Annotated in this window: 48 protein-coding genes and 14 pseudogenes (2 of these 62 cut by a window edge); 29 read left to right on the top strand and 33 right to left on the bottom strand. The window is 67.8% G+C overall.

Going from position 1 to position 55,390, the window contains the following annotated elements; translation table 11 throughout:
• Window positions 1-163 carry the 5' portion of a DeoR/GlpR family DNA-binding transcription regulator gene (locus C7T91_RS10480; RefSeq protein WP_108259174.1) on the bottom strand. 359 nt of this gene lie to the left of the window's left edge, so only the first 163 of its 522 coding nucleotides appear in the window; its start codon is at window positions 161-163; its stop codon lies beyond the left edge, outside the window.
• Between the two features lie 91 nt (window positions 164-254).
• Here C7T91_RS10480 and C7T91_RS10475 point away from each other — a divergent pair.
• The 3 pseudogenes from C7T91_RS10475 to C7T91_RS10465 form a co-directional block, all read left to right on the top strand.
• Window positions 255-1,328: pseudogene (locus C7T91_RS10475) on the top strand (IS5 family transposase); the annotation flags it as partial.
• A 523-nt stretch (window positions 1,329-1,851) separates the two neighbouring features.
• Window positions 1,852-3,057 (top strand): annotated as a pseudogene (locus C7T91_RS10470) (FAD-linked oxidase C-terminal domain-containing protein); the annotation flags it as partial.
• Window positions 3,054-3,602 (top strand): annotated as a pseudogene (locus C7T91_RS10465) (FAD-binding protein); the annotation flags it as partial. The pseudogenes C7T91_RS10470 and C7T91_RS10465, both read left to right, overlap by 4 nt.
• Here C7T91_RS10465 and C7T91_RS35345 read toward each other — a convergent pair.
• Both C7T91_RS35345 and C7T91_RS10455 read right to left on the bottom strand, forming a co-directional pair.
• Entirely contained in the window at window positions 3,559-4,185 is a 627-nt protein-coding gene (locus tag C7T91_RS35345; protein WP_236638176.1) for a tripartite tricarboxylate transporter substrate binding protein, read from the bottom strand. The pseudogene C7T91_RS10465 and the gene C7T91_RS35345 sit on opposite strands and share 44 nt — an antisense overlap.
• Window positions 4,186-4,289: 104 nt before the next feature.
• Complete coding sequence (locus C7T91_RS10455; protein WP_108259172.1) at window positions 4,290-4,649, bottom strand: amidohydrolase family protein; 360 nt, start codon at window positions 4,647-4,649, stop codon at window positions 4,290-4,292.
• Here C7T91_RS10455 and C7T91_RS37840 point away from each other — a divergent pair.
• Window positions 4,603-4,725 (top strand): hypothetical protein, encoded by a 123-nt coding sequence (locus C7T91_RS37840; protein WP_269101044.1) that lies wholly within the window; start codon window positions 4,603-4,605, stop codon window positions 4,723-4,725. The two genes, C7T91_RS10455 and C7T91_RS37840, sit on opposite strands and share 47 nt — an antisense overlap.
• A 48-nt stretch (window positions 4,726-4,773) precedes the next feature.
• On the opposite strand, the gene C7T91_RS10450 is transcribed toward C7T91_RS37840, so the two are convergent.
• Window positions 4,774-6,741 (bottom strand): protein meaA, encoded by a 1,968-nt coding sequence (locus tag C7T91_RS10450; protein WP_108259393.1) that lies wholly within the window; start codon window positions 6,739-6,741, stop codon window positions 4,774-4,776.
• A 150-nt stretch (window positions 6,742-6,891) separates the two neighbouring features.
• Between C7T91_RS10450 and C7T91_RS31550 the strand changes: the two genes are divergently transcribed.
• The 5 genes from C7T91_RS31550 (at window position 6,892) to C7T91_RS10430 (ending at window position 11,954) form a co-directional block, all read left to right on the top strand.
• On the top strand, window positions 6,892-7,089 hold the full coding sequence (locus C7T91_RS31550) for a hypothetical protein (protein ID WP_145962842.1): 198 nt from the start codon (window positions 6,892-6,894) through the stop codon (window positions 7,087-7,089).
• Between the two features lie 77 nt (window positions 7,090-7,166).
• Complete coding sequence (gene ccrA / locus C7T91_RS10445) at window positions 7,167-8,459, top strand: crotonyl-CoA carboxylase/reductase (RefSeq protein WP_108259171.1); 1,293 nt, start codon at window positions 7,167-7,169, stop codon at window positions 8,457-8,459.
• 495 nt (window positions 8,460-8,954) lie between these two features.
• Complete coding sequence (locus C7T91_RS10440; protein WP_236638153.1) at window positions 8,955-9,608, top strand: helix-turn-helix transcriptional regulator; 654 nt, start codon at window positions 8,955-8,957, stop codon at window positions 9,606-9,608.
• Between the two features lie 94 nt (window positions 9,609-9,702).
• Entirely contained in the window at window positions 9,703-10,344 is a 642-nt protein-coding gene (locus C7T91_RS10435; RefSeq protein ID WP_108259169.1) for an acyl-homoserine-lactone synthase, read from the top strand.
• Window positions 10,345-10,385: 41 nt separating this feature from the next.
• Complete coding sequence (locus tag C7T91_RS10430) at window positions 10,386-11,954, top strand: ATP-dependent DNA helicase (RefSeq protein WP_108259168.1); 1,569 nt, start codon at window positions 10,386-10,388, stop codon at window positions 11,952-11,954.
• A gap of 421 nt (window positions 11,955-12,375) precedes the next feature.
• Here the strand turns inward: C7T91_RS10430 and C7T91_RS10425 are convergent, their stop codons facing one another.
• The 6 genes and pseudogenes from C7T91_RS10425 to C7T91_RS10400 all read right to left on the bottom strand — a co-directional run bounded on the left by C7T91_RS10425 (window position 12,376) and on the right by C7T91_RS10400 (window position 17,663).
• A complete protein-coding gene (locus C7T91_RS10425) occupies window positions 12,376-13,134 on the bottom strand; it encodes a TIGR02186 family protein (RefSeq protein ID WP_108259167.1) in 759 nt (252 codons plus the stop codon).
• The gene (locus C7T91_RS10420; protein WP_108259166.1) at window positions 13,131-14,051 is read right to left on the bottom strand and encodes a sulfite exporter TauE/SafE family protein; all 921 of its coding nucleotides are present in this window, start codon (window positions 14,049-14,051) and stop codon (window positions 13,131-13,133) included. The genes C7T91_RS10425 and C7T91_RS10420 overlap by 4 nt, the downstream gene beginning before the upstream one ends.
• Window positions 14,052-14,066: 15 nt before the next feature.
• Window positions 14,067-14,939 (bottom strand): annotated as a pseudogene (locus C7T91_RS10415) (ABC transporter permease); the annotation flags it as partial.
• Window positions 14,936-16,121: pseudogene (gene nuoG / locus C7T91_RS10410) on the bottom strand (NADH-quinone oxidoreductase subunit NuoG); the annotation flags it as partial. The pseudogenes C7T91_RS10415 and nuoG, both read right to left, overlap by 4 nt.
• A gap of 4 nt (window positions 16,122-16,125) precedes the next feature.
• Complete coding sequence (locus C7T91_RS10405; RefSeq protein WP_108259392.1) at window positions 16,126-16,632, bottom strand: DUF3291 domain-containing protein; 507 nt, start codon at window positions 16,630-16,632, stop codon at window positions 16,126-16,128.
• Window positions 16,629-17,663, bottom strand: a complete 1,035-nt coding sequence (locus C7T91_RS10400; RefSeq protein ID WP_108259164.1) for a LysR family transcriptional regulator ArgP — start codon at window positions 17,661-17,663, stop codon at window positions 16,629-16,631. Before C7T91_RS10400 ends, C7T91_RS10405 begins: the two co-directional genes overlap by 4 nt.
• Before the next feature lie 97 nt (window positions 17,664-17,760).
• Between C7T91_RS10400 and C7T91_RS10395 the strand changes: the two genes are divergently transcribed.
• Window positions 17,761-18,372, top strand: a complete 612-nt coding sequence (locus C7T91_RS10395; RefSeq protein ID WP_108259163.1) for a LysE/ArgO family amino acid transporter — start codon at window positions 17,761-17,763, stop codon at window positions 18,370-18,372.
• Window positions 18,373-18,588: 216 nt separating this feature from the next.
• On the opposite strand, the pseudogene mreC reads toward C7T91_RS10395, so the two are convergent.
• Together mreC and C7T91_RS10385 are read right to left on the bottom strand one after the other, a co-directional pair.
• Window positions 18,589-19,332 (bottom strand): annotated as a pseudogene (mreC, locus tag C7T91_RS10390) (rod shape-determining protein MreC); the annotation flags it as partial.
• Window positions 19,333-19,377: 45 nt separating this feature from the next.
• Window positions 19,378-20,415 carry a rod shape-determining protein gene (locus tag C7T91_RS10385; protein WP_108259162.1) on the bottom strand — a complete coding sequence of 346 codons (1,038 nt, stop codon included), beginning with the start codon at window positions 20,413-20,415 and terminating at the stop codon, window positions 19,378-19,380.
• Window positions 20,416-20,676: 261 nt separating this feature from the next.
• On the opposite strand from C7T91_RS10385, the gene C7T91_RS10380 reads away from it, so the two are divergent.
• The 3 genes from C7T91_RS10380 to C7T91_RS10370 all read left to right on the top strand — a co-directional run bounded on the left by C7T91_RS10380 (window position 20,677) and on the right by C7T91_RS10370 (window position 22,093).
• A complete protein-coding gene (locus tag C7T91_RS10380) occupies window positions 20,677-21,207 on the top strand; it encodes an MBL fold metallo-hydrolase (RefSeq protein ID WP_108259161.1) in 531 nt (176 codons plus the stop codon).
• Window positions 21,208-21,293: 86 nt separating this feature from the next.
• A complete protein-coding gene (locus C7T91_RS10375; RefSeq protein WP_108259160.1) occupies window positions 21,294-21,428 on the top strand; it encodes an aa3-type cytochrome c oxidase subunit IV in 135 nt (44 codons plus the stop codon).
• Between the two features lie 65 nt (window positions 21,429-21,493).
• Window positions 21,494-22,093: a hypothetical protein gene (locus C7T91_RS10370; RefSeq protein WP_108259159.1), complete on the top strand. Its 600-nt coding sequence runs from the start codon at window positions 21,494-21,496 to the stop codon at window positions 22,091-22,093.
• 1,463 nt (window positions 22,094-23,556) lie between these two features.
• Here the strand turns inward: C7T91_RS10370 and C7T91_RS10360 are convergent.
• Complete coding sequence (locus C7T91_RS10360; protein WP_108259157.1) at window positions 23,557-24,726, bottom strand: peptidoglycan glycosyltransferase FtsW; 1,170 nt, start codon at window positions 24,724-24,726, stop codon at window positions 23,557-23,559.
• Window positions 24,727-24,990: 264 nt separating this feature from the next.
• Window positions 24,991-25,281 (bottom strand): hypothetical protein, encoded by a 291-nt coding sequence (locus C7T91_RS10350; RefSeq protein WP_108259155.1) that lies wholly within the window; start codon window positions 25,279-25,281, stop codon window positions 24,991-24,993.
• A 186-nt stretch (window positions 25,282-25,467) separates the two neighbouring features.
• Between C7T91_RS10350 and gatC the strand changes: the two genes are divergently transcribed.
• Both gatC and C7T91_RS10340 read left to right on the top strand, forming a co-directional pair.
• Window positions 25,468-25,755, top strand: a complete 288-nt coding sequence (gatC, locus tag C7T91_RS10345; RefSeq protein WP_108259154.1) for an Asp-tRNA(Asn)/Glu-tRNA(Gln) amidotransferase subunit GatC — start codon at window positions 25,468-25,470, stop codon at window positions 25,753-25,755.
• Window positions 25,755-26,273: pseudogene (locus C7T91_RS10340) on the top strand (amidase family protein); the annotation flags it as partial. The gene gatC and the pseudogene C7T91_RS10340, both read left to right, overlap by 1 nt.
• A gap of 210 nt (window positions 26,274-26,483) precedes the next feature.
• Here the strand turns inward: C7T91_RS10340 and C7T91_RS39350 are convergent.
• The 4 genes and pseudogenes from C7T91_RS39350 to C7T91_RS10320 all read right to left on the bottom strand — a co-directional run.
• Window positions 26,484-26,705 (bottom strand): annotated as a pseudogene (locus tag C7T91_RS39350) (thioredoxin family protein); the annotation flags it as partial.
• Window positions 26,706-26,878: 173 nt separating this feature from the next.
• Window positions 26,879-27,667, bottom strand: coding sequence for an exodeoxyribonuclease III (locus C7T91_RS10330; RefSeq protein WP_108259153.1), 789 nt, complete (start codon window positions 27,665-27,667; stop codon window positions 26,879-26,881).
• Entirely contained in the window at window positions 27,664-27,924 is a 261-nt protein-coding gene (locus tag C7T91_RS10325) for a hypothetical protein (RefSeq protein ID WP_108259152.1), read from the bottom strand. Before C7T91_RS10325 ends, C7T91_RS10330 begins: the two co-directional genes overlap by 4 nt.
• A 10-nt stretch (window positions 27,925-27,934) precedes the next feature.
• Complete coding sequence (locus C7T91_RS10320; RefSeq protein WP_145962841.1) at window positions 27,935-29,185, bottom strand: hypothetical protein; 1,251 nt, start codon at window positions 29,183-29,185, stop codon at window positions 27,935-27,937.
• 497 nt (window positions 29,186-29,682) lie between these two features.
• Between C7T91_RS10320 and C7T91_RS10310 the strand changes: the two genes are divergently transcribed.
• Complete coding sequence (locus C7T91_RS10310; RefSeq protein ID WP_161555841.1) at window positions 29,683-30,726, top strand: helix-turn-helix domain-containing protein; 1,044 nt, start codon at window positions 29,683-29,685, stop codon at window positions 30,724-30,726.
• 1,083 nt (window positions 30,727-31,809) lie between these two features.
• Window positions 31,810-32,055: a hypothetical protein gene (locus C7T91_RS31545; protein ID WP_145962840.1), complete on the top strand. Its 246-nt coding sequence runs from the start codon at window positions 31,810-31,812 to the stop codon at window positions 32,053-32,055.
• A gap of 842 nt (window positions 32,056-32,897) precedes the next feature.
• Here the strand turns inward: C7T91_RS31545 and C7T91_RS10300 are convergent.
• On the bottom strand, window positions 32,898-34,139 hold the full coding sequence (locus tag C7T91_RS10300) for a transposase (protein ID WP_201742059.1): 1,242 nt from the start codon (window positions 34,137-34,139) through the stop codon (window positions 32,898-32,900).
• A 250-nt stretch (window positions 34,140-34,389) separates the two neighbouring features.
• Between C7T91_RS10300 and C7T91_RS40375 the strand changes: the two are divergent.
• Window positions 34,390-34,510 (top strand): annotated as a pseudogene (locus tag C7T91_RS40375) (transposase); the annotation flags it as partial.
• A 429-nt stretch (window positions 34,511-34,939) separates the two neighbouring features.
• Here the strand turns inward: C7T91_RS40375 and C7T91_RS10290 are convergent.
• From C7T91_RS10290 to nuoF, 5 genes and pseudogenes are all read right to left on the bottom strand, one after another.
• A pseudogene (locus C7T91_RS10290) lies at window positions 34,940-35,608 on the bottom strand (pyrroline-5-carboxylate reductase); the annotation flags it as partial.
• A 123-nt stretch (window positions 35,609-35,731) separates the two neighbouring features.
• On the bottom strand, window positions 35,732-36,235 hold the full coding sequence (locus C7T91_RS10285) for a type III secretion system chaperone family protein (protein WP_108259145.1): 504 nt from the start codon (window positions 36,233-36,235) through the stop codon (window positions 35,732-35,734).
• 202 nt (window positions 36,236-36,437) lie between these two features.
• On the bottom strand, window positions 36,438-37,220 hold the full coding sequence (locus C7T91_RS10280; RefSeq protein WP_201742058.1) for a histidinol dehydrogenase: 783 nt from the start codon (window positions 37,218-37,220) through the stop codon (window positions 36,438-36,440).
• 131 nt (window positions 37,221-37,351) lie between these two features.
• A complete protein-coding gene (locus C7T91_RS10275; RefSeq protein ID WP_236638152.1) occupies window positions 37,352-38,086 on the bottom strand; it encodes an SDR family NAD(P)-dependent oxidoreductase in 735 nt (244 codons plus the stop codon).
• 665 nt (window positions 38,087-38,751) lie between these two features.
• Window positions 38,752-39,782, bottom strand: a pseudogene (gene nuoF / locus C7T91_RS10270) (NADH-quinone oxidoreductase subunit NuoF); the annotation flags it as partial.
• Between the two features lies 1 nt (window position 39,783).
• Between nuoF and C7T91_RS10265 the strand changes: the two are divergent.
• From C7T91_RS10265 to C7T91_RS39340, 3 genes and pseudogenes are all read left to right on the top strand, one after another.
• Window positions 39,784-39,912 (top strand): annotated as a pseudogene (locus C7T91_RS10265) (NADH-ubiquinone oxidoreductase-F iron-sulfur binding region domain-containing protein); the annotation flags it as partial.
• Window positions 39,909-40,361, top strand: coding sequence for a hypothetical protein (locus C7T91_RS10260; protein ID WP_145962838.1), 453 nt, complete (start codon window positions 39,909-39,911; stop codon window positions 40,359-40,361). The pseudogene C7T91_RS10265 and the gene C7T91_RS10260, both read left to right, overlap by 4 nt.
• 92 nt (window positions 40,362-40,453) lie before the next feature.
• Window positions 40,454-40,765 (top strand): DUF5333 family protein, encoded by a 312-nt coding sequence (locus tag C7T91_RS39340; RefSeq protein WP_407943288.1) that lies wholly within the window; start codon window positions 40,454-40,456, stop codon window positions 40,763-40,765.
• Between the two features lie 122 nt (window positions 40,766-40,887).
• Here C7T91_RS39340 and C7T91_RS10255 read toward each other — a convergent pair.
• Window positions 40,888-41,532: pseudogene (locus tag C7T91_RS10255) on the bottom strand (GntR family transcriptional regulator); the annotation flags it as partial.
• 225 nt (window positions 41,533-41,757) lie between these two features.
• Here C7T91_RS10255 and C7T91_RS10250 point away from each other — a divergent pair.
• From C7T91_RS10250 to cobO, 5 genes are all read left to right on the top strand, one after another.
• The gene (locus tag C7T91_RS10250; RefSeq protein ID WP_108259142.1) at window positions 41,758-43,677 is read left to right on the top strand and encodes a DUF3604 domain-containing protein; all 1,920 of its coding nucleotides are present in this window, start codon (window positions 41,758-41,760) and stop codon (window positions 43,675-43,677) included.
• A gap of 754 nt (window positions 43,678-44,431) precedes the next feature.
• Window positions 44,432-44,830 carry a GFA family protein gene (locus C7T91_RS10245; RefSeq protein WP_108259141.1) on the top strand — a complete coding sequence of 133 codons (399 nt, stop codon included), beginning with the start codon at window positions 44,432-44,434 and terminating at the stop codon, window positions 44,828-44,830.
• Entirely contained in the window at window positions 44,827-45,177 is a 351-nt protein-coding gene (locus C7T91_RS10240; RefSeq protein WP_108259140.1) for a CidA/LrgA family protein, read from the top strand. The genes C7T91_RS10245 and C7T91_RS10240 overlap by 4 nt, the downstream gene beginning before the upstream one ends.
• On the top strand, window positions 45,174-45,890 hold the full coding sequence (locus C7T91_RS10235) for an LrgB family protein (protein WP_108259139.1): 717 nt from the start codon (window positions 45,174-45,176) through the stop codon (window positions 45,888-45,890). The genes C7T91_RS10240 and C7T91_RS10235 overlap by 4 nt, the downstream gene beginning before the upstream one ends.
• 73 nt (window positions 45,891-45,963) lie before the next feature.
• A complete protein-coding gene (gene cobO / locus C7T91_RS10230) occupies window positions 45,964-46,569 on the top strand; it encodes a cob(I)yrinic acid a,c-diamide adenosyltransferase (RefSeq protein ID WP_108259390.1) in 606 nt (201 codons plus the stop codon).
• Window positions 46,570-46,689: 120 nt separating this feature from the next.
• On the opposite strand, the pseudogene C7T91_RS35335 reads toward cobO, so the two are convergent.
• Window positions 46,690-47,064 (bottom strand): annotated as a pseudogene (locus C7T91_RS35335) (ATP-binding cassette domain-containing protein); the annotation flags it as partial.
• Between the two features lie 193 nt (window positions 47,065-47,257).
• Here C7T91_RS35335 and C7T91_RS10220 point away from each other — a divergent pair.
• The 3 genes from C7T91_RS10220 to C7T91_RS10210 all read left to right on the top strand — a co-directional run bounded on the left by C7T91_RS10220 (window position 47,258) and on the right by C7T91_RS10210 (window position 50,277).
• Window positions 47,258-48,310 carry a DUF1214 domain-containing protein gene (locus tag C7T91_RS10220; protein WP_108259138.1) on the top strand — a complete coding sequence of 351 codons (1,053 nt, stop codon included), beginning with the start codon at window positions 47,258-47,260 and terminating at the stop codon, window positions 48,308-48,310.
• Between the two features lie 75 nt (window positions 48,311-48,385).
• Window positions 48,386-49,135, top strand: coding sequence for a porin family protein (locus C7T91_RS31540; RefSeq protein ID WP_145962837.1), 750 nt, complete (start codon window positions 48,386-48,388; stop codon window positions 49,133-49,135).
• Window positions 49,136-49,164: 29 nt separating this feature from the next.
• A complete protein-coding gene (locus tag C7T91_RS10210; RefSeq protein WP_108259137.1) occupies window positions 49,165-50,277 on the top strand; it encodes a DUF3604 domain-containing protein in 1,113 nt (370 codons plus the stop codon).
• A gap of 42 nt (window positions 50,278-50,319) precedes the next feature.
• On the opposite strand, the gene C7T91_RS10205 is transcribed toward C7T91_RS10210, so the two are convergent.
• The 7 genes from C7T91_RS10205 to C7T91_RS10175 all read right to left on the bottom strand — a co-directional run.
• Window positions 50,320-51,381, bottom strand: a complete 1,062-nt coding sequence (locus C7T91_RS10205) for a tyrosine-type recombinase/integrase (RefSeq protein WP_108259136.1) — start codon at window positions 51,379-51,381, stop codon at window positions 50,320-50,322.
• The gene (locus C7T91_RS10200; protein WP_108259389.1) at window positions 51,382-51,636 is read right to left on the bottom strand and encodes a hypothetical protein; all 255 of its coding nucleotides are present in this window, start codon (window positions 51,634-51,636) and stop codon (window positions 51,382-51,384) included. It lies immediately after the preceding gene.
• 5 nt (window positions 51,637-51,641) lie between these two features.
• Window positions 51,642-51,965, bottom strand: coding sequence for a DUF2190 family protein (locus tag C7T91_RS10195; RefSeq protein WP_108259135.1), 324 nt, complete (start codon window positions 51,963-51,965; stop codon window positions 51,642-51,644).
• 3 nt (window positions 51,966-51,968) lie between these two features.
• Complete coding sequence (locus C7T91_RS10190) at window positions 51,969-52,184, bottom strand: phage head-tail joining protein (protein ID WP_108259134.1); 216 nt, start codon at window positions 52,182-52,184, stop codon at window positions 51,969-51,971.
• A gap of 2 nt (window positions 52,185-52,186) precedes the next feature.
• Window positions 52,187-54,022, bottom strand: a complete 1,836-nt coding sequence (locus C7T91_RS10185) for a phage major capsid protein (RefSeq protein WP_108259133.1) — start codon at window positions 54,020-54,022, stop codon at window positions 52,187-52,189.
• Window positions 54,019-55,314 carry a phage portal protein gene (locus tag C7T91_RS10180; protein ID WP_161555838.1) on the bottom strand — a complete coding sequence of 432 codons (1,296 nt, stop codon included), beginning with the start codon at window positions 55,312-55,314 and terminating at the stop codon, window positions 54,019-54,021. Before C7T91_RS10180 ends, C7T91_RS10185 begins: the two co-directional genes overlap by 4 nt.
• Window positions 55,315-55,382: 68 nt before the next feature.
• Window positions 55,383-55,390, bottom strand: the end of a protein-coding gene (locus C7T91_RS10175) for a hypothetical protein (RefSeq protein WP_108259131.1). It continues 526 nt past the right edge of the window; the window shows 8 of its 534 coding nt (coding positions 527-534); the start codon falls outside the window, past its right edge; the stop codon is at window positions 55,383-55,385.

Here is a 55,390-nt window from a genome sequence, read left to right as displayed (position 1 = left end):
CCCCGGCGGCGCGCAGGGTCAGCACGACATGCAGGTTGTTGGTCGCCACCGTCAGCCCGCGATGGCCGCAGAGCGCATGGGCCACCGCCTCCGCCGTCGTGCCGGTGCCGAGCGCCACGGTCGCGCCGTCGGGATAGTTCGACCTGAACAAGACCCATTGCATTGATATTCTGTGGATTTCGTCCTGTTTCCTTTGCCATGGCCTGCAGGGATCGGCATGATTCAGGTCGAAACCCTGCAATTTCAGGCCGCCGATGAAACATCGTTCCCGACCGCCCGAACAGGATGACCTGCTGCGCCCGCGCCTGGTCGAGATGATTGATTTGCGCCACGAGCTGGCGAAGCTCGCCGGGCTGATCGACTGGGAGGTGTTCGAGCGCGAATGGTCCGGATTCTTCCCGTCGAGAACCGGCCGTCCGGCCGCGCCGCCGCGCCTGGTGGCGGGCTTGCTATATCTGCAGCACGCCTATCGGCTTTCGGACGAGACCGTCGTGGCGCGCTGGGTCGAGAACCCGTACTACCAGCACTTCACCGGCGAGGTGTTCTTCCAGCATCGCCCGCCCATCGATCCCTCGTCGCTGACGCGATGGCGCAAGCGGATCGGAGAAGAAGGGGTGGAATGGATGCTGACGCAGACCATCGAAGCGGGGAAGAAATCGGGCATTGTCGATGACCGAAGCCTGAAGCGCATCGCCGTCGATACGACCGTGATGGAGAAGGCGATCGCGCATCCGACGGACTCGCGCCTGTATGAACGGGCCCGGTCGCAGCTGGTGGCCCTGGCCAAGGAGGCCGGGGTGGAACTGCGGCAAACCTATGCCCGGCTCGCGCCTCGGCTGGCCCGGCAGGTCGGCCGCTACGCCCATGCGCGGCAATTCAAGCGCATGCGCAAGGCCTTGAAAAGGCTCAGGGGATACACCGGGAGGGTGATGCGCGACCTGCACCGCCATCTCGGCGGCATCCCCGAGGGCGGTCTGCGCGACCGGGTGGTGGCGAAGATCGCGCTGGTTCTGCGGCTCCTGCACCAGAAGCCGAAAGGCCGCGGCAAGATCTACGCCCTGCACGAGCCCGCGGTGGATTGCATCTCCAAGGGAAAGGCGCGGGTGCGCTACGAGTTCGGCTGCAAGGTCAGCCTGGCGACGACGCTGGACGAGGGCTTCGTGGTCGGCGCGCGGAGCTTCCCCGGCAATCCCTATGACGGCCATACGCTCGGCGCTGCGCTGGAACAGGTCGAGGTGCTGACCGGCGAGATGCCGAGCCTGGCCGTGGTCGACCTGGTTCATCGAATGCGTTCGGTCCGCTCGCTCGGATCCATGGCGCTCGGGACCTCGCTCGCGGACAGCACGACGAGGGGGCTGAACCTCGGGGACACGCGCCTGACGGACACGCGGAAGTTGAGACTCCTGATTGCCATCACCGCAGTCGCCATCGCCCTGGCGTGCCGGGCCGCCATTGATCGCCTCGGCCAGAAATATCCCGCGCGCAAGAAGCATGGCCATTTCGGGCGATCATGGTTCAGGACGGGATTTGACGGACTCCGTCACCGCTTGAGATTAGGTCTCGGCGATCCCATCGCGAGGCGGAAAAGCGTCGTGCCGAGGCGTTTGAGACTGGGAGTCGCGTAGTGTGCTAGTTCGCGCTGAACAAGTCCTATAGCATTGAAATGCTGTGGATTTCGTCTTGCTTCCAGGTCTTGTCGCGAATGTGTTGGAAAATGCCGATCGGCGTGCTGCGGGCATGTGAACCTGGCTCCGTTCGGGCGGCGGGGCCAAGGGACATCGGCTCGAGGGGCTGCGAGAGGGTCCCCCAGCCGCCGGCCTTGCGCATCCGCTGCCCGGCAGCGGGATGGACGTGCCGGTCGTGCCGCGCGGGGCGGGGACCTCGCTGGCGGGCGGCTCGCTGCCCACGGCGGATGCGGTGGTGATCGGGGTGGCGCGCCTGACCGAGGTGCTGGAGACGGATTATGCCGACCGCATCATCCGCGTGCAGACCGGCCGAACCAACCTGAGCGTCACCGGCGCGGTGGAGTCTGACGGCTTCTTCTACGCGCCCGACCCGTCCTCGCAGCTGGCCTGCGCGATCTCGGGCAATATCGGCATGAATTCGGGCGGCGCGCATTGCCTGAAATACGGCGTGACGACCAACAACCTGCTTGGCGTGACCATGGTGCTGATGGACGGGACGGTGGTGGAGATCGGCGGCGCGCACATGGATGCCGGCGATCTGGACCTGCTTTCGGTGATCTGCGGCTCCGAAGGCCAGCTTGGAATCGTCACCGAGGCGACGCTCCGCATCCTGCCCAAGCCCGAAGGCGCACGGCCCGTGCTGATGGGCTTCGGCTCGTCGCGCGTCGCGGGCGCCTGCGTGTCGGACATCATCGAGGCGGGCGTGCTGCCGGTCGCGATCGAGTTCATGGACCGCCCCTGCATCCGCGCCTGCGAGGCCTTCGCCCATGCCGGCTATCCGGATGTCGAGGCGCTCCTGATCATCGAGGTCGAGGGCGCGCCCGCCGAGATCGACCACCAGCTGCGGCTGATCCGCGAGATTGCCGAACGGCACGACCCGGAGGTGATCCGCGAAAGCGGCTCGGCCGAGGAAAGCGCCGCGATCTGGCTCGGCCGCAAATCGGCCTTCGGCGCGATGGGGCAGATCAACGACTACATGTGCCTCGACGGCACCATCCCGGTCACCGAGCTGCCGCTGGTGCTGGAACGCATCGGCGAGCTTTCCGCGCAATACGGGCTGGGCGTGGCGAATGTCTTCCACGCCGGTGACGGCAACATGCATCCGCTGATCCTGTTCGACGCCAACAAGCCCGGCGATCTCGAGCTCTGCGAGCAGATGGGCGCCGACATCCTGCGGCTCTGCGTCGAGGTCGGCGGCTGCCTGACCGGCGAGCATGGCGTCGGCGTCGAGAAGCGCGACCTGATGACGGTGCAGTTCTCGCGCGAGGATCTGGAGGCGCAGCTGAAGGTGAAGGACGTGTTCGATCCGAAATGGCTCTTGAACGCCGCCAAGGTTTTCCCGCTTTCGGTGACGGAGGGACGTCGGCCATGACCGTGATCACTCCGGCAAGCGAGGCCGAGCTGGCCGAGGCCATCCGCTCCGCCGATGCCCCTTTCGCGATCCGCGGCGGCGGCACCCGCAGTCCCGCGGCGACGCGCCCGGTTCTGTCAACGGCCGGGCTTTCGGGCGTCGTGCTCTACGAACCCGGCGCGCTGACGCTGGTGGTGAAGGCCGGGACGCCGCTGGCCGAGGTCGAGGCTGTTCTGGCAGAGAAGAACCAGCGGCTGGCCTTCGAGCCGATGGATCACCGCCCGGTGCTGGGCACCACCGGCACGCCGACGATCGGCGGCGCGCTGTCGGTCAATGCCTCCGGTCCCCGCCGGGTGCAGGCGGGCGCGGCGCGCGATTTCCTTCTCGGCGCGGTCTTCGTGGATGGCGAGGGCACGCGGGTCCGCAATGGCGGTCGGGTGATGAAGAACGTCACCGGCTACGACCTCGCGCGGCTGCAGGCCGGGGCGCGCGGCTCGCTCGGGGTCCTGACGGAACTGAGCTTCAAGGTCCTGCCGGTTCCGGAACGCGTGGCGACGCTGGCGCTGGCCTGCGATGAGCCGTCCCGGTCGGCACGTCGGGCGCGAAATCGGACCGCTCGTCGGCCAGCACCGCCAGCACCCGCAGTTCCTCGCCGAAGGAGGCCGTCTGGCTCAGCGCCATCGTGCCCGCCGCGACATGGCCGCCCATCAGCGCGGTCCGCGCATTGGCCGCGCCCTTGAACGGCACCAGCGTGAATTCGCCGCCCGCCGCCTTCTGCATCAGGATCGCCGCGAAATGGTCGTTGCCGCCGAGCGCCGAGAGGCCGACGGTCACCGCGCCCGGGTTCTCGCGGGCATCGGCCAGCAGGTCGTCGAGCGTCTGGTAGGGCGAGTCCGCGGCGACCACGAAGGTGTTCGGGTCCTCGACGAAATTCGCGAGATAGCTGAAGCTCTCCGCGTCATAGGCCGCCTTGCGGTCATAGGTCAGCGCCAGCGCCGCGGGCAGGTTGAAGGTGCCGAGCGTATAGCCGTCGGGCTTCGCCGTCGCGGTGTTGGTGAAGCCGATCTGGCCGCCCGCGCCCGGTTCGTTGCGGATCACGACCGAGGTGCCCAGCTCCTTTTCGAGGAACTGGCCGACGGTGCGGGCCATCACGTCGGTGCCGCCGCCGGCCGAATAGCCGACGATGATCTCGATCGTCTTCTCGGGATACTCGGCCAGGGCCGGGCCTGCCGCGGCCGCGGCCAGGACGAGGGTCAGGATGGTGCTGCGCATTGGGGTGTCCTCCCGATTTCGGTCTGGAACAGGGCCTCCTCGACCCCGTAGGTGCGGGCCGCGCTGCGCCAGAACAGGGCATCGCGGTCCTCTTGGCAATAGCCCTCCGAAAGCCGCTTGAAGGCGTTCCAGAGGGCGGCATAGCTGAACTGCCCCTTGTCGACGGGGAAGTTGCTTTCGAACATCGACCGCTGCGGACCGAAGAGCTCGATGCAGGTCTCGACATGCGGGCGCCAGTCGGCGGCCAGCCGGTCGGAACGCGGCGGCAGCGCCGCCTCGAAATAGCGGTGGCCCATGACCGACAAGCCGAAGCCGCCGATCTTGACCCGCGTGTTGGGCAGCGCCGCGACCGCGGCGACGCCCGCGCGCCAGGCGGCGAAGCTCTCCGGATCGTCCTGCCGGTACCTGGCAGTCTGAGCCGGCCGGGCGGGGCCGGGAGCGCGGACGCCCCGGCTCCGGGGCCTGCTATTCGGCGGCGACGCTCTTCGGCTGCGCCAGCGCCACGATGTCGGACATGATGCGGTTCAGCTCGAAATCCTTCGGCGTGTAGACCCGCGCCACGCCCATGGCGCGCAGCGCTTCGGCATCCTCGTCTGGAATGATGCCGCCGACCATGACCGGGACATGGCCCAGCCCGGCGCCCGGCAGCTTCGCCATCAGGTCCTTGACCAGCGGGATATGGCTGCCCGAAAGGATAGACAGGCCGATGACATGCGGCTCCTTCTCCTTGGCGGCGGCGATGATCTCGTCCGGGGTCAGGCGGATGCCGGCATAGTCGATCTCCATGCCGCAGTCGCGGGCGCGGAACACGATCTGCTCGGCGCCGTTCGAGTGGCCGTCGAGCCCGGGCTTGCCCATCAGGAAGCGCAGGCGGCGGCCCAGCCGGTCGGAGGCGGCATCGACCGCGGCGCGGATGTCCTCGAGCCCCTCGGTCTTGTTCGAGGGCGCCGAAGAGACGCCGGTCGGGCCGCGGTACTGGCCATGGACCTGGCGCATGACGCCCGCCCATTCGCCGGTCGTCACGCCCGCCTTGGCGGCCGCGATCGAGGGCGGTATGATGTTCTCGCCAGTCTCCGCCGCCTTGCGCAGCCCTTCGAGCGCGGCCTGCACGGCTATCGCGTCGCGCCCGGCGCGCCAGGCCTCCAGCCGCTCGATCTGCTCGGCCTCCACCGCCGGATCGACCGTCATGATGCCGCCGTCGGCGCCCATCAGCGGCGAGGGCTCGCCCTGCGTCCAGCGGTTCACGCCGACCACGACGGTCTCGCCCTTCTCGATCTGGTTGATCCGGTCGGCATTCGACTCGACCAGGCGGCTCTTCATGTATTCGATCGCGGCGATTGCCCCGCCCATCGCGTCGATATTCGCCAGCTCGGCCCGCGCGCCTTCCTTCAGCTCGTGGACCTTGTCCTCGATCGCGGGGTTGTGGTCGAAGATGTCGCTGTATTCCAGAAGGTCGGTCTCGTAGGCCATGATCTGCTGCATCCGGAGCGACCATTGCTGGTCCCAGGGCCGCGGCAGGCCGAGCGCCTCGTTCCAGGCCGGCAGCTGCACCGCGCGGGCGCGGGCCTTCTTCGACAGCGTCACCGCCAGCATCTCGATCAGGATGCGGTAGACGTTGTTCTCCGGCTGCTGTTCGGTCAGGCCGAGCGAGTTCACCTGCACCCCGTAGCGGAAGCGGCGGTACTTGATGTCGGCCACATGGTAGCGGTGCGCGCAGAGCTCGTCCCAGAGATCGACGAAGGCGCGCATCTTGCACATCTCGGTGATGAAGCGGATGCCCGCGTTCACGAAGAAGCTGATCCGGCCCACGACTTTCGGGAAATCCTCGGCCGGGACCTTCTGCTTGACGTCGTCGAGCACCGCACAGGCAGTGGCCAGCGCAAAGGCCAGCTCCTGCTCCGGCGTCGCGCCGGCCTCCTGCAGGTGGTAGGAACACACGTTCATCGGGTTCCATTTCGGGATGTGCTGGTAGCAATAGGCCGCCACGTCGGTGATCATGTTGATCGAGGGCTTCGGCGGGCAGACATAGGTGCCGCGCGACAGGTATTCCTTGATCAGGTCGTTCTGCACCGTGCCCTGCAGCTTGGCGATGTCCGCGCCCTGTTCCTCGGCAGTGGCGACATAGAGCGCCAGGAGCCAGGGCGCCGTCGCGTTGATCGTCATCGAGGTGTTCATCTGCTCGAGCGGGATGTCCTCGAACAGCGCCCGCATGTCGCCCAGATGGCTGACCGGCACGCCGACCTTGCCGACTTCGCCGCGCGCCAGCTCGTGATCGCTATCATAGCCGGTCTGGGTCGGCAGGTCGAACGCGACCGAAAGACCGGTCTGCCCCTTGGCCAGGTTGGTCCGGTAGAGCGCGTTCGACGCCTTTGCCGTGGAATGGCCGGCATAGGTGCGGAAGAGCCAGGGCTTGTCTTTCTGTGCGTCGGTCATCTGGGCCTCGCGATTCATTTCAGAGCAATAATCATGCGTCGCAAGCCTGATAGTCGGAATAATGTGTCCCTGTCAATTCGCCGCGTCGCGGCGGGGACACGAAGTTTCCGCAGGCCCCCGGGCTTGCTCCGGCTGCCGGAATTCCGTGCCGTGGCCATTCTGTCCAGCCGTAACATCGCGATTCTGCACTATGGTACAGGATATGGGCCTGCCGGGAACGCGAACTTGGCGGCGCGCGGAGCTTTCGCCCGGATTTTGCTGCGGCTGCGCAGCAAGAAGGCTGATTTGGCAATATGGCCCTTCGTCGGAGACATAAAATTTCAAAAAGATGGTTTTGATGATTGCTAAGTTGCGCAGTAAGCCTTAGAGAGCGGGAGACGCATGTTTCCGCACTGCGGCACGACAGTTCTATCAAGGAGGCTCTGATGGCTCTCGACACCAACCCGGCGATCGCGGCGTATGAAGCGCCCGAGAAGGACCTCTACGAGATCGGCGAAATGCCCCCGATGGGTTACGTTCCCAAGCAGATGTATGCTTGGGCGATCCGCCGCGAGCGGCATGGCGAGCCGGACAAGTCCTTCCAGGTGGAGGTCGTCGACGTGCCGGCGCTCGACAGCCACGAGGTGCTGGTGCTGGTGATGGCCGCGGGCGTGAACTACAACGGCATCTGGGCCGGACTCGGCGTGCCGATCTCGCCCTTCGACGGCCATGGCGCGCCCTATCACATCGCGGGCTCGGACGCCTCGGGGATCGTCTGGGCGGTGGGCGACAAGGTCAAGCGCTGGAAGGTGGGCGACGAGGTCGTGATCCACTGCAACCAGGATGACGGCGACGACGAGGAATGCAACGGCGGCGACCCGATGTTCTCGCCGACCCAGCGGATCTGGGGCTACGAGACGCCGGACGGCTCCTTCGCGCAGTTCACCCGCGTGCAGGCGCAGCAGCTGATGCACCGGCCGAAGCACCTGACCTGGGAGGAGGCGGCCTGCTACACGCTGACCCTGGCGACCGCCTACCGGATGCTCTTCGGCCATGAGCCGCACGAGCTGAAGCCGGGCATGAACGTGCTGGTCTGGGGGGCCTCGGGGGGGCTCGGCTCCTATGCGATCCAGCTGATCAACACGGCCGGGGCGAATGCCATCGCGGTGATCTCGGACGAGGACAAGCGCGACTTCGTGATGTCGCTCGGCGCCAAGGGCGTGCTGAACCGCAAGGACTTCAACTGCTGGGGCCAGCTGCCGACGGTGAACACGCCGGAATACAAGGAATGGTTCAACGAGGTCCGCAAGTTCGGCAAGGCGATCTGGGACATCACCGGCAAGGGCAACAATGTCGACATCGTCTTCGAGCATCCCGGCGAGGCGACCTTCCCGGTCTCGACCTTCGTCTGCAAGAAGGGCGGCATGATCGTGATCTGCGCGGGCACGACCGGCTTCAACTGCACCTTCGACGTGCGCTATCTGTGGATGCACCAGAAGCGCGTGCAGGGCAGCCACTTCGCCCATCTCAAGCAGGCGGCCGCGGCCAACAAGCTGATGATCGAGCGCCGTCTCGATCCGGTGATGTCCGAGGTCTTCCCCTGGGCCGAGATCCCGGACGCGCACATGAAGATGCTGCGCAACCAGCACAAGCCCGGCAACATGTCGGTGCTGGTCCAGGCGCCGACCACCGGGCTGCGCACCCTCGAGGATGCGCTGGAGGCGCGCCGCTCGGCCTGAGCCGGATTTTAATGGAATTGAACAGGGCCGCCCCGCCGGGGCGGCCCTTTCTTCGTCCGATGTTAACCCCGCCATGCGACACCCGCGCCGGACCGGTCCCGTGCAGCCCTTGTCCGGAGCCGCGCGGGGACTGTGCCGGAAAGCGGGTGGAGCATGATCAATGCGTTGAGAATTTCGGCCTCGCCATTTCTGGGGAGGGAAATCCCGTGAGTTTTCGGGGCAATTCGGTTCGTGCTAGGGTTGAGTTAATCTTCCGTTAACCTCAGACTGGGAATCCTCAAATGCAACAGGAATGGGTGTTGGACGTCCTAGCGGACCTCAGAAGTTTCGCTCAGCAGAACGGCATGTTTGCTTTGTCTGAACAGCTGGACGACACTCTGATTGTTGCCGCCGCAGACCTCGCGGCTCATCGGGGTCGCGAAGCCGGGGTGGACCATGGACGGGAAGCTCGAGATCCTGATTGCCAAGTTGCAGGAGGCAAGCAGCAAAGCTGACTTGCAGAATGCCGTATTCCTGCTGCGCGACCATTACGATGTCGATCACGTGGTCTATCACTCCGTCAACCAGTCCCGGGAGCCCTATGCGGCCCTTACCTATGGCGAGGACTGGGTCGGCCGCTATCTCGAGAAGGACTATGCCCGCATCGATCCGGTGGTGCAGGGCTGCTACCAGAAATTCCGTCCCGTCGACTGGAAACAGCTGGACTGGAGCGGCAAGGCCGCCCGCAGCTTTCTCGGCGAGGCAATCTCCGCCGGTGTCGGAAACCAGGGGCTTTCCGTGCCGATCCGTGGCCCGAACGGCCAGTTCGCCCTTTTCACGGTCAGCGCCAAGGCCGCCGACGACAGCTGGCAGAGATTCACCAGCGACCATCTGAGCGACCTGCTTCTGGTGTCGCATTTCATGAACCAGAAGGCGCTGGAATTCGACGATGCGGAGGATCGCACGATTTCCCGGCAGCTGTCGCCGCGGGAGGTCGATGCGCTGAGCCTGCTGGCAAACGGACAGTCGCGCGGCCAGGCGTCCGAGACGCTCGGCATCTCGGAACATACGCTGCGGGTCTATATCGAGGCGGCCCGGCTGAAGCTCGGGGCGCAGAACACGACTCATGCCGTCGCCCTGGCCTTGAGCCACGGCCTGATAATTCTCTAACAAAAGGTTAACGGCAGGAACGGCGCCACTACCATTCGGAAATCCGGCGCCGGCAATTCTCTCCCCCATAGCAAATGTCTGGGGGGACTAGAAAATGCTGCACTTCCTTCACGCCGACCAGCTTCACACCCAACCCGCCCTGCGCGACTCCATGTTCCGCGACCGGGCTGACCAGTTCCGCACGCGGCTGGGGTGGGAGGTGTCCGTCACCGACCAGGGCGAGGAGCGCGACCAGTATGACGAGCTCAATCCGCTCTATGTCATCTGGGAAACCGACGGCCGCCATGGCGGGTCGATGCGCTTCCTGCCGAGTTCCGGCCGCACAATGATCAACGAACATTTCCTCGGGCTGCTGAACGGCCGTCCGCTGCAGAACGACCGTATCTGGGAATGCACGCGGTTCTGCCTGTCCCGCGGCGCCGCGCCGAACGTCTCGGCCGCGCTGATGCTGGGCGGGGCGGAGCTGGGCCTGGGCAAGGGGCTCGACTTCTCGGTCGGCGTCTTCGATGCGCGCATGGTCCGCATCTATGCCCGCCTCGGCTGGAGCCCGGCGATTCTCGGCACAACGGGGGAGGGCCGCGAGGCGATCTCTGCCGGGCTCTGGCACTATTCCGAAGAGGTCGCCGACCGCATGGCGGCCAAGGCAGGCGTCCTGCGGGCCCGCAGCCGCAGCTGGTACCATCTGGGCATGGAACGGGCCGCCCGGCTCGGCCGTCCGCGCCTCGTGGTGGCCTGATCGCGCTGGAACATCCGCGCCTGCTTGGATAGGGTCCGGCCATGCAGCCGACCCCGTCCCCGACGCTCTCTCCCGATCAGGAAGCCGCCTTTTCCCATGTGGCGGCCGCGCTGGCCCGTGCCGGGGTCGATCTCGATGCCGAGACGGCCGGGCTGCCCACCGACGACAATTCCGCGATCGCGGTGCTGGGCAAGGCGGGATCGGGCAAGACGCTGCTTCTGGCGCAGCTCTGCGCCAAGCTGCGGGACATGGGCATCGACATCGTCAGCGGCGATTACGAGCCCAAGCGCAGCAAGGAACGCCGCACGCTGGCGATCCTGGCGCCGACCAACAAGGCCGCCTCGGTGCTGCGCCTGCGCGGCGTGCCCGCGACGACGATCCACCGGATCCTCTACACGCCGGTCTACAACCCCGAATACGAGCAGATCGCCGAATGGCTGGCGGGCCAGACCCAGACCAAGCCCGAGGTCGAAGGCATTGCGCCCGAGTCGCTGGACCGGGCCAAGGCCTTCTATGACCTGCACCAGTCGATCCCCGGCGCCATGGCCGCGGTCGGCGTGCGCGGCTCGGACTTCATCTCGGGCTGGAAGCGGCGCGAGGAGCCGCTGGACATCGGCTTCGTCGACGAAAGCTCGATGCTCGACGAACGCCAGTTCGAGGACCTCAAGGAAATCTTCCCGACGCTGGTGCTGTTCGGCGACCCCGCGCAGCTGGCGCCGGTCGGCCTGTCGGGCGAGATGGTGTTCGACCGGCTGCCCGCGCCCGAGCGCGTCACGCTCAGCCGCATCCACCGCCAGGAGGGCGACAGCCCGATCCTCGATCTCGCCCATGCGCTCGGCGATCCGGATATCGGCTTCGACCAGTTCGAGCGGATGGTGGAGCAGGCCGCGCGGCGCGACGACCGCGTGGTTGTGGCCGAGCGCGTCGATTGCGACCTGATGGCGCGCTCGCCGGTGCTGTGCTGGCGCAACAACACGCGGGTCCGGCTGATTACCGCCTTCCGCAACGCGCATCATGTGCCTGTGGACGGGCTCCTGCCTGGCGAGCCGCTGATCTGCGACGGCATCGAGCTGCCCTTGAAGCACCGCAAGAAGCGGCTCGACCTCGAGGCGCGCGGGCTGATCAAGGGCGCGCAGGTGATCTATCTCGGCCCGGGGCAGAAGCCCGGCTTTGCCCGGCTGCACGTTCTGGGCGCGCCCGATCCGCAGGTCTCGGCGGCGGCGATCATCAAGATCGAGCAGCCCGAGGAGGACGAGCCGCTGATCGCTTCTGCCGCGCGGATGGGGGCGAGCTTCCTGCATGGCGCCGCCGTGACGATCCACAAGGCCCAGGGCTCGCAATGGTCCGAGGTGCAGGTCTTCTCGCCGGACATCTATGCGGCCGCGCGGGCCGGGCGGAACGAGGCCGGGCTGCCCCTGTGGAAGCGGCTGGCCTATGTCGCGATCACCCGCGCCGAGGAGCGGCTGCATTGGGTGACGCGCTACCGGCTGGCGAAGCCGAAAGACGGGCTGTCGACCGCCGATCTGAAGGTGCCGCCGCCGCCGATGGCCCTGCCGCAGGAGCCTGCGGCAGAGGCCGGGAGCGAGGTGGCACAGCAGAGCATGTTCTAGCGGCAAAGCTTCTTCCGTGAGGCTCAACCGGCCCTCCGGCCCCTTCTGGGCGGGAGTTCGGCGTTTGCCGTGCCAATTCCCGCGAGGTCCGGGGATCCGTGGCCGATGCCGTTCGCGAAGCCCGGGCGTTCCGGAAGCAGAAGGACGGTCCCGCAGATGGACGTTCCGGCCTTGATCCCGGTGCAGGAGACCTCTTCCGCGGGATCGGGCATCGCGTCGCCAAAGGTGATCCGGAAGGAGCCGGAGGAGCTGGCAGGGCGTCTCGGCGTCGGCCTGCTCGGATGCCGTGCGGGATCGTCAAGCACGGGCGGCAAGCACTGCCGCGGGCAGGGGCCGTCCCGTCTTTGAAATCTGGGGGGCATGGCGGAGCCCGGACAGGGCACGCCCGGCCGCGTCTCCGGCCAAGCCGGAATGCGGCAGGTCAGCGGCGCAGCATGGCAAAGGCCGCCGAAGCGGCCCAGCCGGCCGCGATGGCGATGATCAGCGCCAGCACGCCATAGACCAGCGGCTGTTCGTGGGCGAGCGTGTAGACCCAGCGCTCCAGCCCGACCTTGTGAACATAGATCACCGTCTCGTATTCATCGACGACCGTCCCGCTGCGGGTCAGGAAGATCCGTGCCCGGTAATTGCCCGCGGTCAGGTCGGCGGGCATCCGGATCGAGGTGCGGAACAGCGTCTCCTCGTCGAGCGCGACGGCGCCCTCGCGGATCAGGTAGCTGCCCTCGGCGATCCGGAGCCGCTTCAGCGCCGCCAGATAGGCGGGCGCGTCGGCGGCTTCCTCGGCGGCGCCGATCGCCTGCACCGCCCGGTCGAGCGACACGCGGTGGCGCAGATCCTCGGTCTGGCTCAGCGCGGCGGCGAGCGGCCGCGTCGTGGCCACGGCGTAGAAGCTCGGCGCCTGGTCGATCTCCACCGCGCCGGTATTGACCCAGATGCCGAAGCGCCGGTCCTTCTTGCGCACGGTCACGGTCTGGATCGGCCCCTGCACCGAGATCACCACGTCGAGCGGCGCATCGGAGGGCGGCGGGGCCTCGCGCTTGACTGCGCCGAAGATCAGGATGCTCGAGCCGTCGAAGGTCGCGGTGATCGCCACCTCGTCCTGGCTGAGGCCCAGCACGACCTCCTCGGCGAGGGCTGGCAGGGGCAGCAGCAGCGCGAGAATCAGGAGGAGCCGCCTCACCGCACCACCTCCTGCGCGATCGAGAACAGCTCGGAGGGCGTCAGCAGCAGGTCGAGCGCGATCTTGAAGCACACCAGCAGCACCATCCCGGCCAGCAGGATGCGCAGCTGCTCGGCCTTCAGCCGCAGCGCGATCACCGAGCCGATCTGCGCGCCGATCACGCCGCCGATCAGGAGCAGGATCGCCAGCACCGCATCGACGGTGTAGTTCGTGGTGGCGTGCATGATCGTGGTGAAGGCCGCGACGAAGATGATCTGGAACAGCGACGTGCCGACGACCACCTTGGTCGGCATGTGCAAGAGGTAGATCATCGCCGGCACCATGATGAAGCCGCCGCCGACCCCCATCACCGCCGACAGCACGCCGACGAAGGCGCCGACCAGCACCACCGGGATCGCCGAGATGTAGAGCCCCGAGGTGCGGAACTTCATCCGCAGCGGCCAGGTGTGGACCCAGCCCTTCTCGGGGCGCTTGCGGGGCTTGTAGGCCTTGTCCTTCGAGCGGCGGATCGCCCGCCAGCTTTCGATGAACATCAGGAGCCCGATCACGCCGAGGAACAGCACGTAGCAGAGCTGCACCATCAGGTCGACCTGGCCCATCTCGGTCAGCTTTTCGAAAATCTTCACGCCGACGGCCGCGCCCGCCATGCCGCCCGCCAGGAGCACCCAGCCCATCTTCAGGTCGACGGTCTTGCGCTTGAAATGCGCGAGCACCCCCGAGAAGGACGAGGCGACGATCTGGTTGGCCTGGGTGCCCACCGCGACGGCGGGCGGGATGCCGATGAAGAACAGGAGCGGCGTCAGGAGGAAGCCGCCGCCGACGCCGAACATGCCCGAGAGGATGCCGACGATCCCGCCCAGCCCCAGGAGGAGGAAGGCATTCACCGACACCTCGGCGATGGGCAGGTAGATCGTCATGCGGCCCCTCCCGGCTCAGCGTTCCTTCACATAGGCCTCGCCGCCGGCCCGCGGCGGGATCGCCTTGCCGACGAAGCCCGCCAGGATCACCACGGTCAGGATATAGGGCAGCGCCTGCATGAACTGCACCGGCAGCGCGATCCCGGCGATCTCGATCGACTGGAAGCGGTTGCCGAGCGCGTCGAGCAGCCCGAAGAGAAGGCAGGCGCCGAGCGCCGACCAGGGCCGCCATTTGGCGAAGATCAGCGCGGCGAGCGCGATGAAGCCGCGGCCCGCGCTCATGTCCTTGACGAAGCCCGCCGAGAGGCCGGTCGACAGATAGGCGCCGGCAAAGCCGCACAGGAGGCCGCAGATCATCACCGCGCCGTAGCGCAGGCCCGTGACCGAGACGCCCGCGGTGTCGACCGCGCCCGGGTTCTCGCCGACCGCGCGCAGCCGCAGGCCGAAGCGGGTGCGGAACAGCACGTACCAGGTGGCCGGAACCGCGAGGAAGCCGAGATAGACCAGGATCGTGTGCCCCGAGATCAGGTCGAAATAGACCGGCCCGACGACCGGCACGTCGCGCAGGGTCTCGGCGAAGGGCAGGGTGATCGGCTGGAAGCGTGCGCCGCCTTCCAGCTGCGGGGTGCGGCCGCCCTGCTGGAACCAGTCCTGCGCGATCAGCACGGTCAGGCCGGTGGCGAGGAAGTTGATCGCCACGCCGGAAATCAGCTGGTTGCCGCGGAAGGTGATCGAGGCGAGCCCGTGGATCGCGGCCAGCACCATCGAGGCGGCGCAGCCCGCCATCAGCCCCAGCCAGACATTGCCGGTCAGCGTGGCGGCGGCAGCCGAGAAGAAGGCCGCGATCAGCATCTTGCCCTCTAGCCCGATATCGAAGACGCCTCCTTGCGGATGCGGGCGTTCAGCACCGGCGCCTCGAGCCGGGGATTGGTGCCGACGAGCAGGATCATCTCGGCCGCGTCGATATCCTCGATCGCCGCGGTGCCGACATAGCCCGAGCGGTTGCCCGTCGGCAGCCGCGCGCCGTCGGTGCGGCATTCGACCTTGCCGCCCAGGCCTTCGACCAGCTCCTTCAGCGCAAAGGCCGCCTCGACCGGGGCGAGATCGCCGACCAGACCGGTGACCTTCCTGCCCTTCATGGCGGCGGCGGCGGCGGCCAGCGCTTCGGTCCAGCTCGCGGGCTTCAGCTTGCCGTCGACGCGGACATAGGGCCGGTCGAGCCGCTGGCGGCGCAGCCCGTCCCAGACGAAGCGCGACTTGTCGCCCAGCCATTCCTCGTTCACGCCGTCATGGTTGCGCGGCAGGAAGCGCATGACTTCGCGCCCCTTGGTATCGACGCGGGTGTTCGAGCCGAGCGCGTCCATCACGTCGATCGACTCGGTCTTGGTCAGCTCCCAGGGCCGCGCGGTGAAGGCGTAGGGCTTAGAGACCAGCGCGCCGACCGGGCAGAGATCGATGATGTTGCCCTGCATCTCGCTGTCGAGCGTCTGGTTCAGGTAGGACGTGATCTCCGCATCCTCGCCGCGCCCGGTCTGGCCCATCTGGGTGATCCCGGCGACCTCGGTGGTGAAGCGGATGCAGCGCGTGCAGGAGATGCAGCGCGTCATGTGGGTCTCGACCAGCGGGCCGAGATTGATGTCGATCGAGGCGCGCTTCGGCTCGCGGTAGCGCGAGAAGTCGACGCCATAGGCCATCGCCTGGTCCTGCAGGTCGCATTCGCCGCCCTGGTCGCAGATCGGGCAGTCGAGCGGATGGTTGATCAGCAGGAATTCCATCACGCCTTCGCGGGCCTTCTTGACCATCGGCGAGTTGGTCTTGATCTCCGGCGGCTCGCCGTTGCGGCNCCGGGCGCAGGTCGCGGATCTGCATCGCGCAGGAGGCGGCGGGCTTCGGCGGGCCGCCGACGACCTCCACGAGGCACATCCGGCAGTTCCCGGCGATCGACAGCCGCTCATGGTAGCAGAAGCGCGGGATCTCCACCCCCGCCTGCTCGCAGGCCTGGATCAGCGTCAGGGCCGGGTCGACCTCGACCTCGGTGCCGTCGATGATGATGGTGCGCAGATCCGACATGGCATTACTCCGCTGCGATTGGGGTGCAGGCCCGGGTCTTCCAGAGCTGCGCCTGTTTCAGGTGGGACCAGCCGAAGGCATGGTCGGTCGGCCCGTGCGCCTCGAGATGGGCCAGACGCTCCAGCGCCTCGCCGAGCGGCGGCCGATGCCCTTCCGGGACGAACCACATGACGAAATGCGGACGGGCCATCAGCTCGAACCAGCTGGCGCGGCGGTCGTAGAACCGCTTGTGCACGGTGTTGTAGACGAAATGTTCCAGAGACCCGACATCTTCCCAGACGGTCAGGTTCGACACGGATTGCGGGTCGCCGCCGATCTTGGCCTCGGTATTGCCGGTGCCGGGCTCGCCCGAGCCCTCCATCATCCAGACGAAGCCGGGGCTGCGCTTGCCGATGCCGTTGACCAGATCGAGCGCCGCCATGAATTCGGCCACGCGCGGATCGTCGGTCGGCGCCAGCAGACGGCCGATATTGAGCTGGGCCAGATGGGTTCCGGGCGGTTGCGCGGTCATGTCAGGAAGCTCCCGATGCGGCTGTTGCCTGCGCGCGCCCGGCTGCCGAAGCGGCAGAGCTCGTCGCGGTTCAGCAGATAGGCGCCCGCAGGCACGTCGGAGGGGAAGACCAGGAGGCTGCCCGCCTCCGGGACCTGCCCGCCGCGGCGCGCGGCGCGGCCGTCCACCACCTCGGCAGTGACGCCGCCCCGAAGCCGCTCCGCCGCCAGCCGCGAGACCTGCCAGTAGAGCGGCCGCTCGAAATCCCGCCCCGGAACCAGCTCGACCAGCCGCCCGGCGGCGATATGGCCGCGCAGCAGGGGTTCCGGGCTCAGCCCCCAGCCGAGGCCCAGCACCGAGGCCTCGACGAAGCCCTGCGACGAGGGCAGCCAATGGGTCGGCACCGCCGGGACCGTGCCGAAGCAGTCCTGCATCCAGGCCTGCTGCAGCCGGTCCTTCTGGCCGAAAGTCAGTGCCGGGGCGCGGGCCAGCCCCTCGGGCGTCACGCCCTCCGGGAAATGCCGCGCCATGTAGGCCGGGCTCGCTGCCGCGAGATAGCGCAGCCGCCCGAGCGGCTTGACCTGGCAGCCCTGCACCGGCCGCTCCAGCGTCGTCACCGCCGCCAGCACCCGGCCGCGGCGCAGCCAGTCGGCGGTATGGTCCTCGTCGTCGATCAGCAGGTTCAGCAGATAGCCGGTCTCTTCCGCAAAGGGCGCGGCCGCGGCCAGGAACCAGGTCGCCAAGCTGTCGGAATTGATCGCCACATCCAGCGTCACCGGCAGCGGCGCTTCCCCGGCCAGCCCCGGCAGCTGGCCCAGCAGCTCGTGCTCCAGCATGCCCACCTGTTCCATGTGGCGGCAGAGCCGGGCGCCCTTTTCGGTGGGCGTGCAGGGCGTTCCGCGCTCGATCAGCACCGCGCCCAGCCGTTCCTCCAGATGCCGGACCCGCTGCGAGACGGCCGAGGGCGTCACCCCGAGCATCCGCGCCGCGCCCTCGAAACTGCCGGTCTGGACGATCATGGCGACGGCGCGGGCGGCGGAATAGTCGATCACGGATTAGACAGGCTTCATCAGGATTAGGCGGTTTAACTGGTCTTATCCACGACCGCAGGGCTAGGGCAAGCCGGTGTTTTCCAGCGGAGGTCCCGTCATGATCCAATCTGTTTTCCTCGCGGGCCTCACCATGGGGCTGAGCCTGATCGTCGCCATCGGCGCGCAGAACGCTTTCGTGCTGCGCCAGGGCCTGCGCGGCGAGCATGTCTTCGCCACATGCCTGGCCTGCGCGGTGTCGGACGCGATCCTCGTCACGATCGGCGTCACCAGCTTCGGCCGCATAGTCGAACTCCTGCCCGCCGTCGCCCCGGCGATGCGCTATGGCGGGGCCGCCTTCCTGGCCTGGTACGGCGCGCGCAGCCTTGCCGCGGCCTTCGGACCTGCTGCCTCGCTGATGGCTGCGGCGGGAACGGCCGGCGCGCCGCTGGGAGTGACGCTCTCGGCCTGTTTCGCCTTCACCTGGCTCAACCCGCATGTCTATCTCGACATGGTGATGCTGCTCGGCTCGATCTCCACCCAGTTCCCCGGATACGAAGCCGCCTTCGCCGCGGGCGCCATCACCGCTTCGGTGCTGTTCTTCTTCACGCTCGGCTATGGCGCGGCCTGGCTGCGCCCGGTCTTTGCCAATCCCGCTGCCTGGCGGGTGCTGGAGGCGGGGATTGCCGTCGTCATGTGGGCGATCGCGCTGAAGCTGCTGCTCGGGGCGTGACCGAAAGAGGCGGCGCTTCGCTGCGAAAGCACTGGATGCAAGCGCCGCTCCGTGCCAGAATGGCGGCATGGCAAAGTCCCGCGTTCTCCCCCCTGCCGCGCCGCGGATTGCGGTGAAGCTGCCCCGCTGGGCGCAGCGCGACGATCCCCTGACGCCGGACTCGGCGGCCCTGCGCGCCGGTGCGGCGCTGATGGCGCTGGACCTGGCGCTGGCCCCGTCCGGGGTCTGCGCCACCTGGCCGACCAGCAGCCCCGGCGGCAGCACGCCGCCCGCGCCGGAGGTCACCACCCGGTCGCCGGGGCGCACCAGCTCGGCGCTTTCGAGGAATTCGACGAAGGGCGCGACGGAGTTGTCGCCCTGCAGCAGCGCCTTCTGCCCCGAGGGCTGGATGGTCACCGGCACGGCCGAGTTCGAGTCGGTCAGCAGGAGCACCCGCGCAATGTCCTGGCCGACGCCGGAAATGCGCCCGACCACGCCGAGCCCGTCCATCACCGCCCAGCCGTCGCGGATCCGGTCATGCGCGCCGATATTGATCAGCACCGACTGGCGGAAGGGCGACCCCGAGTCGGCCAGCACCGTGCCGCTGACATAGGTCAGCTTCGGATCGAGCCGCACGTTGTTCAGGTCGAGGAGCTTGGCATTCTTCTGCTCGAGCTGGAGCGCGGCCTCCTTCCAGGCCTTCATCTGCTGCAGCTCGCGCCGGAGCTGCTGGTTCTGCTCCCAGAGCCGGTTGTAGGACTGGAAATCCTCGGCGATCTTGCCCGCCCAGGTGACCGGCGCGGTGACGAAGGCGAAGCGCGGCGCCAGCTCGTCAATCACCGCCATGCGCAGCCGCTCGGCGCGCGGGCTGTCGATCCGCCAGAACAGGAAAATGCCGAGCAGGCACAGCACCAGGAGCCCGACCAGGATGCGCCTGATCGGACGGATGTAGGTTGCGCTGCTGTCCTTGTCCTGTGCCAAGCCGGACCTCCCGGGCCGGAGCTGCCTCCGGCCAGCCTACAGGTGTCAGCTGTCGTAATCGATCACGTGGCGCAGCAGGTTCTCGTATTCCAGCGCCTTGCCGGTGCCGAGCGCCACGCAGTTGAGCGATTCCTCGGCGACCGAAACGGCCAGGCCGGTCTGCTCGCGCAGCGCCATGTCCAGGTCGCCGAGCAGCGCGCCGCCCCCAGTGAGCATCACGCCGCGGTCGACGATGTCGGCGGCCAGGTCCGGCGGGGTGGCTTCCAGCGCGCTCATCACCGCCTCGGTGATCTGCTGCACCGGTTCGGCCAGCGCCTCGGCGACCTGCGCCTGGGTGATCTCGATTTCCTTCGGCACGCCGTTCAGCAGGTCGCGGCCGCGGATCTGCATCGACGCGCCGCGTCCGTCATCGGGCATGCGCGCGGTGCCGATCGTGGTCTTGATCCGCTCTGCGGTGGCCTCGCCGATCAGCAGGTTGTGCTGGCGGCGCAGGAAGCTGATGATCGCCTCGTCCATGCGGTCGCCGCCGACGCGGACCGAGCGCGCATAGACGATGTCGCCGAGCGACAGGACCGCCACCTCGGTGGTGCCGCCGCCGATATCGACGACCATGTTGCCGGTCGGATCGGTGATCGGCATGCCCGCGCCGATGGCGGCCGAGATCGGTTCGGCGATCAGGCCGGCGCGGCGGGCGCCGGCCGACAGGACCGACTGGCGGATCGCGCGCTTCTCGACCGGGGTTGCGCCATGCGGCACGCAGACGATGATCTTCGGCTTCGAGAAGGTCGTGCGGCGGTGCACCTTGCGGATGAAATGCTTGATCATCTCTTCGGCGACGTCGAAATCGGCGATCACGCCTTCGCGCATCGGCCGGATCGCCTCGATCGAGCCGGGCGTGCGGCCGAGCATCAGCTTCGCGTCCTCGCCATAGGCCAGAACCTTCTTCACGCCGTCCTTGACGTGATAGGCGACCACGGAGGGTTCGTTCAGGATGACGCCGCGCCCCTTCACGTAGACCAGCGTGTTCGCCGTGCCGAGGTCGATCGCCATGTCAGACGAAAACAGTCCGCCGAAAAGTCCCATGCGCAGAGGTCCTGTGTGCTGCCCGTGTATGCCTTGCAGGTCCGCTGAGTCGGAACGCGCGGACTTCGCGGCGTTATACGGAGCGGCGGGCCAAGGCGAAAGGGGCAGATGCGCGCCCCTCCCGGTTTCCCGCGCGGCGCTCTGGGCGGGGTTCCGCCGACGGGCTGCCTGCGGATCCGGCAGGCGCGGCAACGGGGCCGGAAATGCCGGCTTGGGGGGCGGGGCTCCGGCGGCTAGTCTTGGGGCGGGACGGATCGGAGGATGCCGCATGTTCGAGAAAATTCTGCGCTTGGCGGGCGGCGCTGGACGGTGCGGCTGGGCAGCGGCCACGCGCCGGACCAAGCGACGCTCTGGTGCGAGGACGAGCCTCTGGTGATCGCGGGCGACCAGGTGCTGCCCTCGATCTCGCCCAATGTCGGGGTCTACGCCACCGAGCCCGGGGCCGATCCGCTGGGCGACTGGCTGGAAAGCTGCGCGCGGCTCGGGACGCATGCGTCGCCGGACCAGCTGGTCCTGCCGGGCCACCAGAAGCCCTTCACCGGGCTTCCGCAGCGGCTGCAGGCGATGGTCTCCAGCCATCGCAGGGCGCTTGACAGGCTGCGCGCGCATCTTGCGGTGCCGCGTTCCGCGGCAGAGTGCTTCCCGGTGCTCTACCGCCGCCAGATCTCGGCTGCGGATTACGGGCTTGCCCTTGTGGAAGCCATCGCACATGTGAACTATCTGAACGCAGCCGGGGAGATTTCCGGCGAATTGCGGGGCGACGGCGCCATCGCCTGGAAAATGCGGGACTGACGAAATGACGAAGCAGCCATCCGGCCGCGTGACTTCTTCCGGATTCTGCCTTACCAATTCGGTGAGGCCAGAGGAGGAGGAGACTGATGGCGGATTTCAAGCACGGCACGATGGACATCGCGGATCACGAGAAGACCTTCGAGGGCTTCGTGAAATTCACCACCCGCGCGGTGATCGGGATCTTCGTCTTCCTGGTGTTCCTGGCGCTGGTCGGGGCCTGAGGCTCAGCCGCCGCGCCTTTGGGGCGGGGCTTGCCTCGTCCCTCGTCGCGGCCTGTGCCGAGCCGGTGCGCGATCCGCCCGAACGGGTCGAGCGGTTCCGCTACCGCAGCGGCAATCCGCCCTCGCTGACGCTCTACACCAATGTCCGCATCCAGACCGGCAAGGGCGCGCATACCTCGCTTGTGATCGACGGCCCCGAGCGCGTGGTGTTCAACCCGGCGGGCACCTGGCACCATCCGCAGGCGCCGCGGATCGACGACGTGCATTACGGCTTCACCACGCCGATGGAAGCCTGGTTCATCGACTACCATGCGCGCGAAACCTACTATGTCCGCCAGCAGAAGCTGATGGTCTCGATGGAGACCGCGGCCGAGGCGCTGCGCCGCGCCGAGGCGGTCGGGCCGGTCGTCGCGTCCTTCTGCACGATCCGCACGACCGACGTGCTGACGCCGCTGCCGGGCTTCGAGAATTTCCCGCGCACCTTTTTCCCGGATGTCGCCAGCGAGGCCTTCGCCCAGTATCCCGGCGTCGAGACGCGCAGCTTCTACGATGACAGCCCCGACGACCGCAGCGATCTCGGCGGGGTCGGCGGCGTCCAGGGCAGCGGCGGCTACAGCTATGTCGGCCAGGGCACCCGGGTGGTCAACGGGCCGGGCTCGGACTAGCCGAGCAGCGCCAGCCCGGCATAGAGCGCGGCGAGCCCCGCCGCGACCGACCACAGCACCGAGCGCGTCCAGGTCCCCTGCTTGGCGCGCCTGCGGCCCGCCGCCTCGGCTCAGACGGGCTGGCCGGACGGATCCTCGCCTCGGCCTTCCTGCGCGGCGGGCTCTGCCGTCCCGAAGCGCTCGCCGCCCTTGCGGAAGCGCTTGCGTCGGGCGGTCCGGAGATCGTCTGTGCGGAGCGGTTTCACGATCTGCCCTTCGTCGAGCTAGTCATCCGGGAAAACGGAGCAAACCGTCCGGCGAATCTCGACGATGGCGGCGAATTGCTGCGCTGGTATCCCGACGTGGCCAGCCTGCGGCTGATCTGGCTGTGGGAGCAGAGCGGCGTGCCCGCGGCAGTGCCTGCCCCGACACCTGCGGGGGTCGCGCGGGCCATTGCCGCGGCGCTCGGCCTGGAGCAGGCGCCGAACCTGAAACGGCTGGGCGGAGCCGCAGTTTCGGCGCTGGAGGCCGTGTCGAAGGTCCGGGTTCCGGCCGCGATCTCGGCGGTCACATCGGGCGAGCTTGCGGCCATGTCGCTCAATGCCGGGTCTTGGGACGCCGTGTGCCGCGGGGCATCGCCGCCCTGCGGTCCCGCTCGGCTGCCCCCGTCTTCCGGCGGGACGCCGCGCAAGACCGGTGCGGGCCGCGGAAATCCGGCACCCTCCGCGGATCTGTCGGCGCTCCTGGAGGATGTGGATGCGGTCCTGCAGCCCGGCGGCGGGACGTCCGGAGGAAGGGCAGCCATGGAGAAAGCGCTGCGGGGCCTCCGGCAGAGGCATGGCGCGGACTGGCCGGTGCTGGATGCCCTGGCCAGCTGGTACCTCCACCTTCTGCGGCGGTCGCGGAAGCCGGGCACGGTCCGGACCTATCACGGCACGGTCGGCCGCCGCCTCCTGCTGGTCATCGGCTCTGATGACCCGGTCGGCGGCGACCCCGCCGTGCTGGCGCTGCGCTACGAGCAGGTGCTGAGACTGTCCGGCGCCGCGGAACTGCAGTACCCGACCGGCCGACTGGCGCAGTTTGCGCGGCATGCCGAGCGCATCCTCGGCTGGCCCGCGGCCGGGATCGCCGACCTGTGCGGCGGGGAGGACGGGTCCGGGCGCTATGTCCGCACCGCCCTGCCACCCATGGTGCATCTGCCTGCCGTCATTGCCGAAATCGGGCGCATGGAGGGGATCGGGCAGCTTGCGGCCGAGGCCCTGGCGGTTGCCGTGGCCATTGCCGGGTACTCCGGCATGCGCGTGGACGAGGTCCTCGGCCTGACCGTGGCGGACCTGCTCGAGGCCCTCAGCATCCATGTCCATTGCACGCCTGCGCGCGGCCTGAAATCCGGCGCGGCGCGGCGGCTCGTGCCGCTGGGCCTCTTCGCGCCCGGAGACGTGTGCAAGCGGATCGGGGTCTATCTGGCGCGGCGGCGGCGCGCGTCACGACCGGTCGGCCCGTGCCAGCAGATCGGCCATGCGCCCCTGCGGCCGCCGCCGGGTCAGCGCCAGCAGCGCCCCGACGGTCAGCCCGGCGGCGATCACCGAAGAGCCGCCATAGGACACGAAGGGCAGCGTCATCCCCTTGGTCGGCAGGAGCCGCACCGCGACGCCCATGTTGATCGCCGCCTGCATCCCCAGCACGCAGGCCAGCCCGGTGCCCGCGATCCGCACGAAGGGATCGCGCTCGTTCAGGAGCCGCCCCAGCGAGCGCATCACGACGGTGGCATAGAGCGCGATGATCACGAGGACGAGGACCAGCCCGTATTCCTCGGCCGCGACCGCGATGATGAAGTCGGTATGGGCGTCGGGCAGCGTCGATTTCACCTCGCCGCCGCCGAGGCCGACGCCGAAGACGCCGCCTTCGCGGATCGCGTTCGAGGCATAGCCGATCTGGCTGGTCGGATCGACTGTCGTGGCGAGGAAGCCGTCGATCCGCCCGGCGAAGTGGCTCGACAGGTTATAGGCGGCGACGCCGCCCGCAACCACCAGACCGGCCACCGCGAAGAGGATCCACCAGGGCGCGCCGGCCACGAAATACATGACGCCCCAGGAGAAGACGATCAGCGAGGCCTGGCCGAAATCCGGCTGAAGCGCGAGGATGCCGACGATGAAGACCGCCGCGCAGAAGCTCATGAAGCGCCCGGGCGGCCCGTCGATCTGGTGGGCGGCGGCCATCAGCCAGGCGGTGAGGATGATGAAGCAGGGCTTCATGAATTCCGAGGGCTGCACCGAGCCGAAGCCCAAGCTGTACCAGCGGATGGCGCCCTTGCCGAAATTGGTGCCGAAGACCGGCAGCAGCAGCAGCGCCGCGAGGCAGAGGGCGAAGCCGATCACGCCGAAGCGGCGGATCGTGGCCAGCGGCATGACGGAGGCGGCGATCATCGCGACCAGCCCCATGGCGCCGAACATCATCTGCTTCTTGACGTACCAGAAGGGCTCCAGCCCGTTGCGCTCGGCCAGGGGCGGCGAGGCGGCGAGCCCGAGCAGCAGGCCGATGCCCATCAGGATGATGATGCTGATCAGCGACCAGCGGTCGACTGTGCGCCACCAGCGGGGAATCATCGGATCGCCGCGCACCGCCGGAGCTGCGCCGTACACCATCTCTGTCATGGCTGCCTGCCTGTCTGCTCTGCCCGTTTCTCCGGGTCTGGCGCCGATCCTAGCGCATGGGCCGGTTCTTTTCCAGCTTCATGACCGCCGCAGGGCGGCCTGCGGCAGCGCATGCGCGCCGTTCGGCCGCCGCGCTCCGCGGGGCGGCACGCATTTCCTGTGGCACCTCCTCAATGCGGCGATGCTGGGCTGGATGATCGAGGTCCTCCGCCGCCATGCCGCGGGGAAGCCGGCGGCGCGGCGCGGCGTGCTGGGGCGGCCCGCTCAGGCCGGGAGGCCGTCGAATCGCCGGTAATGCGGCACCAGCACCAGGTCGAAGAGCGTCACGCAGAGGTTCCGTGCATAGAGCAGGATCAGCGGCGACCAGAGGCCGCTCGACTGCCAGGCGATCCATTTCGCGGCAATGCCGAAGACATGGCCGCCGCAGATCAGCGAAACGAAGGCTGCGCTCTTGCCTGCGGCCATGCGGGTGCGCCGCATGCGGGCGATGGACCAGTGCCAGCTGGCCGAGAAGGAGATCAGCATGGCGGCTTCGGAAAATTCGGCATGGGTCATGGAAAGGCTCCGTCCGGAAATGGCAGGGGCACGGCAAAGGGAGCACTGGAACCGCGGGCAGGATGGCACGGGGCGCGCATCCGGCCGAATTCCGGCCGGTTTCATGCTGAACGCCGCGGGTTCCCGGCCTTGCAGCGGCGGGGGCAGGAGGCTAAAGCCATCCCCGACCAGCCAGATGGAGTATGCATGTCGATCGACGAAGGCACCGCGGCCAAGGTGGCCAAGCTCGCCCGCATCAAGGTGGAGCCCGACCAGCTCCCGCATCTTGCGGCGGAGTTCAACAATATCCTGGGCTTCATCGAGCAGCTCGGCGAAGTCGACGTGACCGGGGTCGAGCCGATGGTGTCGGTGACGCCGATGCGCCTGAAGCGCCGCCAGGACGGCGTGACGGACGGCAACATGCAGGACAAGATCCTGTCGAATGCGCCGGATGCGCGCGAAGGGTTCTTTGCAGTGCCGAAGGTGGTCGAGTGATGGGCGAGCTGACGAAACTGACGATTGCGGGCGCGCGCGACGCGCTGCGCAAGGGCGAGACGACCTCGGCCGAGCTGACCGAGGCCTGCCTCGCGGCGATCGAGGGCGCGGGCGCGCTGAACGCCTTTGTCCACGACACGCCCGAGATCGCCCGTGCCCAGGCGGCGGCGGCGGATGCCCGGATCAAGGCCGGGGATGCGCCGGACATGTGCGGCATTCCGCTCGGCATCAAGGACCTGTTCTGCACCAAGGGCGTGGCCTCGCAGGCGGCGTCGCGGATTCTCGAGGGCTTCTCCCCGGAATACGAATCCACCGTGACCTCGAAGCTCTTCGACGCGGGCTCGGTCATGCTGGGCAAGCTGAACATGGACGAATTCGCCATGGGCAGCTCGAACGAGACTTCGGTCTACGGCAACGCGGTGAACCCCTGGCAGGGCGCGGGCGGCAAGGCGCTGACCCCGGGCGGCTCCTCGGGCGGTTCGGCGGCGGCCGTCGCGGCCGATCTCTGCCTCGCGGCGCCCGCCATAGGCCGGCGCATTGCCCGCATCCTCGGCCAGAACGGCGGCGAAGGTCTGCGCGGCATCGGCCGCAGCGCCCTCGGCCAGCATCTCCTCGGCGGCGGCAACCGCCTCGCCCAGCCCGCCATCGCCGGTCAGGTCGCAGAGCCGCTTGACGAAGGCCTTGATCTCGGAGCCCGGCACCGCGCCCTGGAAGCCGTCGACCGGCTGGCCCTGGTAGAAGGCATAGACGGTCGGGATCGACTGCACGCGCAGCTGCCCGGCGATCATCTGGTTCTCGTCGACATTGACCTTGACCATCTTGACCTTGCCGCCGGCCGCGGTGACCTCGGCCTCCAGCATCGGGCCCAGGGTCTTGCACGGGCCGCACCAGGGCGCCCAGAAATCGACGATGACCGGGACTTCCTGGCTGGCCTCGACCACGTCGGCCATGAAGGTCGCCTCGGAAACGTCCTTGATGAGATCGCCCGCAGCAGCGGCAGGCGCGTCGGATTTCGTGCCGAATTCAAGCATTGGTGGTCCCCAGCTTCGCGTTGTCGGAAACTATATGCGCAGAATGCCGCGCGAGTCCAAGGGCCGGTTCGCGCGGATTTTCCGTTGCCTGCTCAGAGGTCGATGCGCGCGAGCACCGGCGCGTGGTCCGAGGGCTGCTCCCAGCCGCGCACCTCGCGCAGGATCTCGCTGCCGCCCATCGAGGGCGCGAGGTCCGCCGTCGCCCAGACATGGTCGAGCCTGCGGCCCTTGTCCGCCGCCGACCAATCGCGCGCCCGGTAGGACCACCAGGAATAGAGCTTGCCCTCGGGGATGTCCTGGCGCGTCACGTCGACCCAGTCGCCCGCCGCCATCAGATCGGCCAGCATCGTGGTCTCCACCGGCGTGTGGCTGACGATCTTCAGGAGCTGCTTGTGGCTCCAGACATCGTCCTCGCGCGGCGCGATGTTGAGGTCGCCGACCAGGATGGACTTCTCCGGCTTGTGCGCCGCGAACCAGCCGGTCAGGTCCGACAGGAAGTCGAGCTTGTGGCCGAATTTCTCGTTCACCTCGCGGTCCGGCACGTCGCCGCCCGCCGGGATGTAGAAATTGTGGACGGTAACGCCGTTCGGCAGCTTCGCCGCCACGTGGCGGGTATCGCCGCGGTCGAGCACGTCGCGGTGCGGCACCGGCTCCAGCGGCAGGCGCGACAGGATGGCGACGCCGTTATAGCCCTTCTCGCCGCGCACCGCGGCATGGCTCCAGCCCATCTCGGCGAAGGCCTCGTAGGGGAACTTGTCCTCCGGGCACTTGCATTCCTGCAGGCACAGCACGTCGGGGGCATGTTCCGACAGCAGCCGCTGGACCAGGCCCTGCCGGAGCCGGACCGAGTTGATGTTCCAGGTGGCGATCTTGATGCTCATGGGGGCTCACTCCGTGTTGCCCCCTTCCCTAGCGCCCCGGCGGCCCGGAGGAAAGCCGCCGGCCTGCCGCCCCTCTCCGGGGGGATGCAGGGCGGGCCCGCGGCGCCGCGCCGGCGCCGGATCCGCGCCATCTCGGCGGCGGCAGCGGTGCGGCCAAGGGTCAGATCCTCGGCCCGGACCACCTGCCGGTCGAAATAGAGCGGGCCGGTGACCCCGTTCTCCGCCCGCGCCAGCGGGCCTTCGTCGCTGTCGGCCATGGCCGCCTCCTCACACGTTGTCCCGGTCGCCCGGCACGATGAACCAGCTGCGGAAGGTGTCCCCCGGCGCGCCGCGGCCGGTGGGCAGCCGCCCGCCGAGGAAGGAACCGTCCACCGGCCGGCCGGACTCGTCGATCACGAAATCGGCGTGGAAGACGAGCCGCAGCATCTCGCCCGGAATGAAGGCGACCTCGACCGAGTCGTCGGGCACCGCCACCATGGAAAAGCCGCGGCAGCTCCCGGCATCCGGCGGCAGCGGGGTCCAGTCGGACAGCAGCCCCTCGTCCGAGACCATGCTGTCCTCGAACTCGATCGGCCCGATCGCCATGTAGGTCAGCCGCGCCCAGACGGCGGTGCCGCTGCCGTCGCGGCTGCGGACCTCCCGCTGCAATTCGGCCAGCATCGAGCGCGGAAACCGGTCGCCGCGCACCCGGAACTGGTCCCAGCGCACCGGCCGCTCGAAGCCGAGCGCGATGCCCTGCTCGAAGACCTGCCCGAAGAACGACGTGCCGGCCGGATGCACCTCGCCATGGCGCCAGCTCAGCGCGGTGACCGGATTGACCGGCACCGGCTCGGAGGGCGCGGATTGCGGCGTCGGCAGGTCGATGTCGAGGATGCGCTGGCTGCCCTGCTGGACGATCTCGACCTGCGGCTCCTCCAAGTTCGGCAGGTATTCGATCGTCGCGCCGTCGATCCCCAAGCCGTCCGCGCCGCGTTCGGCCTCGGGAAGGCGCAGCTGCAGGACCAGCGCGTCGCCGTCCTCGTTCGGCACGGTCTGCCCTTCGGGATCCGAGCCCGGCTCCAGCATCTCGATCTCGACCTCGTCGATCGAGAGCCCGTCCTCGCCGGGATCGCCCTGCGGCCCCTCGTCCCCGTCGGCGCCGGGATTGCCGCGCGGTCCCGGAGGTCCCTCGGCCACGCCCTGCGCCAGGATGCATTCGACCACCTCGCGCAGCGTCGCCGCCGAGGGCACCATGGTGCGGTAACTGCGGTTGTCGATCGCGGCATCGGCCTCGCCCGCCTGGTCGGCATCCATCATCCGCGGCGCGTCGGCGGCCACGTAATGCGGCAGATGCGCCAGCAGGACGGCATGGTCCTCGTCCTCCTCGCAGCCCGCGCAGGCCTCGAGCGGATCCCAGAAATGGGCGCCGCAATCGGATTCCGCGATGTCGATCACCGCCACCAGCCCGCGGTCGGGCGCCGCCTCGTCGGCATCGGCCGCCGCCAGATAGAGCCGCCGCCCGCTGCCGGTCAGCCGCATCGCCCGGCCGGCCCTGCCCCGGCCAAGCCCGCCGCGCCGAAGCCTGCCAAGGCCCCGGCCGCTGACGGCCGCCCGCTGGTCACGCAGCGCAACGCCGACAAGCTGGTGATCCGCACCGGCGAGGGCGTGCCCCCCGCCTTCCTGGAGTTCGTCGAGGCCTGCCTGCCGGGCCTCCTGCACCAGTATTACGAAAGCGTTCCCGGAGAGACCGGGGACGACTGACGCTCCGAAAGGAGCACGAACCGGTCCCGAGCAGCGGCGCCATCAGAGCGCCGGGACCCAAGCGAAACGAAGAAAAGGAGCAGACGACAGGCAAAAGAAAACCCCTCAAAGCCGAGGCTCCGAAGGGTCTCCAAGATGTATGTAGCAATCTCTTGGTACCCGAAAATCCGAATCTCTGGCAACACCGTTTTTCGGTGAACGGGGAAATTTTGCCGTCTGAATGAGGCATGAGACAGCAATTCCCGGCGGCTGAGCCGTCCGGGGACAGGGATCCCTTGTCCCCCGCCCCCCGTCCCGGCGATTTCGTTCTCGACCGGTGGGAGGTTCTGCAGCTCGTCAAGGACACGTCCCGGGCGCTCGGAATCGGCGAACGCGAGATCGCCGTCCTGGCCGCGCATCTGAGCCTGCTGCCGAAAGGCCCGGTGCGCGCCTCCGGCCTGTGCATGTCCTATGCCGAAATCGGCGGCATTCTCGGCCGCGCAAACTGCATGGACGAGCGCCGCTTCCGCCGCGGCGAAACCCGGCTGTCCGAGGCCGGGCTGGTGGCCCGCAAGCTGTCCGGGAATGGCCGCCGCTACCCGGTCCGCGATGGCCGCGGGCAAATCGTCGACGCCTACGGGATCGACCTGCGCCCGCTGTTCCTGAGGGTCCCGGAACTCGAGGAACTCCGTGCCCGCCTCGCCGAGGACGCCGCCCGCCGCAATGCGCAGCGCAGCCGCCTCAGCGCCCGACTGAGCCACCTGCGCCGCAGCATGGGAGACCGCCTGCCCGACAGCCTCGCCGCACTTCTCGACGAACTGGGGCGGCTCTGCCGACGCGCTTCTGCCGATACCGCCGCCCTGACTGCTGCCGAACGCCGTCTTCTGGCCGCCGAGACCGAGCTGTCCTGCGCCCCCGAGACACCCGCACCCGCAGCCTTGCCGGACATTCCGGCCGCCGATGCCGGACAATCTGTCCGCTGCACAGAGTCCCCAGAAAAAGAAAACAAACAATCTCCTGATCCAAAGGTCCGGATACCCGATCTCCTGAACGACTGTCCCAAGGTCTCGGCCTATTTCCCCGACCCGCCCGGAGATCCCCAAACCTTGGCCAGATGCCTTTTCGATTTTCTTGGTTTTCTTGGACTCCGGACCGGCAGGCGAACCGAGGTTCTCAACCGGTTGTCTCTCGCAGAGCTGCTTCCTGCATTAGAATATATCCTTGACCGTCTCGATAAGCTGCGGGACCCCGGGGCGTATCTTCTCTCAATGATTTCCCGTATCGAGGCCGGAGAGCCCGTGGCTGCCGGACGCCTCCGCCGACGGGTACCCGCATTATGACCGCGGTCATAACACCCGAAAACCATCGCGGCGCGTTTCATGACCGCGGTCATAATCCAGCTATAGGTCCGAGCCATGTGCAAAGCCCCATGGCACCGGCTCCATTCGCAAGGTTCAATCTTCCGTCGAGCTCATCGCCCCAAGGGCAGCCCTCACCCGCAGTTCAGATCCGCTCTCCGGAAAACGGCCAGGGCACAAGCTCCGGGCTGCTTGTGACGGTGCAGTACAGTTTGCACACCGCAACGGCCCCCGCAGCCAGGAGAGATGAACCGGAGCCTGCGCCCTGCCCGGCCCTCACCATCGCCGCTATGCACGCCCCTCTTGTCTTCCGTGCCTCCCACGGAGTGCAAGGAAACCTTGGCGGAACCTCCGAGGCCACCTGGCCGTGAGGATGACGCGCCAATATCAACAGATAAGAGCCCCACGGGACGGTTGCGAGCGGGGGTTGGCCGTTCGTTTTCCGACCGATGTTGCAGGAGGACGTTGCCCGCGGCCAAACCAGAATTGCCCGGCCAGCCTCCGGCAGCCGAAGCGTTCGTCCGGGCTCGCCTTGGTTCAGACGGCTTCCAGCGGAGGGGCGGACAAGTGCAAGGGAACGATATCGGGGCAGGGGAAGAGACCGCTTCTGGGAAGACCCGGTTTGTTCCGCCGATCGGGGATCATCCTGGGCAGAAAGCCAAAGGCGCCGCCCTTGTTGCCATATTTGTTGCGATCGGCTTCCGGCCGCACTGATGCCATGCGCAGCGACTGCAGTCCCGCTCGGGAGATTTGACTGGAGGCCAGTCTTCGGTCAGCGTCCCGCGATGGCACAGCCATGTCGGCTACAAGTCGTTTCGGCAAAGCGCGCCTTGCATCGGGTCCTGGTCGAAGCACCCGAACGGGCGGGCAATTTTCCAAGGGTTCCGAGAAGGGCAGGGGCGTGACGGGTCCCGATATGGCTTCTGGATGCGGCTTCGGGAGCATGCGCCGCGGGTGCTTCCTCCAAACGGTCTGCACCGCCTTGCCCGCGGCGCATCCCCCTCACGGCACCTGAGTCCATCCGCGGCTGACAGCGCGCCACCGAGCGAACCGAGGAAGAAACCGTTGGCGTTCCAGCCCGTACAGCACCTGGTTTCGGGTCGGGGCGCCGTCGTCGGTGCAACCCCGGGTGGCCATCGAGATGGATGGATCGAGGTGGAGTTCGGCCACGTGAACCACGGACCGCAAAGGCCCCCGATGACCAAGACCAACATGGACCTGTCCGAGCTTCCGGCCAAACAAGATCGGGGAGATTTTCTGCGCAGCTTCGCCGACGCCGTGCTGCAGCTGATCATTGCGAGAATGATGTGAACGGCCTGAACGGCGCTGGTCGGATGAACGCAGCAGTGACCGCAGGGCGGCAAGGTGCCCGAGTTCCTGAACCGCCCGCTGACTGGCGAAGGGCCGAATGCCCGGCGCGAGACCATCTGCCCGAAGGTCCGTCAGGGTGGACGGATCATGCCGGTTGCAGCGATGAATGCCGTCACCGCCAATAGCCTGCCATTGCGCCAGCTGCGACCCGAGCCCGATGGCACGTGGGCGGCGGGAGGTCATCAGCCCGGGGCTGGGTCTCCGAGGCCGGGACCTTCCGGGCCAAGTTCCTGCGGGCTCTGGGAACGCGTGGGCTGGGTGGGGCAGGCGGGTCGTCGGCGATGCCCATGCGGGCCTCAAGGCCGCCATTTCCCGCGTCTCCGCAGCCGGCCGGAAGCGCTGCGTTCGGCCGCGTTCTCGGACCGATGACACCCACTTCCTCACTTCACTGGATGCGCGAAGCCCTGGCCCATGTGACCCGGGGCCAGCACACTGTCGTTGCCGCACTTGCCATTGTCCGCGGACCAATGGCGAGTTCCGGCAGGATGTCCGCCAGCCGGACACAACCCATGCCGGAGCGACCTGGCGCGAAGTCGCTGACGGGCTGCGCCCGAAACTTCCCAAGCCCGCGGCCCTCATGGAATGAGCTATCGCGGCGCCATCGGTTCGAGCCCGGTGGCGAATGCGGAGGAGGACGTGCTGGCCTGCATGACCTTTCCGGCCCAGCACCGGACCAAGCTGCACAGCACGGATGAGATCGACAAGAGTTCCCGGCGCAGAGCTGCCATTCTTTGCGCGTCCGGTCGACCTCGTGGCGAAGCGTGGCGCGTCGGCCGGAAGCGTCACCGGGCTGCCCCTTCAGTCCCTGCCGATCCGGGGCGGCCGCACGCCCGGTTTCCGAGGGTGGCCTGGCGCGCCTGGCAGCAACGAAGGGCCCGTAGCTCTCCTGCGCCTTCTCGGCGATTTCCATTTCCTGGCGGCGCATTTCCTTGATGTTGCAGGCGTCGCCGGCTGCGCGCCTGCTGCCCGTCTTCTGCGGCTGCCCGGAAGCCAGTTCCATGGCGCGGCCCTTTTGCGCCACCAGGCTCGGGCGGGCCCGGCGGTAGCCTTGGCCATTCGTCACCATGTGCCAGCACAGTGCGGCGAGTTTGCGTGCGACCGCCACAGCGGCGATCTGGTGGCCTCGCCGCGCCCGGATGCGGATGAAGAAGGCCGGAGCCTTCGCGGCGGCCGTGAGGCGCCGCCCCGAGACCGGACTGGCGGAGCCGGGGATTCAGGCCGGAGTAGCTCGCCAGCTTCCGGGGCGAACTGAACCGGCCGATGCTGCCGATTACGGCCATCAGCCCGGCCGCCACCGCCAGGTTCACCCCGGTGATGGTCAGCCGCCGCCGTATGGCCTCATCCTCCGGGGCATCCTGCGCGATGTCGCGGTCCAGTGCTGCAAGCTCCCCGCCGAGACGGTCCAGCTCGCGCACATGGCGTGCGATCGCTGCCTTCTCGTCGTCGGGAACGGGCTGCCGGGCCAGCCAGTCCCGGCCGCGGCGGTTGAACAGATCGGCATGCGGGCATTTCGGGATCAGATGCGCATGCAGGATGGCATGGACCTCGTTCCTGATCCTGGTGAGGTGCCGCACGACCTGGCAGCGGCGGGCAACGAGCCCGCGCAGCCGCTCCGGCGCCGCATCCGGCGTCCAAATTTCCGGCAGGCATCCGGCGGCGTGCAGGCTGGCCAGCGTGGCCGCATCCACCTTGTCGGTCTTCCCGTGGACATGGGCGATCGGACCGATGGCGCAGCGATGGCAACCCTGAAGCGGGTTGGCGATCGCCAACCGCGCGACGTGGGGCGAAAGCACCCGCGACACCGCCATGCAGTTCCCGTTCCGCGGGCGGGCCGTCCACTGGACGCCCCGCTGGTCCGCGTCACCTTCGATCACCGCCTCGTCTGTCTCGAGGAGCTGCGGGGCGAAGCCCTTGAGCGCCGTCCGCGTCATGTCGGCCCGACCTTCATGCCGGATCAGGCCGTTTTCCCAGATCACCGCCTCTCGGAAGGTCCGGCGGATGTTGATGCCGATCACGCGTCGCATGCGCGCCTCCCTTGCCAATGACAACAGGCGGGAGCGGCGGGAGACACGGCAACTGCGGATCCGCGCTCTCGGCGCAACCGGGCGAGTCTCGGAGGCGGTCCGCTGCCAACTCGAGCTCAAAGCTCATCCAATGTATCGACCTGCCCGCACTTTCGTGCTCCCGGTGCCTCTGTCCCGGATGCTCGGAGCATACACCGGATCCTCGGAGGCCCGGCCGAACATCGGCACCGGGATCATCATGCCGGTTAACAACCCCATCGAGCCTCCCAACAAGCAGGTGGAGGGCCGCACCGATGTCTTGGGCATCTTTCCCAACGAGGACTCCATAATTCGCCTGCTAGGCTCCGTCCTCTTCGGGCAGAAGGACGAGTGCTACAGCACCTGCCGCTACGGGATGGCCGGGGCCTTCGCGCAGTTCGGCAGCGAGGAGATCGGGCGCATTCCCAACAGGTGCACGAAAGTCGCCTGGCCATGCCCACGGGCCATCCCGGAAATTACACCTCCCGGACTGACGCAATTGTCCTAGGCCTCGCGAGTAACCCATTGGGAGCCTTTCTCTTCAGACCTGCGAGGGTGCTTCATTTGCACATCCGGCCATGGCATTGCTGGACGATGGGAAAACGTTTCCGTGGCGATTGCAGGGCTCCTCGGTGGGCATATTTGATTATACCCGATAATGTCCGATTACCGGACATGGTTGGGACCAGCAGGGGGCGGCGGTTGTTGCAANATTGACCTGGCCCTTGGAAGCAGGTGCCGGGCAAGACCCGTCCGCATTCGGAAGCGGATTTTCGACTGGGTGGCGCATCCCGTTGCGGGCCCCCCAGCTCCCCTGCCCCGCCGACGGTCGCCTTGGCCAGCCGCATCGCCAGCTCGGCCGGCAGGCCCTGCGCTTCGCCGGCCTTGGCGAGGGTCTCGATCAGGTGGAACACATAGGCCGGGCCCGAGCCCGACACGGCGGTGACCGCATCCATCTGGGATTCGTCCCCGAGCCGCACGGTCTGGCCGATCGCCGAGAGCAGCGCCTCGGCCTCTGCCAACTGCGCCTCGTCCACGCGGGCATTGCCGATCAGCGCGGTGATGCCGCGGCCCACCGCGGCGGGCGTGTTCGGCATCGCGCGGATCACCGGCGTCGCCTCGCCCAGCAGCTTCTCGAAGGTCGCGATCGTGGTGCCGGCCGCGATCGACAGGAAGACCGTGCCGCCGCCGCCGAGCGCGGTGATCGCGGGCAGCGCCTCGCCGATCATCTGCGGCTTGACCGCAACGAGCACCAGCGCCGGGTTCTCCGGCAGGGCCTCGTTCAGGTGCAGCCCGTCAAGCCCGGCAAGCCAGTCCGAGGGCTTCGGGTCCATCACCCAGACCGATCCCGCGGGCAGCCCGCCATCGAGCCATCCCGCCAGCATTGCCGATCCCATCTTGCCGCAGCCGAGCAGGACAATGCCCCGCTGCCGCACGTTTTCCATAGACATCTACGCGTCTCCCTGCGTTTGCAGGGCCGACCCTAAAACCTTTCGGCGGGATGTTGCATCCCCTTTCGCCGCCCGGCTCCCGCGCGTGGCGCACGGAAACCGGAGCAGGATGCCGCAGCCCGCTCAGGCGCGGCCATAGGCCTCGGCAATGGCGACATGCATCGCCTCATGGACCGGGGTGTCGCCCCAGACCGCCAGCTGGAAGGCCGGATAGAAGCGTTCGCAGGCGCAGACCGCCGCTTCGATCATCGTCGCGATCTGGTCCGGCGTGGCGATCACCTCCCCCGACAGGATCAGGCCGTAGCGGTAGACCAGCAGCTTCTGCTCCTCCCAATAGGTGAAGTTGCCGGACCAGCACTTGTCGTTCGCGGCATTGAGCGCCTCGAACAGCGCGGCGCGCTTGTCCTCGGGCAGGTCGAGATCGAAAGAGCAGATCAGGCGCAGCGTCTCGTCGCCGTTGCACCAGGCGAGGGTCAGGGCATAGGTGCGCCACTGGCCCTCCACGGCCATGGCGATCTGGTCTTCGGCGATGCGGTCGAATTCCCAGGCGTGATGCTCCGCGAGAGATTCCACGATATCGATCGGATCGATTTCGGAGGTATGCAGATCGTGTTCGCAAAGGGACATGCTCGGCCTCGTAGGTCTGGGCCCCACGGGGCGGGCCCGAGGGCGGGTGCCTGTATATAGCGGCGGTTCTTGACCGTCTCACTACAACATATGGTGGGTCACGATCCGGATTCTGTAAAGCGATATTTCCGTGACGATCACCTTGGGGCCCGGCGCGGGGGCCGCCTGCGGCCCCGTTCGCAAACTGCCGCGGAAACGGGCGTCAGAGGCCCCGTGCCCAGGAAATCACCCTGTCAGCCATGGACAGGCTCTGTCCGGGGCTTAGAATGTCGCCGGCGATCACATGCGCGGACGGGTCGTCTCCGGGACCCATCTCCAGCGGCACCAGCTCGGCCGGCGCGCCCCAGGCCGCGGCGGCCTGCCGCACCGCGGCGGGGTCCACGACCTGATCCGAGTCGGAAAAGAAGAAGATCGCGGGAATCGCCGCGGCCTCCTTGCCCGCGCTGCCCGCGACCAGCGTCGCCGCATCGGCCTTGCCGCCCGGCGCGGGCGGCGTGAAGATCGCGATCTCCGGCACGCCCGCCACCACGGCCGGCACCGCCGTCATCATCACCACAGAGGGAAACGCGCCCTTGCCGCGCGGCACATAGAGCGCGACCGAGCGGATCGGCAGGAAGCGGTCGCCGGCGAAGGCGCCGGGACGGACCTCCTTCAGCCACATCGGCTCTGGCGCCTGCTCCTCGTGGAAGCTGCGGATATTGGCGATGCCCGCGCGGATCGCCTCGATCACCTCCGGATCGACCTCATCGAAGGCCGCGTCGAACTCGGCCTCGGTCGCCTTCAGCCCGCCCGCGGTCAGTCCCTCGGCCTTGTCGAATTCCACGCCGAAGCGGACCAGTGCGGCATCGCCCTCGGCCTTGACCGCCTCGATGATCGGCCCCGCCTTGTCGAGAAAGAAGCTCAGATCGGTCTCGGAGCGCCGGAACAGCGCGGCGCGCTCGCCTGCGGAAAGCTCGGCAAGCACCTTGAAGGTCACGTCGGTCATGGTCCACCTCTTGGCGTCCCGGCCCGGCCGGGAGGAATGTCTGCTGCCGCCGGGCTAGCCGCTGCGGCCATGAATTGTATATACTTTACGACAGAACCGCAGCCGCTAGCCGGGTCCGCTCCGCCCGCTGCTCAAATCGACGCCAGATAGCCGCCGTCGATGCCCAGGATCTGCCCGGTGACATAGCTGGAGGCATCCGACGCCAGGAACAGGACCGCGGCCTCCAGATCCTCGAGCCGGCCGAAGCGGCCCATCGGGATCTTGGCCTCCATCGCCGCGCACCAATCCGCATCGCTGTAGAACACCTCGGTCAGGTCGGTGCGGAAATAGCCCGGCGCGATCGCGTTCACCCGCACCCCCTGCCCGGCCCATTCGGTGGCCAGCGCCCGCGTCATCCCGGCAATGCCGCTTTTCGACGAGCCATAGGGGGCCGCGGTCGGCACGCCGACGAAGGAGGTCAGCGACGCGAGATTGACGACCGTGCCGCGGCCGCGCGCCAGCATCGGCTTCGCCATCGCCTGGGTGAGGAAGAAGGCGCCCTTCAAATTGGTGTCGACGATCCGGTCCCAGAGCTGTTCGGTCACCTCGGTGGAGGGGCAGACCTCTTCGGTGCCGGCGTTGTTCACGAGGATGTCGACCGGCGCGACCCCGGCCAGCGCGGCGGCAATGCCCGGCACGTCGCTCTGGTCGCAGGCAATGCACTCGGCGCCGCGGCCCTCCGCTTCGATGCGGGCGGCGGTGCCGACGGGGAAGCCGCGCGTGCGCTGCGAGGTCAGCCTAGCGACGGCGCAGGACGAGGGCTTCGCCGTCGGCGCGCGGCGCTTTCCGGGACCCTTGACGGCCATGAGCTCGGGGCCGAACGCCACCGGTCCAAGTCAGCGGGCCGAACGGCGGACAGCTGGAGCGCTGCCCGCTGAAGGGGACCGAGGGCGACGCGATCTTCGCCGTTGCCCTGCGGCTGCGGCCACGACATCCGAAAGGTCCCCGCCCGCCTCCGGCGCGTTTGGGTCGGCTCATGGCCGCCATCATGGTGTTCATGACTGGGTGCCAGGCCCCGGAGCGGGCCGGGGCCGCCGCTTGGACTCGTTGTTCAGCATCGACTCCCAAATTTCCGGCCAGGCGGCGGATGGCGCTGTCACGGACAGGCTGGCTGAGGCCATGCCAATGGTCCGGGGATCGCCGCCGCGCGGGGGGCGGTCGGCAATGGCGGTGCCTGCCCGCAAGCAGGCGCGGCGATGCTGCGGTCGCCGGTGTCCGGTTCCGTCACGCCGGGGAAAGCCGCAGGAGGCAGGGGCGCAGCCCTGCGGACGCCGCGGTGGCGGACGGTCCCATGACGGCAGACGTGCCGCAGAAGCGGCCAGCTTGGCCTGCTCCCGCGCCGGCGCCCGCCGGGGCCGCGGACCGGGACCAGACGAGCCCAAACAGGCCGGAGATGTCTGGCGGAACTCCGGTGGTTGCACATGAAAATCGGTGTGCAAATTCTTGAATTCGAAGAAGGATCCGGCCCGGCCCGGTGCGTCAGTCTTCGGCCAGCGGATGGTGCTCCAGCACCAGTTCGCGCAGGGCCCTCGACCTGCTTGGTCACCGAGAACAGCATGTCGATCTCCTCAACTTCGGCTTCGCCCTTCACCAGGCGTTCCATCACCCGCATCATCCAGCCGGTGCCCTCGCGGCAGGGCGTGCACTGGCCGCAGCTTTCATGCTTGTAGAAGGCCGAGAGCCGCCAGATCGCCTTCACCATGTCGACCGACTGGTCCATCACCATCACCGCGGCAGTGCCGAGGCCCGAGCCGAGCTCGCCCCGCAGATAGTCGTAATCCATCACCGCGTCNGCGCATGTTCTCGCCGCGCNACGCAAGGCACCGAGGCGCCGCCGGGGATCACTGCCTTGAGGTTGCCCCAGCCGCCGCGGATGCCGCCGCAATGCTTATCGATCAGTTCCTCGAAGGAGATCGACATCTCCTCCTCGACGACGCAGGGCCGGTTGACGTGGCCCGAGATCGCGAAAAGCTTTGTGCCCGCGTTGTTCGGACGGCCGAAGCCCGCGAACCAGTCCGCGCCGCGGCGCAGGATGGTCGGCGCCACCGCGATCGATTCGACATTGTTCACCGTGGTCGGGCAGCCATAGAGCCCGGCGCCGGCCGGGAACGGCGGCTTCATCCGCGGCATGCCCTTCTTGCCCTCGAGGCTTTCGAGCAGGGCGGTTTCCTCGCCGCAGATATAGGCGCCCGCGCCGTGGTTCAGGTAGAGGTCGAAATCCCATCCCGATCCGCAGGCATTCCGGCCCAGCAGCCCGTCATCGTAGCATTCGTCGATCGCCGCCTGCAGCGCCTCGCGCTCGCGGATGTATTCGCCGCGGATGTAGATATAGGCCGCGTGCGCGCCCATGGCGAAGCTCGCCAGCAGGCAGCCCTCGATCAGGGTATGCGGGTCGTGCCGCATGATCTCGCGGTCCTTGCAGGTGCCGGGCTCGGATTCGTCCGCGTTCACCACCAGGTAATGCGGCCGCCCGTCGCTTTCCTTCGGCATGAAGGACCATTTCAGACCCGTGGGGAAACCCGACACGATCTGCGCGCTCGGCGATGCAGCCGCCTGGCCGATCCAGGGCTTGATCCGGAATTTCCGCGACGAGATCGAGGACCGCATCAAGGCGCAGAAATCCGGCAAGCTCAGCGCGGTGGCCGCGGAATGAGCCTGATGCGCGTCGCCGCCCCCGTCCTCGCTGCCGCTCTTGCCCTGTCGGCCTGTTCGCACGAGCTGTCGCAGTCGCGCACCGAGGCGCTCTATGCCTCGCTGCCGCCCGCCAAGCAGCGCGCCTATGATGCCGCGCTGGAGATGCCGCCGGGCGAGTCGGTGGGCCAGCTGCTGGTCGGCGTGCTCTTCGCCACCCAGTGCCCCGGCATCGAGATCGACGACACGTTCGGCCGCCTGGCGGAATCGAAGCTGACCGAGTTCAAGCGCAAGGGCGGCGATATCGAGACCGAGGCGCTGCAGCAGGCGATCGACGACTTCGCCGAAAGGAACGGCGTCGATCCGGTCGACCTGAAGGACCCGCCGATCGGCTGTCCGATCGCGGAACGTGAAATCGACGCGGGCACGCTGACCGGTGCCCTGCTGGTACGTGAAGGCAGCACATCTTGACGGCATCCCGCCATATCTTCCGGCTGGCGCCCGCGGCGCTGGCCTTCGGCATCGCGTCCTGCACCGTGGCCGCCCCGGTTGTCGTCCCGGTGATGCAGCGCGTGCTGGTCGATGTCGCCACCGCGCAATTCGTCGGCGACAATTGCCCGAGCATGGGCTTCGATACCGCCAAGGCGCGGGGCTACATCTCGAACGCCTACCGCAACCTCGTCGCCCAGGGCGCCGATCCGGAGGAGATCGAGGCGCGGACCGAAACCTTCGAGCGCGAGGAACTCGGCCCGGCGGTCGCGCAGCGCCTGGAAGAGGGCGGGGTCGATCCCGCCGATCCCGATCCGGAGGCCGCCTGCAGCTTCGGCGAGGAGGAGAAGTCCTCCGGCAGCATCCTCGGGAGGGTCCTGTCGTGACCGCGCTGCGCGCCGCCTCCGTGACGACCGCGCTCTGCGCCGCCGCCGTCCTGGCAGGTTGCGCGGCAGGCGTCCCGCAGACCCCGGCGGGCGACGCTCTCGCCGGTATGGGCCAGATGCTGCCGCCAGATGGCTTCGGCGGCTTCTGCATCGCGGGCGCGCAGCGCCTCCATCAGCAGGCCGTGCTCCGCCACTGCCTGCGCCAGCCGCGCCGGGTCCATGATCGCAAGGTAGCGCCCGCGCCGCGCCCGCGCGATCAGCCGCCGGTGGGTGCCCTGGATCACCGGATTGCCGGCCTCGGCGACGATCAGGTCGTGGATCTCGGAATTCGCGTCGAAATAGCCGGTATGGTCTCCGGCCGCGTGGCAGGCCATCATCCGCGCATGCAGCGCCTCGATCCGTGCCAGTCCCCCGTCGGTCAGCGTCCGCGCCAGCCGTCCGGCTGCCAGCCCTTCGAGCGCGGCGATCACCTCGAAGAGATCCAGCGCCTCGGCAGCTTCGTAGCGCCGCACCACCGCGCCCTTGTTGCGGGAAATCTCGATCAGCCCGTCATTGTGCAGGAGCTTCAGCGCCTCGCGCACCGGCGTGCGCGACAGGTTCAGCTCGGCCGAGATCTTGCGCTCGACCAGCCGCCCGCCCGGCGGCACCTCGCCCTTGACGATGCGGTCGCGCAGCACGTCGGCCACCCATTCGGCAATCGCCGTGAGCGGGGCGGCGGCGGGAAGGCCGGTGTCGGGCGTGTCGGAGGGGGTCACGTGCTTGGCCATCGCCTTCTTGATTTTGGGATGCCATTCTGCCCGGACGCTGCGGCAATGACAATCCGCAAAAGCGCCGGCGCCGGTCCGCAGATCCTCGGGAAGCCGCGGATTTCCTGCTGCAATTCCGGCGGGACGTGCTAGCAATAGGGTATCTGCCTGCCGCCTGCGCGGCAGCGCCGTATTGCCAGTGTCCGTTCTTGCCCGCCAAGCCGTTTTCCGATCCGGAGTTTGCCGATGCAGCCGCGCCTGACCGTCCTTGCCCTTGCCACCACCGTTCTTGCCGGTCCGCTGGCCGCGCAGTCGGTGACCACCGATGCCGGCACGATAGATGCCGCCCGGGTGGAGCGCTTCTTCGCGCAGCCCGGCTATTCGCCCTATGCCGGGCGCAGCTTTCCGGCGGTGCCGCTCTGGGGCGAGCAGCACCTGCACACCTCCTGGTCGGCCGATGCGATCGCCAGCGGCACGCGGGTCGGCCCGGACGAGGCGCTGCGCTATGCCAAGGGCGCCGAGATCACTTCCTCCACGGGCCAGCAGGTGAAGCTGTCGCGCCCCTATGACTGGATGGTGGTCACCGACCATTCCGACGCGATGGGGGTGATGGCCAGCGTGCTGGCGGGCGATCCGTCGCTGATGGCCGATCCGGTGCTGAAGCGCTGGCATGACGGGATGAATGCCGGCGGCGCCGCGGCCAGCGCCACGATGATCGAGATGATCACCATGCAGGGCGAGGGCACGCTGCCCGCGGCGGTGACCGACAACGGCGTTCAGTTCGACATCTGGAAGAAGATGACCGAGATCGTCGAGGGCCATAACCAGCCGGGCATCTTCTCGGCGATCATCGGCTATGAATGGTCGTCGAATTACGGCGGCGGCAACAACCTGCACCGCAACGTGATCTACCGGGACGGCAAGGCCGCGGCCGACCGGGTGCGGCCGCTGACCACCTTCGACACCGAGCTGCCCTACGAGCTCTGGGACTGGATGGAGGCCTACGAGGCGCAGACCGGCGGCAAGGTGCTGGCGATCCCGCATAACGGCAACCTGTCGAACGGGCTGATGTTCGCGACCGAGACCCCGGACGGCCAGCCGATCGATTCCGAATGGGCCGCCGCCCGCGCCCGCTGGGAACCGCTCTACGAGATCACCCAGGGCAAGGGCACCTCGGAGCAGCACCCTTCGCTGGCCCCGGCCGATGAATTCGCCGATTTCGAGATCTGGGATGCCGGCAACCTCAACGTGGTGCCGAAGGAACCGGGAATGCTCGACTACGAATATGCCCGCGAGGCGCTGAAGCGCGGCCTGTCGCTGGAGGCGGATCTGGGCACCAACCCGTTCAAGTTCGGCTTCGTCGGCTCGACCGACGCCCATACCGGGATCTCCTCGACCGAAGAGAACAATTTCTGGGGCAAGTTTCCGCCCTCCGAGCCGGGACCGGAGCGCTCGACCGGCAATGCCTTCGATTTCGAGGGCCGCACCGTCAAGGACTGGAAGCTCGGCGCCTCCGGCCTGACCGCGGTCTGGGCGCAGGAGAACACCCGCGCCTCGATCTGGGACGCGATGAAGCGCAAGGAGGTCTACGGCACCACCGGCACGCGCATCACGCTGCGCTTCTTCGGCGGCTGGGATTTCGTGCCGGAGGATGCGGCGGGGCGGACCCCGGCCACGATCGGCTATGCCAAGGGCGTGCCGATGGGCGGCGACCTGATGCCCGCGCCCGACGGCGCCGCCGCGCCGAGCTTCCTCGTCGCCGCGCTGAAGGACGCCTATTCGGGCAATCTCGACCGCATCCAGATCGTCAAGGGCTGGCTCGACGGCCAGGGCGCGATGCAGGAGAAGATCTTCGACGTGGCGTGGTCGGGCGGGCGGGAGATCGGCCCGGACGGCAAGCTGCCGCCGGTCGGCAGCACGGTCGATGCCGGCCGCGCCACCTTTTCCAACACGATCGGCGCGCCCGAGCTGATCGCGGTCTGGACCGATCCGGAGTTCGATCCGTCGCAGAAGGCTTTCTATTATGCGCGAGCGATCGAGATCCCGACGCCGCGCTGGACCGCCTATGACGCGGCCTATTTCGAAGAGGCCGATTTCGCGCCAGAGGTGCCGATGACCGTGACCGAGCGCGCCTATGCCTCGCCGATCTGGTACGCTCCGCAGTGAGGTCCTGTCCGGCTGCGGACCGTTTGCCGGACGCTCTGCCATGACGCCCGCGATGCCGCCGGGGGCGTGACAAGGTCAGCTGCCGCGCGCCGGACCATGTGAGCGCGCGCGTGCTCCGCAGGTCCGGCCGGGAGGCCTCGGCCGCGGTCGCCGGTGCCGTGGCGGTCCGCCGGTTCCATGCGCGTGCCGTGATGCACGCTTGGCGGCGTATCCGTCGGGGTGCCTGGTCCCGGCCTGGTTGCGGACCCTCCGGCTCCGGTCCCGCAAGGATGGCCGCTCTGCGCCTGTTGCCTGCCGATCCGGCAAGGCCCCGAGGGACGGTCCCTCCCGGCAGCCATCCATGCGGGCCGCTTGGCCGAAAGCTTGATGCCGTGTCCGGCCGTGCAGGATGCGGGGTGCACCGGAGCGTTCGAGGTTGGTCCCGAAGAGTCCTGGACGCCGGCAAGCGAATCGCTGCCGCGCCAATATGGTGCGCAATCGGGCCGCAGGCCCGCGGGCGCCGGGGCCCGGCCGGGATGGCGGCGTTCCCGGGGAGCTGTCCGTTCGGGATCAAGCTCCGGACGTGCCGGACATGCCCGCGCCGGGCGACCGCAGCGCGGCCGGGCGCCCCCCCGTCCGGCCCTCTCCCGTCTCCCGTCTCCCGTCTCCCGTCTCCCGCAAGGCGCATAGCCGGGTCCCGCCGGCAGGGGAGAGGCCCCGGCGCGCTTGACTTCCGCGTCCGGCGCGTGCCCATCGGAGGCAGGAGGTTCCGCCCATGACCCTGACCGGACATTGCCTGTGCGCCCGGACGCGCTTCGAGATCGATTCGCCCTTTCTCTTCGTCGGCCACTGCCATTGCGAAAGCTGCCGCCGCCAGACCGCCTCGCCCTTCACCACCTTCATCGGGGTGGAGCACGGCCAGTGGCGCTGGACCGGAACGCCGCCCGTCCGCTATGAAAGCGGCCCCGGTCGCACCCGCTGGTTCTGCGCGACCTGCGGCGCGCCTGCCGCCTATGCCAACGAGGTCGACAGCCTCGGCGAGATGCATTTCTACGCCGCGCTTCTCGACGACCCCGAGGCGGTGCTCCCCGAGATGAATTTCCACGCCGAGGAGCACCTCTCCTGGGCCTTCGACGCGCCGCAGCTGCCGGTCTACCGGAGGGACGGGGAATGATCTGGCCGCTGGCGATCCTGCTGGGCTGCCAGCTGTCGGGCGAGGTCGCCTCCCGGGCGCTGGGCCTGCCGGTGCCGGGACCGGTGATCGGCATGGTGCTGCTGCTGGTCCTCATGGCGCTCTTCCGGCCGCTGCCGGAGAAGGTGGCCCCCACCGCTCAGGTCATCCTCGGCAACCTGTCGCTGCTCTTCGTGCCTGCGGGCGTGGGCATCGTCTCGCAGCTCGACAAGGTGGCGCAATACGGGCCCGGCCTGCTGGCGGCGCTGCTCGGCTCCACTCTGCTGGCGCTGGCCGCCGGGGTGGTCACCTTCCGCCTCGTGGCGCGGCTGACGGGGGAGCGGACATGAGCGATTTCGCCCGGCTCTGGATCTATCTCCAGCAGGGACCGCTGCTGTGGCTGACCGTGACGCTGATCGCCTACGGGATCGGCGATTTCCTGTTCCTGAAGGCGCGGCGCAGCCCCTGGGTGAACCCTGTTCTGGTTGCAGTGGTGCTGATTTCGGTCGCTCTGGTCGGCACCGGCACGGATTACGAAACCTATTTCCAGGGCGCGCAATTCGTCCATTTCCTGCTGGGACCGGCCACCGTCGCGCTGGCCGTGCCGCTTTTCGCCAATCTCCGCCATGTCCGCTCGGCGCTGCTTCCCATGACCGCCGCGCTGATCGTCGGCTCGCTCGTCGCCATGCTTTCGGCGGTCGGCATCGGCTGGCTCTGCGGCGTGCGCGGCGAGGTGCTGGTCTCGCTGCTGCCGAAATCCGCGACCTCTCCGGTGGCGCTGGGCGTGGCCGAGACGATCGGCGGCATCCCGGCGCTGACGGCGGCCATGGTGATCCTGACCGGCATCATCGGCGCGGTGGTGGTCACGCCGCTCTACAACGCGCTGGGCGTTACCGACTGGCGGGCGCGCGGCTTCGCCACCGGGGTGGCGGCGCATGGCATCGGCACGGCGCGGGCCTTCCAAGTCAATGACACCGCCGGCGCCTTCGCCGGGATCGGCATGGGGCTCAATGCGCTGCTGACCGCGCTGCTGGCGCCCGCCGTGGCGCATTGGCTGTTCTGAGCCCGGGGTTGCGCGCAGGGGCCGGGCGGGCTTATCTCGGGGACCGAGCCGAGGAAGGAGCCCGCCCGTGACCATCACCGATCCCGACCGCCACGCCGAGAAGATGGCCAAGAAGAAGGCCAGCCGCGACAAGATCATGGCCACCAAGACCGAAGAGAAGGGCCTGGTGATCGTCCATACCGGCAAGGGCAAGGGCAAGTCCTCGGCGGCCTTCGGGATGATCTTCCGCTGCATCGCCCATGGCATGCCCTGCGCCGTGGTGCAGTTCATCAAGGGCGGCATGGAGACCGGCGAGCGCTCGCTGATCACCACGCATTTCGCCGAGGCCTGCGAATTCCACACCATGGGCGAGGGCTTCACCTGGGAGACCCAGGACCGCACCCGCGACATGGAGATGGCCCAGGCCGCCTGGGAGAAGGCGAAGGAGCTGATCCTGCGCCCGGGCATGCGCATGGTGCTGCTCGACGAGATCAACATCGCGCTGCGCTACGACTATCTCGATGTCGAGGAGGTCGTGGCCTGGCTGGCGGCCAACAAGCCGGAGATGGTCCATGTCGTGCTGACCGGGCGCAACGCCAAGGACGCGCTGATCGAGGCGGCGGATCTGGTCACCGAGATGGAGCTGCTCAAGCATCCGTTCCGCTCCGGCGTGAAGGCCCAGGCCGGGGTCGAGTTCTGACCACCCGCGCTGCGGTTCGGGAGGCGCTCCGGCCTGCTGCCGCGCGTCCCGTTCTCCGGCCCCGCCGCCGCTGAGCGGGACCGGCCTGCCGGGTGTCTCCGCCACGGTCGCATGCCCGCCGATCAGCGCCTGCGTATAGGGGCTCTGCGGCGCGTCGATCACCTGCCGCACGGGGCCGTGCTCGACCATGCGGCCATGGCGCAGCACCATGATCTCGTCGGCCATCTGCGCCACCAGCGCCAGGTCGTGCGAGATGTAGAGCGCGGCCATGCCCTCGTCGCGGATCGCGCGGCGCACCGCCACGAGGACCTCGATCTGGGTGGTGACGTCGAGCGCGGTGGTCGGCTCGTCGAAGACGATGAGGCGGGGCCGCGCGCACATCGCCATCGCGGTCATCGCCCGCTGCAGCTGCCCGCCCGAGGCCTGGTGCGGGAACCGCTCGCCGAAGCGCGCAGGATCTGGCAGGCCGAGCCGGGCGAAGAGATCGACGGCGCGCGGGCGCCGTTTCGGGGCGCCCCCGCGAGTTCGGCCCGCCGGCCCGCCGGGACATGGCGGCTGTGCGTCCCGTATCCGATGTCCGGATCCTTTCCGCGTATTCCCGGCCCGAGGGGGGCTGTCGGCCGGGGGGTGCCTTGCCCGCATTCCATCCGCCGCGGCCGGTCAGGGCCGGGGCCGAAAGGGGGACAGCATGAGACTCAGTGCAATTATCGCATCGCTGCTGGGGGCGGCCTTGACGCTGGTCGGCGCCGCCGCGGCGCAGGAGCGTGGCGGCGACCTGAGGGGGCTGCTCGAAAGCCGCGAGGTGCCGGTCGACATCACCAATTTCGTCCGAGCCGCGACCGACATCGAATTCGAGAAATACCACGGCCTCGCCGGCGGGGTGAACAAGCTTCTGCATATCCGCGAGGTCACGCCGGTCGAACGCCAGCCGACCATCCGGATGAACCGCGACACGATCTACAGCATGGTGCTGGCCGACATCAGCAAGGGCGCGACGCTTGTCCTGCCCGAGACCGGGGACCGCTACATCTCGGCGCAGGTCGTCAACCAGGACCACTACATGAACAAGGTCTTCCTCGGGGGCGGCACCTATGCGCTCGACATGGAGACCTTCACCACGCCCTATGTGGTGATCATCATCCGGACGCTGGCCGATGCCTCGGACCCGGCGGACATGGCGGCCGCGCATGCGCTGCAGGATGCCATCGCGCTCGAGGCGGGGGCCACCTCCTCCTTCGTCGTGCCGAATTACGACATGGACGATTTCCGCGCCGTCCTGAAGGCGGCGCTGGAGTTGTCGCGCTTCGCACCGGACAGCCGCGACACTTTCGGCCCCGAGGGCGAAGTCGCGCCGCTGCGCCATTTCCTCGGCGCCGCCTTCGGCTGGGGCGGGCTGCCCGAGACCGAGGCCTATTACCTCAATGTCGATCCCGGCCTGCCGGTCGGGGCGTACAAGATCGAGGTGCCCGCGGACGTGCCGGTCGGCGCCTTCTGGTCGGTCAGCCTCTACAACGCCGACGGCTTCTACCAGAAGAATGCGCTCGGTGCCTACAACGTCAACTCGGTCTCCGGCACCCGCAACGACGATGGCGGCATGACCATCCATCTCGGCGGCTGCGATGACGGGCGGCAGAACTGCCTGCCGGTCATGGAGGGCTGGAACTATGTCGTCCGCCTCTACCGTCCCGGCACGGAGGTCCTGGACGGCAGCTGGTCCTTTCCCGGCGTGGCGCCGATGTGAGCGCGCTCCGGCGCGCCCCGCAAGACAGGCAGCGGCCATCCCGGCCGCTGCGCGCGAGACAAAAGGAGACGCAAGATGACTGTTCTCGGAAGAAGCCTGTGCTCCGCCTGTGCGGGCCTCGCGGTCCTGCTGCCGGCCGCCGCCGCCGGAGCTTGGGAGTACAACATCACGCCCTATGCCTGGATGTCTGGGCTCGAAGGCGATCTGGGCACCGTGCCGGGGTTCCCGGCGCAATCGGTTGACCTGTCCTTCGGCGACATCTGGGACGACCTCGATTACGGCGTGTTCCTGTTCGGAAGCGCGCGGAACGGGCCCTGGGTCTTCTATCTCGACAGCTCGGCGGTGCAGACGACCTCGAAGGAAACCGTCAACGGCCCGAACGTGAAGAGCGTCGAGATCGAGAGCCGCACCGCCAACATCGCGCTGGCGCTCGGGCGCACCGTCGTGGTTGGGCCGGGCTATGACGTCGACGTTTTCGGGGGGGTCCGCCACTGGAGCCTCGACAACGACTACAAGGTGCGCGCCGCCGACGGGACGACCCACCGCAAGTCGACCGATGCCGACTGGACCGATCCGATCATCGGCCTTGCCGGGCGCTACCGCTTCGAGGGGCGCTGGTCGGCCTTCGGATCGGCCGATATCGGCGGCTTCGGCGTCGGTTCGGATTTCCAGTGGTCGTTCACCGCGGGCGTGAACTACGCCTTCAACGATCTCGCCTCCCTGTCGGTGGGATGGCGCCAGATCGATGTCGACTACGACGATGACGGCACTGTCTTCGACGTCACCCAGTCCGGCCCGATCGTCGGCCTGAGCTTCAAGTTCTAGGCCCGCGCTGCCGCGGGAGGAGAGGAACCATGGCACATTTTAGGACAATCGCGGCGGGGGCCTGCGCGGCCTCGGCCCTGCTTGCCGGGACGCCCGCCGCGTCCCAGGAACTGGTGGGCCTGGCCCCCGAACCCGGCGTGCAGTATTCGCCCTACCTGCAGCGGGATTATCCCGACCAGGTGCTGTTCGGCGACACCCATCTTCACACCGCCTATTCCGCCGATGCCGGGCTGGTCGGGGCCACCACCACGCCCGACGACGCCTACCGCTTCGCCAAGGGCGAGACGGTGATGTCCTCGAACGGAATCCCGGCCCGGCTGGCCCGGCCGCTGGATTTCCTGGTGGTGGCCGACCATGCGGAAAACCTCGGCCTCTACATCGCGCTCGACGAGGCCAGCGCCGTGCTCGAGGGCAATGACTGGGCTGCCGGACTGGCCAAGGTCTTCGCGCCGCGCGACGGCGATGCGATGGCAAAGGCCTATCTCTATTGGGCCGCGGCCTTCGCCACCGACGCGCGGAACGGCGATCCGCTGAAGGAGACGCCGCTGGCCGCAACCATGTGGCAGCGCATGACCGAGGCGGCCGAGCGCCACAATGCGCCCGGCAGCTTCACCGCGCTGATCGGCTATGAATGGACCTCGGGGCCGTCGGGCAATAACCTGCACCGCAACGTCATCTTCCGCGACGGCAAGGCCGAGGCCGACCGCGTCCTGCCCTTCTCGGCCTATGAGAGCGAGGACCCGGAAGACCTCTGGGCCTGGATGCAGGGCTACGAGGACGCGACCGGCGGCCGCGTGCTGGCGATCCCGCATAACGGCAACCTCTCGAACGGGCTGATGTTCGACGACGTGACCCTGACCGGCCGGGTGCCGATCGACGCGGATTACGCCGAGCGGCGGATGCGCTGGGAACCGGTCTACGAGGTCACCCAGATCAAGGGCGACGGCGAGGCGCATCCGGCGCTGTCGCCGGAGGACCCTTTCGCCGATTACGGCACCTGGGACCGGGGCAGCTTCGGGCTGGAGGCGAAGGCGCCGGCGATGCTGCCGCGGGAATACGCCCGCGAGGCGCTGAAGCGCGGGCTGGCCTACGGGGCGGCGCTCGGGGCCAATCCGTTCAACTCCGCCATCATGGCTTTATAATCCTGCAATATCAGCCCACTGCGGGGCATTGCGTAAAACCCGTCAGTCAGGTTTTACAGTTGGGTCTCGTTTCTCGTTTTCCAGGAGCGATGCAATCGCCCGTTCGGCCAGCTTTGCACGGCTCGCCGCAACTGTATAGCGCGTGACTTCCGCCAGCGAGGTATGCCCGCTGATGGCCATGATCTCGTGGGCCGTGCATCCGGCCTCCGCAAGCCGCCGGCAGGTCGCCTTCCGCAACCCGTGCGGCGAGAGACCGGCGGGCAGCTTCGCTTCCTGCACCATGTTACGGAACCAGTTCGTGAAGCCTTTCCCCGTATAAGGCTGGCCAGTGCGGGTCACGAGGAAAGCAGGGTCTTCGCGCGGGAGCTTGTCGAGGATTTCGCCAAGCTCGGGGTGCAGCGGGATATAGAGTTCCTGCTTGGTCTTCTGCTGCTTGACGTAGATGCTCCCGCCGCGGACGTGCTGAAAGCCCATGCGCACGACATCGCTGCGCCGCTGCCCGGTGTGCAGCAGGAGCGAGAGGGCGAGGTGTGCCCGCGTGCCCGGCTTGTGACAGGCGACGAATTGGACGATGTGCTCTTCTTCCCAAGTGAGGAATCCAGCGGTCTTGTAGCGGATCTTCCTCACGTCTCTTGTCGGGTCATCTCTGCGCCAGCCAAGTTCGATGCTGTGCCGCATGATCAGGTGGATCATGCGCAGCAGGTTGTTCGCGGCTGCCGGGGTCTCGGCTCGCGCGGAAACGAGCTTCTGCACATGACGGCGTTCCAGATTGGCAACGCCTTTCGCGCCGTGCTCTTCGCGGAAACGTTCGAGGATGCCGCGATATGTCTTCTTCGTGGAGTCGCTCAGGGCCGTGAAGTCGCTGCTCGTGTAATAGCTCATGATCGCCGCTGAAATCGAGCGGGGCTGTGTTCTGGATGCGCCGACTTCCAGCGGCTCGCCTTTCGACGCGGCTTCGTAAGCGGCCATGAATTCAGGGCTCCACGGCAGCCCGGGGAGAGTTGCACGCGGATAGCCCGGGCGGCGGAAATACCAACGGGCTTTGCCGTGCCGGTCGATCAGGCCTTGGCAATAGGCCGGGGCTTTGCGCATCTGTTTAGGCATTCAGTCCCACTCGTTCAGGTCGTCTTCGGCGGACTCTTCTGGCCGCAGGTGGTCAATCGCAGCATCGAGTTGGCGCACGTCCCAGAGCCGCCGCCGCCGGAGTTGCAGCGATTGCGGCATGGTTCCTTCTGCAATGAGGCTATCGAAGAAGGAGGGCGAGACGCCCACATAGGCTGCCGCCTCCACGCGGCTAAGCATGCGGGCAGGTGGCAGAGGCAGGGCACGCTTGGTGTTGGTGGAGGCGGCGGCAGTCATTTCGATCACCCGGCCAGGCGGACGCGGACAGTCGCCGCAGCAGTGGCGGAGGCTTCTACGGCCACGCCCATCAGCGTGTTTCCGGTGTCGGTGATCGTGGCCAGCTCCTGTGCTGCGTCCCAGTAGACGGGCGCACCGAGGGTCACGTCATCCGCAGCCACCTTGGCCAGTTCGAAGACGCCCGTCATGGCCACGTCGACCGAAGCGCCGGCCGCAGCATCGCCATGGGCAATCCCGACGATGCTGCCTGCGATCACAGGGGCCCCCGCGGTGATCGTCGACGGGGCGGGAATGGTGAGCGAGTCACCGGGCTGAATATAATTGCGCATGGTTCAGAGTCCTTTCGAGGTGGAGAAGCGGAAGGCGGAGCGGGGTGCACGCTGGGCAGCGGCAATCTCGCGGTCGATGGCGGCAATAGCTCTGCGCAGCTCAGAGTCGGAACGGTATTCGACCTCTTCGCCGTTCTGGTCCCTGACCCGCCGCACGCCGTCATAGCGTGCGGCAGCCAGAGTCTCGCGTGCAGCCAGAAGCTCGGCGAGCGTGGCCATTATCAGACCCCCTCGAAGAGCGCGGCACCGCGCCAATCGAGCCAGCCGCAGCCAAAGTCCAGGTAAGCCCGGTATTTCAGCCCAAGCGTGTCCCAGCTTTCCTGCCGCTGGATCTGCACGCCTTGCGCGCTGGCCAGATAGCCGTACTGCAGGCAGGGCATGGTCGCTGGATCGGCCATCAGATACCAGTTGGTCGCCTCGCCGAGATACGGATCAACGATCAGTTCGAGATGCGTATGCGGGTTCACCTGGCTGACAACGGCAGCTTGGATTTCGCTGAGAAGCTGCATGCCGTGCGTCTCGTACACCGGCCCGACAACGATATACTTCGGAGTCACCTTCACCACGGTGCTGCCGTCGCCCCCTTTTGCGTTCCGCATGTTGAAGCGTGCAGCGGTTACCCATGCCCAAGCCAGATTCACGGCGTCGCTGGTGTCCTTGCTGAAGCTGGCGTAATTGCCCGAAAATTCATTGAACACGGAGCTGCCGCGCGACGCGTCGAACACCGGGGTGCCGTCCGACATTTCGGGATTGCTGGTCAGCAGGTTCACGAGCTGCGCGGCCTCGGTTTGGGCGGCGGCTTGGCCCATGGCCGAGGTCATGTCGCCGAGGAGTCCCAGATCGTCGTCGATGATCAGTTTGCGGCTGACGTTGATGGCCCGCCCGAAGGTCTTGAGGGTCATTTCTTCGCCAACTTCGGCGCGGGAGACATGCTTGAATTCGCCGTGCTCGGTCATTTCCTCCAATTGGCCCATTTCGCCGATGCGGATGCTGGTGCTCGTTTTGAAATTGGGCAGGACCCGTTGACGGGCCAAGGCCTTGAGCGGGGACTCGGCGGATTGGTAGGCCTGCGCTGCGACCTTGCCCATGGCGTTGGAAACCAGCAGCGGGAAGTCCGAAGTCCCCATGGAAGAACGCTGCAGCACATCGTCCGCAGCCATGCCACGGGTCGAGACGCCGGAGCGCTGAAGGGAGTCCTTCGCATGGTCAAGCAGGCTCATTCCGACGTATTCGCGGGATGCCTCGGGCAGCTCGCCGCCGGTCATGCGGAAAGCGAGCGCGTCGGCTGCGCGGGTGTGGATTTGCTGCGGGTCATCGTGCGAGCGCGTGACGCGGATGCGCGGTGCCTGGCGCTTCAGCAGCTCGGCTTGTGCTGCCTTGCGGATACCGTCTTCGTTGAGGTCCTCGGCCAGCTCTTCGGCCCATTTCTCGGGCAGGTTGAGAGCGCTGCGGATGGTCTCGACGAAATCGTCTCGGGTTTCGGGGTTATCGAAGGGCATGTCGTTGGATCTCCTGATGACTGCTCTATGGTCGGCGGGGACGGGCGTTAGGCTGACCTCAAGGATCTGCCAGCGGACGGCGGTTTTAGTTCTTTGGCCGGTCTGCGGATCGGTGGCCTCGGACCACTGCTGGACCCGGTAACCGGCTGAGACGTGTTTCAGGGTGCCGTCCTGAACGCGCTGGTGCAGCGGCTCGATATCATCGGCAGCGCCAAGGCGGAGGGTCGCGGTAACCTGGTCACCATCAGCAGCGAAGCCGAACGCACGGCCAACTGTTTCGCGCGCACTGGCCCTGTGATCGGTCAGCAGCGGCACGTCGGAGTCCTCGGCGAATTGCAGCCCGGCGGGGTCGAGCACTTCTAGGAAGGGTCCGCGCTTGTCGCGGCGTTGCACCGGGGTGCTGGTGGCAATTACGGCGGAGAAAGTGCGCTCTTCGGTCTCGCTGCCAAGTTCCGCCTTGCGGGTCAGCAGCTCGCCTGCGGTTGTATCGGGCTTGCCGGTGGAAATGGGAGTCACGCGGCTGGCGCGTGCGGGATCGGCGGTGAAGCGTTTCGTCATTGGCTTTTGCTCTGCTGCTGCTGCTGCTGCTGCTGAAAATCGAGATTCAGGGATTGCTCGCGCGCGCGGTCAGCGGCGATTTCCTCGTCAATCTTGGCAATGTCCCAGCCGAGTTGCGCGGCTGCCATGCGGCGGGAAATGAGCCCCATGGCCAGCATTTCCTTGGTGGCCTTGGCGTCGGACTCAGGGTCGACCCACTGCGGTTTCGGAAAATGCCATTCGCACCCGTTCGGCTCGCCGCTGATTTCGCCGCGCAGGCTTTCGAGAAGCTGCCAGCGTGCCCAGATGCGGTTGAGCGCGGGAACGAGCAGCGTCCATTGCGCCGCTTCCACGTGCTGCCGGAATTGCACAAGGGCGGTTCTGGCGCTGGAATAGTTGACGCCCCTCATGTCTCCGGACAGCAGGAATTCGGGGATCTGCAGCCCGGACGCGATCTGCCGGAGGCTCACGGCCACGAGGTCAACGCCGCTCTGCATCTGCTGCGGGCTGCTGAACTTGACGTCGTAGCCCTGCGGCAGCACGCGCATGACGCCGGGTTCAAGGCTTACGTCTAGCGGATCGTCAGAGTCGAACGGGTTCGGCCCGGTCGCGTTCTGATCCACGAGGAAGCCGCACAGCATCGCTTGCACTTTGGCGTTTACTTGCAGGGCATCTTGCAGTTGCGAAAGCTCGTTCAGAGGCAGGATGACCGGCGCGAACCACGACAGGCCGCGAGTCTGGCCAGCACCCTGCCGCTTGAAGACGTGCAGAACGTCCGCGGCTTCTACCCGCACAGGAGCGCGGAAGCCGGTATAGGTGTCGGTCGGGCGCGATGGCCTAAAATGATAGGCAACGGGCTGGTCATCGGAGTCGTACTCGATGCCGGCCGCGATGTATCCGCCGTTCGAAAGCTCGACGGTGTACGACTCGTCCAGTTGCTCCGCTGGGACATGCTGAAGGCGCAATCCCCCCTGATCGGTCGTGCGCATGACAAGCAGGGACTCGCCGTCCGTCACCAGGGCATCAGCGACTTCCCCGAGAAGAGCTGCAAAGCCAGTCCGCTCGGCCCAATCGCTGAAACGGGCGTCAAGGTCTTCCCGCTCGCTGTCATCCTCCGCCTTGCTCGCTGCGGTGACGCCGTACCCGACAAGCGCGCTCTTCAGGATCTCTGCAGCATTGCAGGCAGTCGGATCGTTGAAACGGAGATGCCGCGCGCGCGCTCGCACCTGGGGTGCACCGGCCAGGACCTCGGCTCCGGTCGTGCCGAAAGCAGGGGTGTTCGACCAGCGCTTTCCCGATGCGCCTTCCAGCATGCGGACTGCTGTCGGGCGCTGGGGCTCTGGTGTGCGCGTGAAGATGCGAGGAAGCCAGCCCATTGCGGTTACTCGC

Origin of the sequence: Mangrovicoccus ximenensis, from assembly GCF_003056725.1 — a bacterium.
Taxonomy (GTDB): Bacteria; Pseudomonadota; Alphaproteobacteria; order Rhodobacterales; family Rhodobacteraceae; genus Mangrovicoccus; species Mangrovicoccus ximenensis.
Note: the sequence above shows the minus strand (reverse complement) of the source record. Positions and strands in the feature narration are given on the sequence as shown.

Bases quoted from the DNA above. Each gene is read 5' to 3' on its own strand.
- C7T91_RS10285 (WP_108259145.1), bottom strand. From the start codon at position 36,235: ATGTCCCTTTGCGAACACGATCTGCATACCTCCGAAATCGATCCGATC.
- C7T91_RS10350 (WP_108259155.1), bottom strand. From the start codon at position 25,281: ATGACCCATGCCGAATTTTCCGAAGCCGCCATGCTGATCTCCTTCTCG.
- C7T91_RS39340 (WP_407943288.1), top strand. From the start codon at position 40,454: ATGCAGCGCGTGCTGGTCGATGTCGCCACCGCGCAATTCGTCGGCGAC.
- C7T91_RS10430 (WP_108259168.1), top strand. From the start codon at position 10,386: ATGCAGCCGACCCCGTCCCCGACGCTCTCTCCCGATCAGGAAGCCGCC.
- C7T91_RS10180 (WP_161555838.1), bottom strand. From the start codon at position 55,314: ATGCTGGAAGGCGCATCGGGAAAGCGCTGGTCGAACACCCCTGCTTTC.
- C7T91_RS10450 (WP_108259393.1), bottom strand. From the start codon at position 6,741: ATGACCGACGCACAGAAAGACAAGCCCTGGCTCTTCCGCACCTATGCC.
- C7T91_RS37840 (WP_269101044.1), top strand. From the start codon at position 4,603: ATGACCGACAAGCCGAAGCCGCCGATCTTGACCCGCGTGTTGGGCAGC.
- C7T91_RS10380 (WP_108259161.1), top strand. From the start codon at position 20,677: ATGCCGCATGTTCGAGAAAATTCTGCGCTTGGCGGGCGGCGCTGGACG.
- C7T91_RS10420 (WP_108259166.1), bottom strand. From the start codon at position 14,051: ATGACGATCTACCTGCCCATCGCCGAGGTGTCGGTGAATGCCTTCCTC.
- C7T91_RS10185 (WP_108259133.1), bottom strand. From the start codon at position 54,022: ATGACGAAACGCTTCACCGCCGATCCCGCACGCGCCAGCCGCGTGACT.
- C7T91_RS10210 (WP_108259137.1), top strand. From the start codon at position 49,165: ATGGCACATTTTAGGACAATCGCGGCGGGGGCCTGCGCGGCCTCGGCC.
- C7T91_RS10300 (WP_201742059.1), bottom strand. From the start codon at position 34,139: ATGCGACGCGTGATCGGCATCAACATCCGCCGGACCTTCCGAGAGGCG.
- C7T91_RS10245 (WP_108259141.1), top strand. From the start codon at position 44,432: ATGACCCTGACCGGACATTGCCTGTGCGCCCGGACGCGCTTCGAGATC.
- C7T91_RS10240 (WP_108259140.1), top strand. From the start codon at position 44,827: ATGATCTGGCCGCTGGCGATCCTGCTGGGCTGCCAGCTGTCGGGCGAG.
- C7T91_RS10280 (WP_201742058.1), bottom strand. From the start codon at position 37,220: ATGACCGACGTGACCTTCAAGGTGCTTGCCGAGCTTTCCGCAGGCGAG.
- C7T91_RS10320 (WP_145962841.1), bottom strand. From the start codon at position 29,185: ATGCGGCTGACCGGCAGCGGGCGGCGGCTCTATCTGGCGGCGGCCGAT.
- C7T91_RS10205 (WP_108259136.1), bottom strand. From the start codon at position 51,381: ATGCCTAAACAGATGCGCAAAGCCCCGGCCTATTGCCAAGGCCTGATC.
- gatC (WP_108259154.1), top strand. From the start codon at position 25,468: ATGTCGATCGACGAAGGCACCGCGGCCAAGGTGGCCAAGCTCGCCCGC.
- C7T91_RS10435 (WP_108259169.1), top strand. From the start codon at position 9,703: ATGCTGCACTTCCTTCACGCCGACCAGCTTCACACCCAACCCGCCCTG.
- C7T91_RS10250 (WP_108259142.1), top strand. From the start codon at position 41,758: ATGCAGCCGCGCCTGACCGTCCTTGCCCTTGCCACCACCGTTCTTGCC.
- C7T91_RS10405 (WP_108259392.1), bottom strand. From the start codon at position 16,632: ATGACCGCGCAACCGCCCGGAACCCATCTGGCCCAGCTCAATATCGGC.
- C7T91_RS10200 (WP_108259389.1), bottom strand. From the start codon at position 51,636: ATGACTGCCGCCGCCTCCACCAACACCAAGCGTGCCCTGCCTCTGCCA.
- C7T91_RS10260 (WP_145962838.1), top strand. From the start codon at position 39,909: ATGAGCCTGATGCGCGTCGCCGCCCCCGTCCTCGCTGCCGCTCTTGCC.
- C7T91_RS10190 (WP_108259134.1), bottom strand. From the start codon at position 52,184: ATGGCCACGCTCGCCGAGCTTCTGGCTGCACGCGAGACTCTGGCTGCC.
- C7T91_RS10360 (WP_108259157.1), bottom strand. From the start codon at position 24,726: ATGACAGAGATGGTGTACGGCGCAGCTCCGGCGGTGCGCGGCGATCCG.
- C7T91_RS10395 (WP_108259163.1), top strand. From the start codon at position 17,761: ATGATCCAATCTGTTTTCCTCGCGGGCCTCACCATGGGGCTGAGCCTG.
- C7T91_RS10375 (WP_108259160.1), top strand. From the start codon at position 21,294: ATGGCGGATTTCAAGCACGGCACGATGGACATCGCGGATCACGAGAAG.
- C7T91_RS10385 (WP_108259162.1), bottom strand. From the start codon at position 20,415: ATGGGACTTTTCGGCGGACTGTTTTCGTCTGACATGGCGATCGACCTC.
- C7T91_RS10195 (WP_108259135.1), bottom strand. From the start codon at position 51,965: ATGCGCAATTATATTCAGCCCGGTGACTCGCTCACCATTCCCGCCCCG.
- C7T91_RS31540 (WP_145962837.1), top strand. From the start codon at position 48,386: ATGACTGTTCTCGGAAGAAGCCTGTGCTCCGCCTGTGCGGGCCTCGCG.
- C7T91_RS35345 (WP_236638176.1), bottom strand. From the start codon at position 4,185: ATGGCCCGCACCGTCGGCCAGTTCCTCGAAAAGGAGCTGGGCACCTCG.
- C7T91_RS10235 (WP_108259139.1), top strand. From the start codon at position 45,174: ATGAGCGATTTCGCCCGGCTCTGGATCTATCTCCAGCAGGGACCGCTG.
- C7T91_RS10330 (WP_108259153.1), bottom strand. From the start codon at position 27,667: ATGAGCATCAAGATCGCCACCTGGAACATCAACTCGGTCCGGCTCCGG.
- ccrA (WP_108259171.1), top strand. From the start codon at position 7,167: ATGGCTCTCGACACCAACCCGGCGATCGCGGCGTATGAAGCGCCCGAG.
- C7T91_RS10325 (WP_108259152.1), bottom strand. From the start codon at position 27,924: ATGGCCGACAGCGACGAAGGCCCGCTGGCGCGGGCGGAGAACGGGGTC.
- C7T91_RS10220 (WP_108259138.1), top strand. From the start codon at position 47,258: ATGAGACTCAGTGCAATTATCGCATCGCTGCTGGGGGCGGCCTTGACG.